The 57,671-nt window shown below is 66.7% G+C and carries 42 protein-coding genes and 3 pseudogenes (1 of these 45 running past the window's edge); 15 read left to right on the plus strand and 30 right to left on the minus strand.

The features are described from left to right. The first annotated feature begins 308 nt into the window (after positions 1–308). The gene (locus AB4083_RS19010) at positions 309–626 is read left to right on the plus strand and encodes a hypothetical protein (protein WP_441609994.1); all 318 of its coding nucleotides are present in this window, start codon (positions 309–311) and stop codon (positions 624–626) included. A gap of 153 nt (positions 627–779) precedes the next feature. On the opposite strand, the gene AB4083_RS19015 is transcribed toward AB4083_RS19010, so the two are convergent. From AB4083_RS19015 to AB4083_RS19035, 5 genes are all read right to left on the minus strand, one after another. Then, positions 780–1,154, minus strand: coding sequence for a nuclear transport factor 2 family protein (locus tag AB4083_RS19015; protein WP_441609995.1), 375 nt, complete (start codon positions 1,152–1,154; stop codon positions 780–782). A gap of 178 nt (positions 1,155–1,332) precedes the next feature. Next, positions 1,333–1,962 (minus strand): immunity protein Imm33 domain-containing protein, encoded by a 630-nt coding sequence (locus AB4083_RS19020; RefSeq protein WP_441609997.1) that lies wholly within the window; start codon positions 1,960–1,962, stop codon positions 1,333–1,335. A gap of 616 nt (positions 1,963–2,578) precedes the next feature. Continuing rightward, complete coding sequence (locus AB4083_RS19025; RefSeq protein WP_441609998.1) at positions 2,579–2,998, minus strand: tetratricopeptide repeat protein; 420 nt, start codon at positions 2,996–2,998, stop codon at positions 2,579–2,581. Positions 2,999–3,141: 143 nt separating this feature from the next. Further along, complete coding sequence (locus tag AB4083_RS19030) at positions 3,142–3,465, minus strand: hypothetical protein (RefSeq protein WP_441610000.1); 324 nt, start codon at positions 3,463–3,465, stop codon at positions 3,142–3,144. After that, on the minus strand, positions 3,462–8,336 hold the full coding sequence (locus AB4083_RS19035) for an RHS repeat-associated core domain-containing protein (protein ID WP_441610002.1): 4,875 nt from the start codon (positions 8,334–8,336) through the stop codon (positions 3,462–3,464). The genes AB4083_RS19030 and AB4083_RS19035 overlap by 4 nt, the downstream gene beginning before the upstream one ends. 328 nt (positions 8,337–8,664) lie before the next feature. On the opposite strand from AB4083_RS19035, the gene AB4083_RS19040 reads away from it, so the two are divergent. The 8 genes from AB4083_RS19040 to AB4083_RS19075 all read left to right on the plus strand — a co-directional run bounded on the left by AB4083_RS19040 (position 8,665) and on the right by AB4083_RS19075 (position 18,501). Then, positions 8,665–9,891 carry a parallel beta-helix domain-containing protein gene (locus AB4083_RS19040; RefSeq protein WP_441610003.1) on the plus strand — a complete coding sequence of 409 codons (1,227 nt, stop codon included), beginning with the start codon at positions 8,665–8,667 and terminating at the stop codon, positions 9,889–9,891. Between the two features lie 10 nt (positions 9,892–9,901). Continuing rightward, complete coding sequence (locus AB4083_RS19045; RefSeq protein ID WP_441610005.1) at positions 9,902–11,050, plus strand: SO2930 family diheme c-type cytochrome; 1,149 nt, start codon at positions 9,902–9,904, stop codon at positions 11,048–11,050. A 68-nt stretch (positions 11,051–11,118) separates the two neighbouring features. Next, entirely contained in the window at positions 11,119–13,566 is a 2,448-nt protein-coding gene (locus tag AB4083_RS19050) for a TonB-dependent receptor (RefSeq protein ID WP_441610007.1), read from the plus strand. Between the two features lie 3 nt (positions 13,567–13,569). After that, complete coding sequence (locus AB4083_RS19055; RefSeq protein ID WP_441610009.1) at positions 13,570–14,982, plus strand: coniferyl aldehyde dehydrogenase; 1,413 nt, start codon at positions 13,570–13,572, stop codon at positions 14,980–14,982. Positions 14,983–15,073: 91 nt separating this feature from the next. Further along, positions 15,074–15,706: a TetR/AcrR family transcriptional regulator gene (locus AB4083_RS19060; protein WP_441610011.1), complete on the plus strand. Its 633-nt coding sequence runs from the start codon at positions 15,074–15,076 to the stop codon at positions 15,704–15,706. 146 nt (positions 15,707–15,852) lie between these two features. Next, positions 15,853–16,665: an oxidoreductase gene (locus AB4083_RS19065; protein ID WP_441610013.1), complete on the plus strand. Its 813-nt coding sequence runs from the start codon at positions 15,853–15,855 to the stop codon at positions 16,663–16,665. A 122-nt stretch (positions 16,666–16,787) separates the two neighbouring features. Next, positions 16,788–17,789, plus strand: a complete 1,002-nt coding sequence (locus AB4083_RS19070) for an NADP-dependent oxidoreductase (RefSeq protein WP_441610015.1) — start codon at positions 16,788–16,790, stop codon at positions 17,787–17,789. 187 nt (positions 17,790–17,976) lie between these two features. After that, positions 17,977–18,501, plus strand: a complete 525-nt coding sequence (locus AB4083_RS19075) for a hypothetical protein (RefSeq protein ID WP_441610017.1) — start codon at positions 17,977–17,979, stop codon at positions 18,499–18,501. A gap of 54 nt (positions 18,502–18,555) precedes the next feature. Here AB4083_RS19075 and AB4083_RS19080 read toward each other — a convergent pair whose 3' ends face one another. Then, a complete protein-coding gene (locus tag AB4083_RS19080) occupies positions 18,556–19,995 on the minus strand; it encodes an OmpP1/FadL family transporter (RefSeq protein WP_441610018.1) in 1,440 nt (479 codons plus the stop codon). Positions 19,996–20,289: 294 nt separating this feature from the next. Here AB4083_RS19080 and AB4083_RS19085 point away from each other — a divergent pair, with 294 nt between their 5' ends. Both AB4083_RS19085 and AB4083_RS19090 read left to right on the plus strand, forming a co-directional pair. Further along, positions 20,290–20,580 carry a YcgL domain-containing protein gene (locus tag AB4083_RS19085; protein WP_441610020.1) on the plus strand — a complete coding sequence of 97 codons (291 nt, stop codon included), beginning with the start codon at positions 20,290–20,292 and terminating at the stop codon, positions 20,578–20,580. A gap of 69 nt (positions 20,581–20,649) precedes the next feature. Then, complete coding sequence (locus AB4083_RS19090) at positions 20,650–24,123, plus strand: ankyrin repeat domain-containing protein (RefSeq protein ID WP_441610022.1); 3,474 nt, start codon at positions 20,650–20,652, stop codon at positions 24,121–24,123. An 11-nt stretch (positions 24,124–24,134) separates the two neighbouring features. Here the strand turns inward: AB4083_RS19090 and AB4083_RS19095 are convergent, their stop codons facing one another. The 3 genes from AB4083_RS19095 to AB4083_RS19105 form a co-directional block, all read right to left on the minus strand. Beyond that, positions 24,135–25,241 (minus strand): glycosyltransferase family 9 protein, encoded by a 1,107-nt coding sequence (locus AB4083_RS19095; protein ID WP_441610024.1) that lies wholly within the window; start codon positions 25,239–25,241, stop codon positions 24,135–24,137. 375 nt (positions 25,242–25,616) lie between these two features. Next, on the minus strand, positions 25,617–27,455 hold the full coding sequence (locus AB4083_RS19100; RefSeq protein ID WP_441610026.1) for a monovalent cation:proton antiporter-2 (CPA2) family protein: 1,839 nt from the start codon (positions 27,453–27,455) through the stop codon (positions 25,617–25,619). Between the two features lie 100 nt (positions 27,456–27,555). Next, positions 27,556–28,452, minus strand: a complete 897-nt coding sequence (locus AB4083_RS19105; protein ID WP_441610027.1) for a LysR substrate-binding domain-containing protein — start codon at positions 28,450–28,452, stop codon at positions 27,556–27,558. Positions 28,453–28,566: 114 nt separating this feature from the next. Here AB4083_RS19105 and AB4083_RS19110 point away from each other — a divergent pair, with 114 nt between their 5' ends. Both AB4083_RS19110 and AB4083_RS19115 read left to right on the plus strand, forming a co-directional pair. Then, positions 28,567–29,154, plus strand: coding sequence for a DUF4865 family protein (locus tag AB4083_RS19110; protein ID WP_441610029.1), 588 nt, complete (start codon positions 28,567–28,569; stop codon positions 29,152–29,154). Positions 29,155–29,165: 11 nt separating this feature from the next. Then, a complete protein-coding gene (locus tag AB4083_RS19115; RefSeq protein ID WP_441610030.1) occupies positions 29,166–29,546 on the plus strand; it encodes a tautomerase family protein in 381 nt (126 codons plus the stop codon). Positions 29,547–29,736: 190 nt separating this feature from the next. Here AB4083_RS19115 and hemB read toward each other — a convergent pair whose 3' ends face one another. Next, positions 29,737–30,729 carry a porphobilinogen synthase gene (gene hemB / locus AB4083_RS19120; protein ID WP_441610031.1) on the minus strand — a complete coding sequence of 331 codons (993 nt, stop codon included), beginning with the start codon at positions 30,727–30,729 and terminating at the stop codon, positions 29,737–29,739. A gap of 135 nt (positions 30,730–30,864) precedes the next feature. Further along, on the minus strand, positions 30,865–31,956 hold the full coding sequence (locus AB4083_RS19125) for an ABC transporter ATP-binding protein (RefSeq protein ID WP_441610033.1): 1,092 nt from the start codon (positions 31,954–31,956) through the stop codon (positions 30,865–30,867). Between the two features lie 152 nt (positions 31,957–32,108). Here AB4083_RS19125 and AB4083_RS19130 point away from each other — a divergent pair, with 152 nt between their 5' ends. Both AB4083_RS19130 and glk read left to right on the plus strand, forming a co-directional pair. After that, a complete protein-coding gene (locus AB4083_RS19130; protein ID WP_441610035.1) occupies positions 32,109–33,461 on the plus strand; it encodes a GH1 family beta-glucosidase in 1,353 nt (450 codons plus the stop codon). A gap of 45 nt (positions 33,462–33,506) precedes the next feature. Further along, a complete protein-coding gene (glk, locus tag AB4083_RS19135; protein ID WP_441610037.1) occupies positions 33,507–34,526 on the plus strand; it encodes a glucokinase in 1,020 nt (339 codons plus the stop codon). A gap of 146 nt (positions 34,527–34,672) precedes the next feature. Here the strand turns inward: glk and hrpB are convergent, their stop codons facing one another. From hrpB to AB4083_RS19230, 19 genes and pseudogenes are all read right to left on the minus strand, one after another. After that, positions 34,673–37,189 carry an ATP-dependent helicase HrpB gene (gene hrpB / locus AB4083_RS19140; protein ID WP_441610039.1) on the minus strand — a complete coding sequence of 839 codons (2,517 nt, stop codon included), beginning with the start codon at positions 37,187–37,189 and terminating at the stop codon, positions 34,673–34,675. A 102-nt stretch (positions 37,190–37,291) separates the two neighbouring features. Next, positions 37,292–39,682 (minus strand): type II secretion system secretin GspD, encoded by a 2,391-nt coding sequence (gspD, locus tag AB4083_RS19145; protein ID WP_441610041.1) that lies wholly within the window; start codon positions 39,680–39,682, stop codon positions 37,292–37,294. Positions 39,683–39,685: 3 nt separating this feature from the next. After that, positions 39,686–40,438, minus strand: a complete 753-nt coding sequence (locus tag AB4083_RS19150; RefSeq protein ID WP_441610043.1) for a hypothetical protein — start codon at positions 40,436–40,438, stop codon at positions 39,686–39,688. After that, positions 40,435–41,088, minus strand: a complete 654-nt coding sequence (gspM, locus tag AB4083_RS19155) for a type II secretion system protein GspM (protein ID WP_441610045.1) — start codon at positions 41,086–41,088, stop codon at positions 40,435–40,437. The genes AB4083_RS19150 and gspM overlap by 4 nt, the downstream gene beginning before the upstream one ends. Then, entirely contained in the window at positions 41,085–42,260 is a 1,176-nt protein-coding gene (locus AB4083_RS19160) for a PilN domain-containing protein (RefSeq protein ID WP_441610047.1), read from the minus strand. The genes gspM and AB4083_RS19160 overlap by 4 nt, the downstream gene beginning before the upstream one ends. Continuing rightward, positions 42,257–43,144: a general secretion pathway protein GspK gene (locus tag AB4083_RS19165; protein ID WP_441610048.1), complete on the minus strand. Its 888-nt coding sequence runs from the start codon at positions 43,142–43,144 to the stop codon at positions 42,257–42,259. The genes AB4083_RS19160 and AB4083_RS19165 overlap by 4 nt, the downstream gene beginning before the upstream one ends. Then, complete coding sequence (locus tag AB4083_RS19170) at positions 43,141–43,806, minus strand: prepilin-type N-terminal cleavage/methylation domain-containing protein (RefSeq protein ID WP_441610049.1); 666 nt, start codon at positions 43,804–43,806, stop codon at positions 43,141–43,143. The genes AB4083_RS19165 and AB4083_RS19170 overlap by 4 nt, the downstream gene beginning before the upstream one ends. After that, the gene (locus AB4083_RS19175; RefSeq protein ID WP_441610051.1) at positions 43,806–44,225 is read right to left on the minus strand and encodes a prepilin-type N-terminal cleavage/methylation domain-containing protein; all 420 of its coding nucleotides are present in this window, start codon (positions 44,223–44,225) and stop codon (positions 43,806–43,808) included. The genes AB4083_RS19170 and AB4083_RS19175 overlap by 1 nt, the downstream gene beginning before the upstream one ends. Next, a complete protein-coding gene (locus AB4083_RS19180; protein ID WP_441610053.1) occupies positions 44,222–44,710 on the minus strand; it encodes a GspH/FimT family pseudopilin in 489 nt (162 codons plus the stop codon). Before AB4083_RS19180 ends, AB4083_RS19175 begins: the two co-directional genes overlap by 4 nt. 48 nt (positions 44,711–44,758) lie before the next feature. Continuing rightward, the gene (gspG, locus tag AB4083_RS19185) at positions 44,759–45,157 is read right to left on the minus strand and encodes a type II secretion system major pseudopilin GspG (RefSeq protein WP_441610080.1); all 399 of its coding nucleotides are present in this window, start codon (positions 45,155–45,157) and stop codon (positions 44,759–44,761) included. Between the two features lie 90 nt (positions 45,158–45,247). Continuing rightward, positions 45,248–46,465, minus strand: coding sequence for a type II secretion system inner membrane protein GspF (gspF, locus tag AB4083_RS19190; RefSeq protein WP_441610055.1), 1,218 nt, complete (start codon positions 46,463–46,465; stop codon positions 45,248–45,250). A gap of 108 nt (positions 46,466–46,573) precedes the next feature. Further along, entirely contained in the window at positions 46,574–48,304 is a 1,731-nt protein-coding gene (gspE, locus tag AB4083_RS19195; protein WP_441610057.1) for a type II secretion system ATPase GspE, read from the minus strand. A gap of 236 nt (positions 48,305–48,540) precedes the next feature. After that, positions 48,541–48,738, minus strand: a complete 198-nt coding sequence (locus AB4083_RS19200) for a YadA-like family protein (RefSeq protein ID WP_441610082.1) — start codon at positions 48,736–48,738, stop codon at positions 48,541–48,543. Positions 48,739–49,077: 339 nt separating this feature from the next. Then, positions 49,078–49,275: pseudogene (locus AB4083_RS19205) on the minus strand (trimeric autotransporter actin-nucleating factor BimA); the annotation flags it as partial. 240 nt (positions 49,276–49,515) lie between these two features. Continuing rightward, positions 49,516–50,028: pseudogene (locus tag AB4083_RS19210) on the minus strand (hypothetical protein); the annotation flags it as partial. 36 nt (positions 50,029–50,064) lie between these two features. Beyond that, positions 50,065–52,077 (minus strand): PA domain-containing protein, encoded by a 2,013-nt coding sequence (locus AB4083_RS19215; protein ID WP_441610059.1) that lies wholly within the window; start codon positions 52,075–52,077, stop codon positions 50,065–50,067. Beyond that, positions 52,074–52,484, minus strand: a complete 411-nt coding sequence (locus AB4083_RS19220) for a post-PEP-CTERM-1 domain-containing protein (protein WP_441610061.1) — start codon at positions 52,482–52,484, stop codon at positions 52,074–52,076. Before AB4083_RS19220 ends, AB4083_RS19215 begins: the two co-directional genes overlap by 4 nt. A 355-nt stretch (positions 52,485–52,839) precedes the next feature. Continuing rightward, a pseudogene (locus tag AB4083_RS19225) lies at positions 52,840–56,514 on the minus strand (ESPR-type extended signal peptide-containing protein); the annotation flags it as partial. A gap of 187 nt (positions 56,515–56,701) precedes the next feature. After that, a protein-coding gene (locus AB4083_RS19230; RefSeq protein ID WP_441610062.1) for a PA domain-containing protein crosses the window boundary here: on the minus strand, positions 56,702–57,671 show its 3' end. It continues 1,037 nt past the right edge of the window; only the last 970 of its 2,007 coding nucleotides appear in the window; its start codon lies off the right edge, out of view — the gene reads right to left on this strand; the stop codon is at positions 56,702–56,704.

Genomic DNA, 57,671 nt, shown 5'->3' on the forward strand with positions numbered 1-57,671 from the left:
GCTCGTCGATCCCCAGGACGACACACCCACCGAACATCCGGGCCGTCCGCCCACATCGCGGACACGGTTGAAGAACCGCGGCCTAAGAGTTTTCGCAGGAATTATTCCGAGCCGTCCTACCCGGCACGTCGCCCTGCGCGACGGCGAAAGCTGCTGACGCCGCAACCCACTTCCTCAATCCAGCCGCCCGGCGCCCATTCCTTGGGCCGTCGGTGAATCTTCGAGTCCGTAAGGTCGGCGGCACGCCGAGCTATTGGCGGCGTGCCGTTTTACGGCGCGAGGATGCGGCGTTTAGCAAGGAGCTGCTTATGAATAACGTTTTTGGCGAACCGTGGATCACCCGCCACACCAACTATTTCTCCAATCCTGACGCCAGCCCGGATGCGCTGCTCAACGACGCCACCGAGTGGCTGCAGTTCGCGCACAACGCGATCCAGTTACTTGCGGAGCTGGTCAATGAGCCCGGTGATGTCGACGCAAACCGACTGCCGATCATGCTGGAAGGCATCAGTGCATTCATCGATATGGGCGCGCGCTGCGCGGCGCAGGCGCATGGTCGCATGCAGTGGCTGCAGCTGCACGAAGAAGAGTGCGCAGCGATCGAAGCCGAGGACAGCGACAAATAATCTATCTAGCGACAACCTCCGAACCCCCTCTCCCTGCCGGGGAGAGGGCTGGGGTGAGGGGTCGGGGCTCGGCTCACCGCTGTCGTAGCTACGGCAGAACCCAACCATGCGACGGATCAGGCCGTCGCCATGCCGGGTTTCGCCCGCCCCTGTCTACTTGCCGGATTGATACGCAATCCTGAAGAACTGATTGAGCACCCAGAAACTCTCGCCGCTCGCATCCGGCATGAGCTGAAAGCTCGCGAAGAAGTGCAGCGACTCCTGGTTCACCAGCATGTACCCTTCCACCAGGATGCACACCCCGCTATTCACGCTCGGCTGCGAATCGATATTGGCCAGCTCATAAGTCGCTGCAGGAAGAGACACAAGCTTCTTCATGATGCCATCACCCCCTTCGAATGCATCTGCCTCAAAGTTGAGCATGGAATCGTCGTGGTAGAGCGCCGCCAAAGTTTGCGGGTCCGTTTGAAGAGCGTAGTAGTAGTGCCCGCAAAATGCGTGCGCTATCAGGTCTGATTCGACGCTCATGGGTGGATTCCTTTGTGTGCTATTGGCCTTGGGACAACGCCAGCCGCCGCAGCTTACGGGACCGGGCTCCGCCGAACCAGCGCACATTAGTTCGCGATAAGGAGCGAGGTGCCGCCGTCACACCCACCGCACCACTTCATGGACTCGGCACGAGTCCGAACATCTTTGGATACGCCGATCAAGCAGACGCCACTTCCTGATCGAACCAGACGTCGCTTTGCGATGAAAAGAAGCGATAGCCAAATGGCAGCGCCAGGAATTTCGCAAGATCCGGCCGCTTCGCGCTGACATGGTGCGCGTGCACTGTTTTCAGCGTACTGGTGTCGCCATTGAACCGATCCGTGGTGATCCACCACCCCGACATATGGTCAGGCGATGGATACCGCACACCTTCAGCGTCATCACCCTCGTAAACGCCATCGGAGATGACGACCACTTGATCCAGCCGAGGAGGAGCGAACGACGCTCCGACCTTCTGACAGATCCCATGCTGGTCTCGCCAGTGCGAGACGGCCGCGCTTACTCCGAAGACAAAATCCATCGTCTCTGGATGGCGCTCCCAAAACACCAGCCGGCCACGATCATCCAACTCAGCTTTCGTATGCCAGTAGCCATACTTGACGGTCTCGCCAGAGCGGATGGCATTCCCAGCAGCCATATAGCTCGCAACATACAGAACGAACTCTCTACACTCATCCTGCAACAGAGCGCTGTTAACTGTCGCCGCCACTTCGAAGCCACACCGGTCCAGCAGCCCACTCGTTTGGCAGGTCTGCCCATCACCCATGGCATGCACTTCGATATTCAATTCACACCTTCACTTAGGCGCCTTTCGATTGGCAGCAGCTGTCCGCTTTGCCTCACTGCGCACCTGGGTGGCACAGGGAACCTATTGAATGACCGGCCCGAACGGATTCGCGATACGGATCACTTGCACCGGCTCGCCTTCGAAAACCCCCTGCACTGACCAACTGCTTTGATGGAGCTCCCAACTGAGCTTCGTTCCACGCAGACCAGCAAGGATCTCATCCTTAGCGTCCATCATCTCCCGCGGTCGCCCAGCCAGGCCACCCTTGATGTGGCACGTCGATATCTCGACCCATTCGACGTCTCGAAGTGGCATCGGACCATCCGGCCCCTCTAGATAACCCTGCACGGGCATGATCAGGAGTTGCCCCCACCGTCCCTCTTGAGTCGAACCGCCCTCTCTCCAGGCGACGCGAACCCAGCACCTAAGCTGGGATCTCAACTCCAATAGCGGAAGCCAGTAAGACGACGCATCTCTCATAGAATCCCTTCGATGCCTAGTTCGTGAGCTCAGGCAAGAAGGGGGCGAGGGTAGCTATTGGTGGACGACTCGCTGCAAGTACTCGCCCGAAAATCACAACACCCAAAGCAGACACACCTTCCATCGCCCACCTCATTCACCCCGGAGATATCGACTTCTCGATCTTCTGCAGTTCGAGCTTTGCATCGGGGTCGCCTTGCATGGCCGACTTCCTAAGCCAAAAAATCGCTCTCTTCTTGTCATCAGCATTGCTGCTTTCGCTCAGCTGAACCCAGACATTGTACTGCGCCACTGCATTGCCATTCTCGGCCGCGATGGTCGTCCAATACTCCGACCTGTCGAAGTCGAGCTTCACACTGGCGTAGTACAAGGAAAGCCTGAGAGCCGCCTCTCCGGAACCATTCCAGCCTTCATCCGAGAGCCTGATCACCTCATCAGGGCGTAGAGTCAAGTCCGCTACAGCCGAGATAATTTCGTCAGAACTATTAGGACTCCGCGACTGGGCGAAAGCAGAGAATCCGACGGACAGAGCAAACAAGAGTACGATCATCTTCATACGACAGTCCTTCGGGGCACTGAGCAGATTTAACGTCACCCGTCCCTACCTCCCCGTCAGGAGAGAGACTTGTCACCCTGATTGCCAGCTCGCACCACGTACAAAGGGAACGTTCAACGTCCCCGTTTCCATCGAGCCAAGACTCACAGCACAGTTACTACTGCAGTCCGCTTGAGGCCCTCATAGAGCTCAAAAGTACAGCCACTCTTCAAGCGCTGCCGCGGACCCGATGGCATCAAAAAGTGCGCCATTGCTTCATGCGCTCCCCCTTGTGCCGCGAGCGCCGGATCAAACTCCAACACAATACTCCAAGCCTCATGAGGCCAATGGGCGACATCTTCGTCAAACTTGGCGACAGTCGAGTATCTTCCGTTTTGGGGTATGGCCGGCCTTTTTTCCTCCACCCATTGAACTATGACCTTCACTAACTCGTTCATATCAAACCCCTTAAAAAAAAAGACTTTCACCAGCTGATGCGCGCGCCATCGAGCTGATCAAGCTCACCGTAACGTGCTGGGCCAATGCCATCCAAGCGATCCCATCTCATAAGCTTATCCGCCTGAGCTCGGGGCAAGCGAACTCTAAGAATAGTCGAGTTCCCCGCACCGTTAAGAGTCTCTCCCCACTGGACAGCGTGCTCGTAGCTTTCGGCGAAAAACTTCCCACCCAAGGAGTTTGGACCAGCCGCAAATCTACCAGTGGCTTGAATCCCTTGGAGCTCGGCAGCGGACACCGCCCGAAAAAGCGTCACACTCCGCGCAGCTTGAACTGACTCGCACACCAACCTGACTGAGTTCGAGGCCAGTGATGCTCCTCTAACAGCAGCACCACCTGCCATAAATTCGAATGGCGTAAGAATCGGTTCAATAGAATCATCCCCAGGAGGATTCACACGATAGGGATTGGCACCGAGCAACATTTGCAGAACCATGGAGCGCGCAGCATCCCTCTCCCAGTCCCAATGCGCCCAATCCTCATGCCCCGTACCAGCAACTTGCAGCCCTAATGGATCTGCATAGGCAAGCGGATTACCTCCGACAGATGCGTAAGTATTCAAGCCGCCATTCAATCCTATTGGGTCACTCTGAACATAGCGCCCGATGGTCGGATCGTAGGTTCGGTTGACGTTCTCGTGCGCCCCCGTCTCTGCGTCATAGTATTGCCCGGGAAATCGGAGATTCAGGAGGTATCCCACTGCCGAGGTCGGCTGCTTCTCGCCAAACGCATTACTCTGATAGGACCATTGCCACTGAACTGCCCCGGTGTCGTCTCTAATGGCTCGCGGCGCCCCCAGTTCATCTGCGAGCACATAACTCGCCTTGGCTGCTGCCCCTGCACCATCGACGACAGCCACGGGGAGACCATCCATCCAGATATAATCGCGGTTAGCCGTTCCGTACTCGCTAAGTAGCTGGCTCCCCTCGTCATACGCAAAGCGCTCGCTCACCGCCTGCGGCGCCGTCACGGCCTTCGCAACCCGCTGCCCCATCGCGTTGTAGCTGTAGTTGGCTACAGTCTGGCCATTCCGCTGCACCACCGTCATCCGGTTGCGCCCGTTGTAGCCATAACCAAACGCATCGCTACCCGTGGAGTTCCCCGTGGTATTGCCGTTCGCGTCGTAAGTCCGAGCACTGCTGCCTATGCTGGTAAGCCAATGCGTTCCGCTCTGGTACCCATAAGTGCCGGTAGCGAGGCCACTGGCTGCCTTACTCAGGCGATCGCCAGTCTTGTTATAGGTGTAGGACTCAACCGCTGCGCCAGTGGCATCATTGATGGAGTTCAACCGATACAGTGCGTCATAGCGATACGTCTCCGTAGCCGGACTGGCCCCCGCGACATCGCCAAGCGCCGTGATATTGCCCATCACGTCCCTGGCGAAATGCAGATTGAGCGGCGCACTCACCACATCGGTCAATGCGTAGTTCGCATCGTATGTGCGCGTGACCTGCTTGCTGTAGCCAATCTGCCCCAGCATGTAACTCGTTATGGGACCGAGCGGCATATAGCTGACTGAATCGACGATTGTGTTGGTCGTACCGGCGGCCGTCAGCGCCACCGACTGCACCCTTCCGACGAGATCCCGCGTATAGGCGACCGCCACTCCACTGGGATAAGTCAGCGTCGCCAGCCTGTCAGCAAGTGTGTAGGTATAAGCCACCACGTCCGTCTGCGTACCCTGCGTCTGACTCTTGCGCACCACGTTGCCACGCACGTCATAGCAGTAGATCGTGGTGACGTTGGCCTCCACCACCCGAGTCAGGCGGCCAATGGGATACGAGCCCGTGCAGCCCGTAACGCTGTCGGCTTCGTCGTAGTACCAGGCGACATTGTCACCCGCCTGCGGATACGTCGCCGAGGTGCGGCGATCCAGCGCATCGAAAGTCTGACTGACCTGGATACCACGCGCATCGGTCACCGAAACGGCATTGCCCGCCTTATCGACGATCGCGCTGGAATTGCCCGTATCCGGGCTATGCAATCCAACCTGATCGCCAAACGCGTTGTGGTCGTACAGCGTATTGAGCGCATCCGGATCGCCGACTCCCGCCATCCGGCCGAGTGCGTCGTACTGATAAACCGTCTGCGCATTCCGCGTCGCCTGATCGCTGCCGTTGAAATCCCCGGTCGTTCCCACCACGCGATTCAAAGCGTCATAGTCGCGCTTGGACTGGACATTCAAGCCGTCGGCCGCATGCACCAGATTGCCATTGGCGTCGTAGCTGTCCGTATACGTCGCACTCATGACGCTGCGACTGAGCGCATCCTGCACGCCCGTGAGCTGCCCCAGAGTGTTGTAAGAGCGGGTCAGGCTCCGCGTCACGACTCCATTGTTGGCATTCGTCACCTGTTCCTTGATGCGATTGCCCGCCGCGTCCAGCGTGAAGGTCGCATACTCGCCATTGTCGTTGCGGAGCAGCGTCAGGCGATGCGCGGAGTCATAGCCGTACGAGATAGATGCATTGTCCGGGTCAGTCACGGAGGTGACGTTTCCGGCGTTGCTGTAACCGTACTGGGTGACAGCATCCTTCGAAGACGCGGAGCCATCGGCATTGGCGCGCACCGTGCGGCTGAGCAACCACCCGCGCGACTTGTACGCCAGATCGGTGATGACCCCATTCGGATCGACCGTCCGCGTGGGCCGCCCGTTCTTGTCATAGGCGGCAAAGGTAACGACTTGGCCAAGCGCATTCGTCACCGACTTGAGGTCGCCGTGCTGCCATAGCGTGCCGTCGGTGAGGTAGTACTGATAGGTCGTGGTCTGCGCGATATCGGTGCGCGGGCCGGTGGCGCTGAGCATCAGGCCGACCAGCGGGCACTGCACCGCATCCACGGCCGTGCAATACGTATAGGTGGTACGGCGCACGCCTTCCGGCGCTGTGCCGGCATTCGAACAGGTATAGCCGGCGGCGGAGGCGGCACCCGGATCGATCTCGCAATAGGCGAGCACCTGACCCGTTGCGCTGTACATCCACCCGGTGGAGGCAACAGCGTGGCCTTGGCCGTCCAGCACGCGCCGGCTCAACGGGCGCCGGAGCTGGTTGTCCCACACCGTGGTCGTGGTGCGCTGCTCGGTGGTGCCCAGGGCCTCAACGGTCTGCAACAGCAAGCCGTACTGGTCGTAAGTGACCTGCGTGGTCACGCCCTTGAAGTCGACATAGGTCGCCGGAAATCCACGACCGTCGTAAGTGCGGCTCTTCCAGCGCTGTCCACAGTCGGGAGCGCACGGGGCGTCCATCGAACTGACGCGCGCCAGCCCGGCCGTGGACGAAATGCCGATCTTTACCGTATTGCCCAGCGGATAAGTGACGGAGGCGGAACCGTCGGCGTTGTAGGCGATCTTGGTCGCGCCCACGCCGCCGACGAAGGTGGACGAAGTCGCCCTTCCCGCGCTGTCGTAGGTGATCGTCTCGTAGCGCGCGCCGTTCTCGTCCTGGATGCCCGTCATCGCATTGGGCAGGCTGGTTTGCCCGATGTAGGCGGCTTCGTTGAAGCCATAGAGACGATAATTGGAGTCGGGATACGTCACCTGGGCGATATTGCTGCTGGCCGCGACGTAGTAGTAATTAAGCGTTTTGCCATCCGGCAAGGTGATGGAGTTCAGGCGCGCGGAGCTGTCGTAGAAGAACGTCAGTTTCCTGCCCTTGGCATCGGTGACGGTCTTCAACAATCCCAGGCGCGGGTAGTACGTCGACGTCGTGGTGCTGTAGGTCAGCGCAATGCCCTGACCATCCTGCCCGAGCACCTGGATCAGCTTGCCGGTGTTGTCGTAGGTTTCGGTCTCGCGACTTCCGCCGATAAACGCCGAATAGCCGGTGACCGCACCCTGGCCGTCATGGATTTCCGTCAACTGGTCGACCGGAAGATCCGTCGCCCAGGCGCTGCCAGACTTGGTGAAGGTCTCCTGCTTGCCGTCCGGCCGCAGCATGATGATGGTCGCCACCGGGGTGCCGATCAGACGCAGCGAGCGGTCGAAGCTGTGGCGCCAGCGGAAACCGAGATTGGCGGGAGCCACCGCGCCGCTGCTGTTGTAGAAGCGGCGGAAGGTGAGCCAGTAGCTGGCGGTGTAGTCGTCTTCCTGCAGGTAGTAACTACCTGTGCCGGCATCGATCGGATCGCCAACCTTGGCCGCCCCCATGGCTTCGGCGCAAGACGAACCATCGGCATTGCCGTTCGCGCCGCCGCCGCTTCCGCTGCCACTCTTCGCTGAGCCCAGGCCGCCATCGCAGGGCGCACCGCTACCGAGATTCCTGGCCACGTCGCCGCCGAAGCGGGCGGCGCTGACGGTGCCTGGCTTGCAACCTGTCGCCGCCGTCCACGTACCGCTGAAGCTCGCACCATCGGGCGTCAGAGTGACGACGGTGGTGTCCTGGCAAGGCGTATTCGTGCCGCTGCCCCGCGAGATCACGGACGTATCGTTCAAGGTCAAGGTGTTGCCGGAGACCGTGCCCGTCACCGACCAGATGTACCAGTTGGTCGCGCCATTGCTCTGCGGCACCGTCTTCCGGGTACCGGTGACATTGCCGCTGTCGTCCTGGCGCAGGTCGAATTCCTCTTCCCACGCCGCAGCGGTTGCATCGCCAGGGGCTTGCAGGTTGCCATGCCACAAGCCGGTCACATTGACGGTCGCCGCCGTGGCGGCCCTCACGGCGACTTGCGACTGCACCAGCCGCGGAGCCACGCCGGCCCCTCCGCTGTAATCCTGGGCATGCGCCACCGAGAAGCCGAGCATGGCCACGCAACCGAGCACCAGTCCCGGTTGCTTGAAGAGGCGGTAAAGGCACTCGAGAACCGAGCGTATCGAGATGGCGCGCAGACGCGCGCAGACAAGGTTGATCACCCATCACTCCTTTGACGGTCAAGCGTTCCAATCGCATGTGGTCGAGCCAGCGGCGCCCTTGTGCAACTGGGGGAAGGACGCTCGCGCAGCCTACTTAAGAATGTCGAAGGTTTGCAAAGACGGCGTGAAGGACAGGTCGCCAGGCGAACGTGTAAGCCCCGGCATCCGGCGCCCCATTTCGCAACCGCACAACGCCCGATATCACCCGGGCCGCATTCGAACGTTGGCCGCTTTGCCCCCCACCCCTTGGCCGTTCCCCCCTCCCCCCGCCGTAAGCCTTGCGCAACAGTACCCCGTCGATTCGGTTTCCTGGGGAGGCTCGCCGGACATGCGCAAGTTGCTACTCACCGTCGCGCTAGCCGCGGCCCTGGCCGCGTGCAGCGGCCACGATCAATCCACCGCGCAGGGCGAAGGCAATGAGGCCTTCCAGGCCAAGCTGCAACAGCAATTGCTGGATGCCAAGCCGGGCAGCGTGATCGAGATTCCTGCGGGGCATTACCACCTCAACCGTGGCCTTAGCCTGCGTACCGATGGCGTGACCATCCGCGGCGCCGGCAAGGACAAGACGGTGTTGTCGTTCAAGGGCCAGGTGGTCGGGCCCGAGGGTCTGTTGGTCAATGCCAACGACTTCACCATCGAGAACCTGTCGCTGGAAGACACCAAGGGCGATGCGCTGAAGATCAACCAGGGCAAGAACATCACCATCCGCGGCGTGCGCGTGGCATGGACCGATGGCCCGAAGACCACCAATGGCGCCTACGGCCTGTATCCGGTGAAGACCGAGAACGTGCTGATCGAGGATTCCTCGGTAACCGGCGCGTCCGATGCCGGCATCTATGTCGGCCAGTCGAAGAACATCGTGGTGCGGCGCAACCGTGCCGAGCAGAACGTGGCCGGCATCGAGATCGAGAACTCGATCGACGCCGACGTCTACGACAACGTCGCCACCGGCAATACCGGCGGCATCCTGGTCTTCAACATGCCCAACCTGTCGCAGGCCGGCAAGGCGACGCGCGTGTTCAAGAACCAGGTCAATGCCAACAACCTCGACAACTTCGCCGCCAAGGGCGCGGCGGTGGCGAGTGTGCCGGCCGGTTCGGGCGTGGTGGTCAACTCCAACGACAAGGTGGAGATCTTCGACAACGACATCACCGAGCACCGCACGGCGAACGTAATCATCTCCAGCTACTTCTCCACCAACTACTACAACACCAAGGGCGTGGCGGCCGATTACAACCCGTATCCGAAGGGCATCTTCGTCTACGGCAACCGCTTCAAGGGCGGCGGAGAATCGCCGGACGGCATGAAGCTGAAGGTGTTGAAGAGTGCGGTGTACGGCATGAGCGGCCGCTTCCCGGACGTGCTGTGGGACGGCTATGCCGACACCAAGCACGGGCCGGTCGCGGCAGACGACCGCATCTGCATCGAAGGCGCCAGCGGCGTGCTCAATGCCGATGGCCCGAACGACTACAAGAGCCCCAGCACCGATACCAAGCCGTACGAGTGCACCCTGCCGAAGTTGCCGGCGGTCGTGCTCGACTCGGCCAAGTCCTGAGGCGGTGACGATGCGCAAGTGGTTCCTGCAAGGCGCGCTCGCGCTGCTGGCTGCCGTCGTGCTCGCCGGTTGCCAGCAAGGCATGGCGCCGGTGGCCTTCCACGCTGATGGGCGGCCGCCGAAGTTGAGCGACTGGCATGTAGTGGAAGCGCGCGGCGGCAAGCTGGTGCTCAACCAGGGGGTGGTGCCGTACGACCTCAATACGCCGCTGTTTACCGATTACGCGCACAAGCTGCGCACGCTCTGGATGCCGCAGGGCACAGCGGCAAAGTACGACGCCACCGACACCTTCGAGTTTCCGGTGGGCACGGTGATCAGCAAGACCTTCTATTACCCGAAGACCGCTGACGGTAAAGCCAGCGACGTCGCGCGCAGCTACGACAGCTCGCACGACTTCGCCGGCGAAGGCCTGGATCTGTCGAAGGTGCACCTGGTCGAAACGCGCATCCTGGTCCACCGCGCGGATGGCTGGGCGGCGATTCCCTACGTGTGGAACGACGCGCAGACCGAAGCCAACCTCGCCCGCACCGGCGCAGTGCTGCCGCTCACCCTGGTGGCGGATGACCAGTCGCGCGAGGACTTCAACTACGTCGTCCCCGACGAAAGCCAATGCTCCAGTTGCCATGCGCAGGACTGGGTGTCGCGCAAGATCCACCCGATCGGCCCAAAGGCGCGCCATCTCAACCGCGACTACCACTACGCGGACGGTACGCAGAACCAGCTCGAACATCTGACCAAGGTCGGCTATCTCACCGGTGCACCCGCTGCCGCACAGGCACCGCGCAACGCCAACTGGATGGACGAACACGCCGCGCTCGACGCGCGCGCGCGCGCCTACCTCGACATCAACTGCGGCCATTGCCACAACGCCAAGGGCGCGGCCAACACCACCGGCCTGACGCTGGAAGCCAGCGCGCCGGAAGACCGCCACCTCGGTATCTGCAAACCACCGGTCGCCGCAGGCCGCGGCACCGGCGACCATTTGTTCGACATCGTGCCCGGCCAGCCGGACGACTCGATCATCGCCTACCGCATGGCCTCGGCCGATCCCGGCGAGATGATGCCGGAGCTGGGCCGCAGCACCGTCCATCGCGAAGGCGTGGCCTTGATCAAGGCGTGGATCGCGGCGCAGCAAGGGGGCTGCGTCACGCTGCACTGAACTCACACAAGAACCAGGCACGGCGATCGCGTGGGGACGCGGCGCCGTCTACGAGGGGAGAACCGCCGATGATTATCCGTCCACGTCCGCTGTCCGTCGCGTTGCGCCAACTGCTCGGAGGTACCGCGCTGCTGCTGTGCGCGCAGTTGGTTTATGCCGACGACCAGAACGCCGCGCCCGCCGCGCAGGATCAGGCCGATCCGAACAAGGCCAAGCTGCTGGACAACATCACGGTGACGGCGCAGAGCCGCAACCAGGAAATGCAGTCGGTGCCGATCCCGCTGCAGATCATCACCGCCAAGCAGGTGGATACGCTGGCGGCGACGGACCTGAGCAAGATGGATATGTTCGTGCCGGGCCTGGTGATCACGCAGAACCAGCCGACCCAGCCCAACTACCAATTGCGCGGCATCTCCACCAGCGACTTCGGCATCGGCACCGAGCCTGCGGTGGGCGTTTATATCAACGGCGTATATGCGGCACGTTCCGGCGGCGCGCTGCTCGCCTTCAACGACCTCGCGCGGGTGGAAGTGCTGAAGGGCCCGCAAGGCACGCTGTTCGGCCGCAACGCCGCGGCCGGCGCGATCTCGATCATCACCAACGAACCGACCGACCGCTTCGAAGGCAAGGCACGCCTGCGCATCGGCAACTACGGCAGGGTCTACGGCGATGCGCTGCTGAACCTGCCGATCAACAAGGACATGGCGCTGCGCGTCAGCGCGTACGACAACCAGAGCGACGGCTGGGTCAAGGACGCCGCCACCGGCAAGCGCTATGGCGAGGACAACGACTGGGGCACGCGCGCCGTGTTCCGCTGGAACATCACGCCCGACACGCGGATGCTGCTGTCCTGGGATCACGAGAAGCTCAACCAGCCGCCGCATCCGTCCTTCGGCCTGGTGCCGCTGTCCAACGATACCAACCAGCGCCCGCCGTTCCCGCCGGACCCGGGCACCTATCGCAATCCGCTGCATGCGCCGCTTTATAACGACTCCGTCGGCGGGCGCGAATCGCGCACCTTCGACGGGGTGACGCTGAGCTTCGACCACTCCTTCAGCTGGGGCAGCCTGGTCTCCACTACCGCGTGGCGCGGCTTCGATACGTTCAATCGCGGCGACTACGACGGCACCAACCATATCGTCAGCTATCTCGACACCACCAATATCGAGCACAACAACAGCTGGTATCAGGAGTTCAAGCTGTCCGGCACCACCGGCATCGCCGACTGGGTCGGCGGCGTGAGCTACTACCAGGAGCAGGCGCGGCAGACCAGCCAGACCAATATCTTCACCGACAGCCTCGATACGCTGGCCAACAACATCATGGGCGCGGGCACGCCGCTTACCGACATCAGCAATGCGCTGGCCAGCTTCGGCCTGCCTTACACGCTGCTGGGCGATCCGTGGCACGAGGCGATCAGCAACGTCGGCAAGTTCAAGGCGTATGCGGCGTTCGGCGACGTGATCTGGCATGTCAGCGAACGCTTCAACATCACCACCGGCATCCGCTACACGCGCGACCAGAAGACGTTCTCCTGGTACAACATGCCGCGCAGCGCGCCGCAGTTTGACGGCACGGTGCAGGCGCTGGACCAGGCCGGCGTGCTGGCGATGCTGCCGCCGGAGGCGCAGATGGCGCTGGCGGCGTTCGGCAACAACGTGATCTTTACCGACGCGGTGGGCGTGCCGGTGAGGTTCCACAACACCTGGAACAACGTCAGCCCGCGCCTGGTGATCGATTACAAGTTCACGCCGGACGTGATGGGCTATGCCTCAGTGACCAAGGGTTACAAGGCCGGCGGCTACAACAGCGTGCAGGTCGGCTCGCGCTTCGCCCCGGAGAAGGTCATCAACTACGAAGCGGGCCTGAAGACCACCTTCCCCGAGCACAACCTGATGCTCAACGGCTCGGTGTACTACTACCGCTACGACAACAAGCAGTCGCTGAGCCTGGACCCGAACAGCGCCGGCTCCGGCGTGCCGCGTTACCTGGTCAACAGCACCGACCAGGAAGCCAAGGGCCTGGAACTGGAAGCGCTATGGCAACCGGTACGCGACCTGCGCCTGAACTTCACCGGCGCGTATATCGATGCCACCTACCGCAAGGCGGTGGCGGATTCCGGCGCGGTGCTTACCGGCGAGCCCACCGGCGAACCGCGTTTCTCCTACACCGCGGGCCTGACCTACACCTGGCACAACGTCGCCAGCGGCCAGCTCGAGTTCAATCTGAACTACGCTTACCGCGGCAAGACCCGCTGCAATGACGACTCGCGCCTGCAGGGCGAATGCGTGATCAGCCCCAACTTCAAAGTGGGCGAAGCACAGCACCGCACCGATGCACGCCTGGATTGGCATGCGCCGGGCGACCGCTGGGGTGTCGCCCTCTACGCGAGCAACCTGTTCAACGACCGCTACGTCACCGGTGTGGATAACATCACCGCCACCGTATTCGGCACCCCGTACGCCAGCATCACGCCGCCGCGCATGTGGGGCGTGGAATTCCGCGCCAAGTTCTGACCGATGACTACCCAAACGCTCGACCTACCGCTTCAACTCCAGCGCATGCGCGACGCCCATGCACGCGAGCCCGCGCCGGCATGGTCCGAGCGCGCGGCGCGGCTGCGCGCCTTGAGCGAGCTGATTACCCAGCACCGCGGCGATATCGCCGAGGCCATCCACCAGGACTTCGGTGGACGGCCGGCGCAGGAAACCGATCTGCTGGAAGTGTTTCCCAGTCTTTCGGCGATTCGCCATGCGCTCGCTCACGGGCGGCGCTGGATGAAGCCGCGGCGCAGCTGGCCGGGGCTGCTGTTCCTGCCCGCGCGCAACGAAGTCCGGCCGCAGCCACTGGGTGTGGTGGGCATTATCGTGCCTTGGAATTATCCGCTGTATCTCGCTGCGGGCCCGCTGGTGGATGCGCTGGTCGCGGGTAATCGGGTGATGGTGAAGATGAGCGAGTACACGCCGCATTTCTCGGCGTTGTTCGCGCAATTGGCGGCGCGCTATTTCAAGCCGGAGGAAGTGTGCGTGGTGACCGGCGATGCCGATGTCGCGCAAGCTTTCTCCGCGCTGCCGTTCGACCATCTGTTGTTTACCGGCTCCACCGCCGTGGGCCGGCATGTGATGCGCGCCGCTTCTGCCAATCTCACGCCGGTGACCTTGGAGCTGGGCGGCAAGTCGCCCGCCATCGTTGGACCGGGCGCGCGCTTCGGCAATGCGGTGGAGCGCATCCTGGTCGGCAAGCTGTTCAATGCGGGGCAGACCTGTATTGCGCCGGATTATGTATTGCTGCCGCGGGCACAGGTGGGCGAGTTCGTCACCGCGGCGCGTGAAATTGCCGCGCGGCTGTATCCGCAGCCGGTGCGCAACGAGCAGTACGCCAGCATTATCTCGGAACGCCAATACCAGCGCCTCGCGGCACTGCGCGATGACGCGAAGCGCGACGGCGCCACCGTGACGCCGCTCGGCGACGGTGGCGACGACATCTCACGGCGACGCATGACACCCGCGCTGCTCACCGGCGTGAGCGACAGCATGACGGTGATGCAGGAAGAAATCTTCGGCCCGCTGCTGCCCCTGGTGCCCTACGACGATATCGAACAGGCCATCGCCTACGTCGCCGCGCATCCGCACCCGCTGGCGCTGTATCTGTTCGAGGAAGACGGCGCCCTGGTCGACCGCGTACTCGCGCGCACCACCGCCGGCGGCGTCACCATCAACGACACGCTTTATCACATCGCCCAACACGACTTGCCGTTCGGCGGCGTGGGCCCGTCCGGCAGCGGCGGTTATCACGGCGAGGCCGGATTCCGCACGTTCTCGCATCTGAAGTCGGTGTTCCGGCAGGCGCGGGTCAATGGCGCGGGGCTGCTCAATCCGCCGTATGGGGAGCGCTTCCGGAAGATGCTGGGCATCATGCTCAAGCGGGGCTGATGCCGCTCAAGTTTGCGAACCTGGGTGAGTTCGATAGCCAGGCGGCCACACCCATCAAGCACGGACCGATGACCTCGATGGACTTTGCCTCATGGCCGGACACACTTGCGCGCCGCCTGGAATTGCGTATGATGACCGTCATATGAAAAGGTCGAGCGCCACCCCGAAGGAAATTACGCACGAACGCATCGTCGAAACGGCGGCGCGCGCGATCAGGCGTAGCGGATATCACGGGACCAGTGTCGCTGACATCATGAAAGAGGCCGGCCTCACCCACGGAGGCTTCTACGCTCACTTCGCTTCGCGCGAGGCGATGCTGGCCGAGGCAGCCGACCGCGCCGGCGCAGAGGCTGTCGATGCCTCGTTGCGCATCGCCGCCGAGGCGCCGCCGGAGCAGGCGTTTCAATGGCTGGCAGCGGCCTATTTGTCGGATGAGCACCTGCAGAATCCGGAACAGGGGTGTCCGATCGCGGCGCTGGGTTCAGAGATGCCACGCCAGGCCCCGGAGGTACGCCGAGCGGCGACGCGACGCATCAAAGAGATGATTGATGTGTTTGCACGGCAGTCCCCTGACTGGGGGCAGCCTGGTGCACATGATCGCGCGCTCGTTGCGGTGTCGACGATGGTTGGCGCGTTGTTACTGGCGAGGGCAGTCGACGAACCCAAGCTTTCCGAAGCTCTGCGAGGCGCGGTGTTGAAGCACGTTGCTCCCGCTGGCGACTGAGTGGATGCGGTCCTTTTTTTGGATACACATATGATAATCATCATATACGGATCCGGGGCCAAACGACGGCATCCGCAGCGGCCGCCAGTGCTTCACCCAAATCGCTATCCACTTCAGATCCATCCCTACTTTTCAAAGGCAAGCGCATGAAGCTCAAGCAATCCATCGCACTCGTTACCGGGGCCTCCTCGGGCATCGGCCAGGTAACGGCGGAGAAGCTCACCATGGCGGGCTACAAGGTCTACGGCACCAGCCGGCGTGGCGCGCAGCTCGATCAACGGGCGTTCGAGATGCTCACCCTCGACGTGACCAGCGATGCCTCGGCCCGAGAGGTGGTCAGCGAACTGATCCGACGCGAGGGTCGCCTCGACCTGCTGGTCAATAACGCAGGCTTCGGTATTGCTCCGGCTGCCGCGGAAGAAAGCTCGCTCAGCCAGGCCCAGGCGATTTTCGATACCAACTTCTTCGGGATCGTCCGCATGACGCAGGCCGTCGTTCCGCAGATGCGCCAGCAGCGCAGCGGACGCATCATCAACATCGGCTCGGTGCTCGGCTTCCTGCCCATGCCTTATATGGCTTTGTATTCCGCCACCAAGCACGCCGTCGCCGGTTATTCGGAAGCGCTCGATCATGAATTGCGCACGATGGGCATCCGTGTCTCCGTCGTCGAACCCGCCTATATCAACACGCCGTTCGATGCGAACTTGATGCAGCCCGATGCCCCGCTTGAGCTGTACCGCGATATTCGCGCGGGCGTGGAGCGGCGAGTGAAAGAGGTGCTGCAGGGAGCGGATGGCCCTGAAGTGGTGGCCGACATGGTGGTGGCGGCAGCCATGGCAGATCGCCCGAAGATCCGCTACACGCCCGGGCTGGCCAACCGCATGCGACTTCTGCGCAGGTTTGCGCCCGCTGGCGTGCTGGACGCAGGGGTTCGAAAAGACCTGAGGCTGGAAGCGTAGGCCGCGCTACCGCCGCGCCTGAATTCATCGATGACATGGAACTGATGCATACGACCATGGCATTCAAGCGATTTATCTAAACGCGCTCCCTTGCCCGATACATCTACCAGAGAAAGCACAGCATGAAAGCCTTCGTCATTAATCGATACAGCAAGAAAGAGCCGATGCGGCTCGATGACGTTCCAGAGCCCAAGCTGCGGGACGATCAGGTACTGATCGAGGTTCATGCCGCAGGCATCAACCTGCTCGATTCCAAGATCAAAAGCGGCGAGTTCAAACTGATCTTGCCGTATGCCATGCCACTGATCCTGGGTCATGACGTCGCTGGCGTCGTAACGCGCATTGGCTCGCGCGTCCGACAATTCAACGTGGGCGACGAAGTCTACGCGCGGCCGGCGGATCATCGCATTGGCAGCTTTGCGCAGTTCATTGCGGTGAATGAGGGCGATATCGCGCTGAAGCCTAAGAACATCAGCATGGAAGAAGCGGCCTCGATTCCACTGGTCGGCTTGACTGCCTGGCAGGCCCTGGTCGAGCGGGCGCATCTGAACAAGGGCGACCGGGTCTTCATCCAGGCAGGATCGGGCGGCGTCGGCACCTTCGCCATCCAGTTGGCCAAGCATATCGGGGCCACGGTAGCCACCACCACCAGTGGCGCCAACGCCAGCCTGGTAAAGAGTCTCGGTGCGGACACGGTCATCGACTACAAGAAAGACGACTTCGAGAAGATGCTGCAGAACTACGATGTCGTGCTGAATAGCCAGAATGCCGAGGCGTTGAAGAAGTCCTTGCTCGTGCTGAAGCCTGGTGGATCCCTTATTTCGATTTCCGGCCCGCCCGATCCGGCATTCGCCCAGGCGATCGGTGCGCCAGCATTCGTGCGCTTCATCGTCCGCCTGCTTTCTGCCGGCATCCGCAGGAAAGCCTCAGCCCGCGGCCTGAACTACTCGTTCCTGTTCATGCGGGCCGAGGGGCAGCAGTTGAGAGAGATCACGCGACTCATCGAGGCCGGAGCCATCCGCCCCGTGGTGGACCGTGTGTTTGCCTTCGAATCGACCAACGAGGCGCTGGCCTATGTCGAATCGGGCCGCGCCAAAGGCAAGGTCGTCGTCAAGGTCAAGTAAGCGCCGTTCTTCTTGCTGATGCTCGCCATCATGCTTAAGCGGGGCGGAGAGGCGGGCTCTAGGAATCGTCGGAATCCAACCTGCGCTTTCGCCTTTTAAGGCGAAAGCTTATTGAGTACGAAAGCACCTGTTCGGAGTATCCAAAGCCCGTCACCCGGCCTTACTTCGAAAAGGAGCTCGTCGACTCATGCCACCGCGCAGGCTTCTCCTCTCTTTGCTCATGCTGTTATGCGTGCTTCCACTGCATGCTCTCGATGCCCAGTCGGATCTCGAGGTCCGGCTGAGCAGCCCTGATTCGTTGACCGCCAGAGAATCGGGCAAGGTGATCGTGTCGATTACCAACCGGAGCTCGCGAGTCCTGCTTCTGCCGAGGCTCAGGACGCCGTTGTTCAATCCGGACGATCATCTGATGAACAACCTCATCGACCTGCGCGACGCCGCTGGCAAGCCACCGAAGTTCATCGGTCGCTTCGTCACGATTTCCTTCGAAGCCAAGGACTATTTCTACGTCGCGATCCAGCCGGGGCAAACGCTGGGAAAAGAAATCGATCTTGCCCAGGACTACGACCTGCGCGCCGGCGGCCTGTTCCGGGTCAGTTACGTACAGGATTACGGCGAGACGGATCTTTACCAGTCCGATAATTACGCAGCGTACAAATCTGCAAGTAACGAACTGACCATCTTCGTCAGCACCACGCTTCTGCACACATAAAAAAACCTCCCCGCTCACACGGGGAGGTTTTTGTTTTACCTGGTACTTCGACGCTTAGAACTTGTACTGCGCCGAGACGCTCAGCAGGTTGCCGTAGTCGTCGGAGCTGCCCGTCAGCACGTCGTTGGTCGCGCTGACCGCGCCATTCATATGCGCGCTGTTGAGGAAGATGTGCGAGTACGAGGCATTGAGCTCGAAGTGCTCGCTGGCCTTGTAGCCCACGCCGAACGAAACGAACTTGCGGGTCGAGTCCGGCACGCGCGGGCTGCGGGTGGCGGCGTAGGTCGGCGTGGTGTCGACGGCGACGCCGGCACGCAGGGTGACCTTCTCGTTGAGGTAGTAGTCGCCACCGACGGCGGCGAACCAGGTGTTGCGCCAGTTGTACTGCTCGACGCTCGGCGGCTGCGCCGGGTTGCCGTAGTTGACGCGCAGTTCCTTGAACACGTCCCACTTGGTCCAGGCCAGGTCGAAGCCGATACCGAACTTCTCGTCCTGGTGCCAGACGCTGGCGGTGGCAGTGGCGGGGGTGGTGAAGTCCGCGGTGCCGCTGGTGTGGGTGAACGGCACGCCGCCGGCGCCGGCCAGCAGCGCGGCCACGGTCGGGTTGGCCAGCAGGGCCTGCACGTTGGTCGGGACGGTGAAGTTGCCCGTGCCTTCCAGCTTGTGGTCGATCTTGGCGCGGTAGTTGAAGGCGATGCGGTCGTTCGGGGTCAGCTTCCAGTAGCCGCCCAGCTGCCAGCCGTAGCCCCAGTCGTCGCCCTTGATGCGGGCCAGGCCGTCGCTGCCCGGCGGCACCACCACGCTGACCTGCTGGCCGAGCGCCTGCGCCTGGGCCGGGGTGATCTTGCCGGCCATGGCGGCCTGCTGCACCAGGCCAAGGCCCACGCTGTTGAAGTTGATCGCGCTGGTCAGCTCGGCGCTGGTGCGCTGTGCGATGGCGCTGACACCCACGGTGAAGGTGTCGGTCACGTCGAACGAGGCGGACAGCGTGCCGTCCAGCGACTCGAACTTGGACTTGATGCCGTTGTAGCGGCCGACCCAGTTGCGGTCGTATTCGGTAAGGAAGCCGAACGGCACGGAGAAGCCGGCGCCGATATGCACGCGGTCGCTGACCTGAGTGGCGAAGAACAGCGCCGGAACCGGCATGGTGGTGCCGGCGTCGCCGCCGTTGCCGCCGCCGATCGGGCGGCCCAGCGCGTCGTGGGCGCTGCCGCTGAACTTGGTGCCGAAGTTGATGGCGGTGACGTCAGCCTGGAAATAGGTGCCCTTCAGGTCGGTCATCGCGGCGGGATTGTTGACCACCACCGAGACGTCGCCGCCGGCAGTCGCCGAACCGGCGTAGGCGCGACCCATGGACTTGGCGCTGTTTTCCTTGAGCTGGAAGGCGCTGGCCTCGGCGCGCTGCGGCGCGACCAGGGCGCCGGCTACGGCCAGGCTCAGGGCGGCAAAGGCGAGCGGGCGAGCCGCACGCTTAAAGAAAAGAGAATTCGGCATCGGAAGCTCCTGCTTATCGTTAGTCCGGTTCGGGGCACACAGTAAGGGGCTGACCGGTAAGAAAATTCATACGCGCGTTTGACATCCCCGGGCGGCACTGTGCCGTCTTAACGAAAGTCTTGCAAGTGCGGTCGCAGCAATGGATGGATCAGCGGTCAATCGCGACTGTTCGGCCATGTATTGCCGGAGATCGTCGCTGTCCGCGTTGACCATCGCGGCCAAGGCGCGGACCATGTCAGGTCGTCAATTCCGTGCCGCGCGACCACCACGCGCCGCCGCTTCCGGGGCACTTCTATGCATTGTTTCGTCTACGCCAGCCTGCGCAAGGCCGATACCTATGTCTGGCTCGCCCGCCACGACGACTTCAGCGTGCTGCCGGAGTCGCTGGCGCCGATGCTCGGCGACCTGCGCTTCGTGCTCGAAGTGGAACTCGATCAACAGCGCAAGCTGCCCAAGGAAGATGCCGCCGCCGTGCTCGCCAACCTGCAGAGCCAGGGCTGGCATCTGCAGCTGCCGCCGGCAAACACCATCACGACGCCACAGCCGGTGCTTAAAGATGCGCTGCTGGACGAGCAGAACGAATGAACGCGTACGCCATCAGCGTTAACGCCTGATTACCTTCTCTCATTCAGTCGATTCCTATACTTCGCGCCTATGTCCTACTCCAAAACGCGTCGCCCGCCGCCTTTCCTGCAGGGCTTGCTCTGGTTCGTACCCGGCCTGCTCGCGGTCGCCATCGCGGCGCTGAGCGCCAGCCCGCTGTCGCTGATCCCACTGCTGCTCGCCAATGCGCTGACCATGGCGGCGGTCTGCCACGCGATCGGTTTCGATCCGGAGCCGCAGTTCCTGCGCACGGTGCTGCGGCGCGGGGCCGCGCATCTGGTGATGTTCACCGGCTATGTGCTGCTGGTGTTCCTGCTGGTGGCGTGGCCGATGCTGCGGCTGAACCAGGCGCACAGCCTGAGCGCGACCCTGCTGCTGGCCGGCGCGCTGGTGGTGGCGTTGGCGGCACTGTGGCGGATGTGGCCGGCGTTCGGCCTGGTCTATGTGTGGGACGACGCGTATCCCCCGCAAGGAGCCGGCCCGCAGAGTGACGGCTCGTGGATCTTCACCGCCACTGCGCGCAGCATCGCCTTCGGCCGCCATCTGTCGCGCGAAGAACGCTTCTTCACGCATTACCTGCCGGCCGCGCTGGCGCTGCTGGTGCTGGCTTTCGCGGCGATCGCACTGGCCGGCCTGTACGGCGTGCTGCCGCCGGAGCTGCGCATCGCGGCGCTGGCCGTGTATGGCGTGGTGCTGCTGCCGCTGGGCTGCGTGGTGATTGCCAACCGCACCTTGCGCGCCCTGCTGTGCGAAAGCCGCCGCCCCGCGCGCCAGCCCGCGCCGGCGCGCCCGCAACCGGCGCCCGCGCCGAAGCCGGCGCCGGTGCTCAACGAACAGGAACGCACCGCCGGCACGCCCGAGCAGGCGCAGGCCTTGCTGGCCGCTACCCGCGACGGCGATATCGAACGTGCGCTGGCGCTGATCGAAGCCGGCGCCGATCCGAACACCGCGCCGCCCACCGGCGACCGCGACCAGCGTCCGGTGCTGATGCTCGCCGCACTGCTGCCCGATACGCGCCTGCTGCGCGCGCTGATCGCCAAGGGTGCCGACGTCAACCGCGCCAGCGGCGGCTTCACCCCGCTGCTGGCTGCCACGCGCGATAGCTGGCATGGCCGCCCCGATGCGGTGATGACCTTGCTGGCCAACGGCGCCAGCCCGCTCGCCACCGATGCCGAAGGCAACACCGCGTTGCACGGTGCCGTGCACAGCGGCGAACCGATCGTGGCCGCCATGCTGCTGGACGCCGGTGCGCCGGTGAATGCACTCAGCCGCGCCCGCGTCAGCCCGCTCGCCACCGCCTGCCGCGCGGCGAACTGGCCGCTGGTGAAGTTCCTGCTGGAACACGGCGCCAAGCCGACGCCGCCGGATGGCGAGCCCGCGCTGGTTGCCGCCGCCGGCATCGCGGAGGACGACGCCGAAGGCGTGCGTCTGCTGCTCAAGCATCGCGCCGCGGTGAATGCGGTGGATTCGCGCCATCGCAGCGCGCTGATGGAAGCGGCCGGCGAAGGCCACGAACTGATCAGCCGCGCGCTGCGCGGTGCCGGTGCCGACGTCACCCTGGCCGACCGCCACGGCCGCACCGCGCTGATGGAGGCAGCGCGCGCCGGCAAGGTCGGCATCGTGCAACTGCTGGCCGAAGCGCAACCGGATGCGCGCGTGCGCGACGTGCACGGCCGCGACGCACTCACCCTCGCCTGCCAGTCGCCGCAGGCGCACGCCGAAACCGTGCGCGCCCTGCTCGCGCTCGGCGCCGAAGCGAAGACGCCGGGCGCCGATGGCCGCAGCGCGCTGGACCACGCCGCCGCCGCCGGCCGCTGGGACCTGGTCACCCTGCTCGATCCGGACACACCGCTGCCGACCAATCTGCGCTTCGACGAAGCGCTGGCCGAAGGCGCCGACACGCCGGCGCACCTGCTCGATGCGCTGCGCTTCGGCCACTGGGCGATCGTGTCCACCTTTACCCAGCGCGTGAAGGAATGGCCGGCCGCGCAGCTGGCCCAGCTCTATCTGGATCTCGCCGGCCCGGGTCTCGGCGGTGCGCGGCGCTGGCTGCTGGAGCACGCGCTCACTCCGGAAGCGCGCCTGCAGCCGCAGCTGGTCGACGACGCCGAAGTGGCCGAGGGCGCCGAAGCGACGCTGCCGCCGCTGGGCCGCCGCCTGTTCGACGCGCTGCTGCCGCAGCTGCCGGCCGCAGCCGAGGCGATCGAAGATCTGCTTGCCGCCGGCGCCAGTCCGGCTGGCGCCGGCCTGCTCGCGCAGGCACTGCAGCGGCTGGACGACAGCGCTGCCGCTTCAAGCTTTGCGCTCGGCCTGCTCGAACGCGGCGCCGATCCGTTCGGCTCCGATGCGCGCGAGCGCACGCCGGTGCACCTCGCGGCCGCTCAAGGCCAGCTAGCGGTGCTGCAGGCGCTGCTGGCGCGCGGCAGCGATCCGAATACGCGCGACACGCAAGGCCGCACGCCGCTGTTCGCCGCGCTGGAACATGGTGAAAAAGCCTTGCCGCTGGTGCGCGTGCTGGTCGCCCATGGCGCCGACGCCGAAGCCACCGACGCCAACGGCGAGACGCCGCTGGGCCTGGCCTTCGACCATCCCGAAATCGAGCGCTGGCTGGACTGGGGCGATTGGACCCGTCCGCGCCGCCCGCTGCGCGCCGACGATCTGCCCGCGGCCGCCGCGACCGGTGCGCTGGCCGCGGTGGAACGCCTGCTCGATCTCGGCTTCCCGGTGAACACGCAGGACCGCCAGGGCGCCACCGCCTTGCTGCACGCCTGCGGCATGGGCCATCGCGAGGTCGCCGCGCGCCTGCTCGATGCCGGCGCCGACACCGCGCTGGCCGCCGCCAACGGCATGACCCCGCTCGCCGCCGCCGTGGCTGCGCGCCGCGACACGCTGGTGGCGCTGCTGCTGGAACACGAAGCACATGTCGACGCGCGCCTGCCCGGCGACGCCACGGCCTTGATGGTGGCCGCGGCGATGGGTTATCCGGAGATCGCCGAGCAGCTGCTCGACGGCGGCGCCGAGATCAACGCGGTCGACGCGCGCGGCCACGGCGCGCTGCATGCCGCCGCGCAGTTCGGCTTCGAACACAACGACAGCTTGCGCGCACGCCGCCTGTTCGACGCGCTGCTCAAGCGCAGCGCCGACGTCAACCTGGCCGACAAGGACGGCATGGCGCCGCTGCTGCTGTTGCTGGGCGCGCATCTGCGTCCGGGCAGCCCCTGCGATGCCACCCATATCGGCGCCCTGGTGCCGGTGCTGCTGGATGCCGGCGCGCGCATCGAACACGCCGACCAGCGCGGCGTCACCGCCCTGCACGCCTGCGCGATGCATGCCTTGCTGCCACCGGCGCGCGTGTTGCTTGCGCGCGGCGCGGACCGCAGCGCGGCGGATGCGTTCGGCCGCACTGCGGCGGACGTGGCGCGTGCGCTGGGCCTGGTGGATATCGCGCATGAACTGGCCGCGCGTGCCGGCGCGATGCCGAGCGTGCGCCAGACCCTGCGCCAGCCGGCGCAGCCGGCGGACTAAGCACCCCGAACTTAAGCCACCCGCGCCCGCCGTTCGCCCATGGCGGCGGGCACGATGTCCACCGGGCGCGGCGGCAGCCGCCACCACGCCTGCGCGACTTCCTCCACGCCGATCTGGTCGACCCGCGGCGTGTGCGGCAAGCCGCCGAGCACGGTGACGGCGCTGCCGGACGCACTGCGCGGCACCCACATCGATGGCCAGCGATGGCCGAACAGCACCACCAGCGGGCAGCCCGTCGCAGCGGCCAGGTGCGCCGGCCCCGTATCCACCGACACCATGCTGTGCGCCAGCTCCATCAGCCCGCGCAGCAGCCCCAGCGGCAAGCCACCCGTCGGAGCGAGCAGGCGCGGCAGCCCGGCTTCGGCGCGGATCGATGCCAGATAACCCGCTTCGGCGGCGCAGCCGCACAGCAGCACATGTGCATCGGGCTGCCACTGCAGGATCGCGCTCGCCAGTTTCGCCCAGCGCGATACCGGCCAGGACTTGTCGTCGTCGTCCGCGGCGCGCACGCCGTTCCAGCGCATCGTGCGTTTGTTCGCCGGCTGCAGCAGCACCAGCGGCTGCGCGGCATCCACGCCTTGCGCGGCCAGCCAGGCGCGGGCCTCGGCCAGCTCGTCCGGCGTGGCGCGGATCGACGGTGCGCGCAGCTGCCGCGACGCATCGAGCGCGGGCGTAGCGGCAAACGCCGCCGGGGTGAGATCGGCGAAGCGCAGCAGCCAATCGGCCCAGTGCTCACCCTCGCCCAGCGGAATGTCTTCGATGAATACGCAATGTTCCGCAGCAATACCGGCCAGCGCCAGCATCGGACGCACCTTGGTGCGCGTGCGTACATCCGGCTCGCAGATATAGAACGGCGCCTCGCGCATGCTGCGCAAAGCCAGTGCCACCGCGAGGCGGCGCGGATTGGTCCATAGCCAGCCATGCTGGCTGGCGAACCAGTGCACCTGCGCTACGTCCGCGCTGCCCTGGTAGAGCGTGCGCGCGCATTCGCCCAGCGAGACCAGGCGGCACGGTGTGCCGTAGCGCTGGTGCAGTTTGCGCAGCAGCGGCGCGAGCAGGACGGTGTCGCCCAGGCGGCCGAAACGGATCACTACCGGTGAAGCGACAGGCAAAGCCATGCGGCAGCGACCTCGGGGCATGGCCTGGCGCGGCCCGCCCCCCGGCGGCACGGCTCCAGGCTCCCCATCTTTCCCGATTGCCGTCGAAATGAGTTGCGACGGCGGCGGCGTAAATTAAAACGTTCAGGGGGCGCTGGCGTGTGTGAAAACTTGCTTAGGGTTGAGGCGCAGCACGCCTGACTTCTGCCTGCCAGGGCGAATCCTTCTCCCTCCGGGAGCACGCGGGGAGCGCACAGGGATGTGCGCGGCTCTGAGGAGCGAGGAAGGTGGCGGCAGCCGGATGAGGGTCCGGGCGGAGCCGGGCGCCCCACTCCGCCCGTACCCTCACCCCAACCCCTCTCCCGACGGGAGAGGGGCTCAACAGCGCGACTCGGGCTAGTTCGAATCCTGCACCGGCACCTGCGCCACCGCCGCTTCCTCGCGCTCGCGCTTGGCGATGGGGTCGTCGTCCGCGTCGAACAGATGCATCAGGTCGTTCAGCGCTTCGCGCGAGGTCTGCACCAGGCGCGTCTCGTCGTCGTACACCAGGTACTGCGCCTTCAGCAGCTTCATATCGTGCTGGCGGAAGCGCTCCACCCGGTCGGCCGCCAACTCGCTGGACAGGCCTAGCGCTTCCAGCGTCTTGCGGGTCATCTTGAGGCTGGAGGAGAAGGTCTCGCGCACCGGCTCTTCTATACCCAGGTCCATCAGGCGGTATACGTGCTGGCGGTTGCGCGCGCGGGCGATGATCTTCAGGTGCGGATACTGCCGGCGCACCAGGCGCGCGATGCGCAGGTTCGCTTCCGGGTCGTCGGTGGCCAGCACGAACACCTCGGCCTGGTCCGCCTGCGCGGCGCGCAGCAGGTCCGGCCGCGCCGGGTCGCCGAAGAACAGCGAGGTGTTGTTGAAGCGGCGCAGCGTGTCCATCTGCTCGACCGAGGATTCCAGCGCCACGAACGGGATGCGCTGCGCGCGCAGCACGCGGCCGACGATCTGCCCGACGCGGCCGAAGCCGGCGATGATCACGCGCGGCGGCGCGGTATCGATGGTGTCGTATTCGCGGTCCGGCTTCTTCGCCTTGATGTCGACCGCCTTGGCCACGATCGCCACCACCAGCGGCGTCACCGCCATCGACAAGGTGATCGCCAGCACGATCAGCCCCTGCTGCGCACTAGTGATCAGGCGCTGCTCGCCGGCCTGTTTCAGCACCACGAAGGCGAACTCGCCGCCGCAGGCCAGCAGCACCACCATGCGCAGTGTGTCGGCCCGGTTCAGCGCGCCGACGATGCGCCCCAGCGGCCACAGCAGCATGCCCTTCACCAGCAGCACCGCCAGGGTGACGCCCAGCACCAGCAGCGGCTGGTGCAGCAGCAGCGAGATGTCCATCGACATGCCCACGCTGATGAAGAACAGGCCCAGCAGCAGGCCCTTGAACGGTTCGATATGCGATTCGAGTTCGTGGCGGTATTCGGAATCGGCCAGCAGCACGCCCGCGAGGAAGGCGCCCAGGGTCGACGACACGCCCACTTCCTCCATCAGCCAGGCCGTGCCCATCACCACCAGCAGCGCGGTGGCGGTGGAGACTTCCTGCGCATTGGCGCGCGCCACGAAACGGAACACCGGGCGCAACAGATAGCGGCCGCCGACCACCACCACCACGATCGCGCCCACCGTGCGCAGGATCGCCTGCGGCTCCACGCCATGCGGCGAGGCGCTGCTGGCCAGCAGCGGCACCGCGGCGATCAGCGGGATCGCCGCCAGGTCCTGGAACAGCAGCACGGCGAAGGTGATGCGGCCATAGGCCGAACCGGCCTCCTTGCGTTCGGCCAGGATCTGCAGGCCGAACGCGGTGGACGACAGCGCCAGGCTGGCGCCGACGATGGCCGCGGCATTGGCGGTAAAGCCAAACAGGTAATAGCAGGCCATGCCGATCACCAGGCTGCAGGCGGCCACCTGCAGCAGGCCGGCGCCGAACACCGCGCGGCGCATCACCCACAGGCGCTGCGGCGACAGCTCCAGGCCGATCACGAACAGCATCAGCACCACGCCGAACTCGGAGATGGTGGCGACGCCCTCGGTATCGCCGACCAGGCCCAGCGCCTGCGGGCCGATCACCACGCCGGCGATCAGAAAGCCGAGCACGGCGCCGAGGCGGAAGCGCTTGGTCAGCGGCACGGCGATCACCGTGGCCAGCAGGAACACCAGCGCGGTGTTGAGAAAGGTATGGCTGTCCACGAGCGCGGCCGGCAGCGGAGGGGATGCGGGCGATTATTTCATGCGGCGCGGTGCGCGCGGATGACGGCCGCGAACCCGACCTGCGTCGCGGCGACGCCGATCACGCGAACGCCGACAGTCCATCCAGCCGCTGGCGCAGGATCGCCTCGAGCCGGGCGATCGCCGGAGCGGGTTCCGCTTCGGCCCGATGCAGATGCAGGCCCAGCAGCGGCATCCGCGGCAGGCCCGCTTCGTCCGGCACCAGCGCGCGCACCGACGACGGCAGACCCACGCCGGTGCGCAGCGCCACGCCCAGCCCCGCCGCCACCGCCGCCCAGATGCCGGCGAGGCTGGCGCTGGTGAAGGCGATGCGCCAGGCGATGCCGGCGCGATCCAGCGCCGCGGCTGCGGCGGTGCGCATCAGGCAGGGTGCGTCGAGCGAAACCAGCGGCAGCGGCTCGCCGCTGTCCGGCGACCAGTCGATGCGTTCGGCGGCCGGGCCGATCCAGCGCATCGGGATCTGGCCGAGGCGTTCGGCATGCGGCGTGACGGTGGGCACGCCGGCATCCCAGGCCAGCGCCAGGTCCAGCCGTCCGCCGGCCACGCGCTCGAGCAGTTCGGCATTGCGCGCGATGCGCGCTTCGATGCGCACCTTCGGGTGAGCGCGGGCGAAGCGGCCGAGCACGTCGGGCAGCAGCGCCTCGCCGAAATCCTCCTGCAGGCCGAGCCGGATCCAGCCTTCCAGCTCGCCGCCCTGCAGCGCGGCGGCGGCTTCGTCGTTGAGTTCGAGCAAGCGGCGTGCGTAAGCCAGCATGGTCTCGCCCGCCTCGGTCAGGGCCATGCCGCGGCCTTGCCGGCGCAGGATGCCGGTGCCGGCCTGCTCTTCCAGCTTCTTCAGCTGCGCGCTCACCGCCGAGGTGGAACGGCCCAGCCGCTCCGCCGCCTTGGCGAAGCTGCCCAGTTCCACGCCGAGCGCGAAGCTGCGCAGCACATCGAGGTCGAAGTTCACCCGCCGCATGGAGCCGCCTCCGCAATCATCCTGCTTTACAGGATGGTTAGTTCTGAATTTCCCGATTTCCAGGACGACTATGTGGCGTTACCGTAGGCTTCGTCAACCGCACGGAGCCCCACCATGCTGGCCATGCAATACGGATTCGTCCTGCCCGCCGACTACGACATGGGCATCGTCCGGCGCCGCATCGTGGAGAAGGGTCCGATGCTCGACGACTTCCCCCGCCTGCGCTTCAAGGCCTATCTCAGCGCCGACCGCCGCGGCGCGCGCCTGCCGACGCGGCAGAACCTCTACGCCCCGTTCTATCTGTGGGACGACGCCGAAGGCATGAATGCCTTCCTCGGCAGCAGCGGTTTCGCCGGCGTGACCCAGGCTTTCGGCTGGCCGCAGGTGCAGACCTGGTCGGTGTGGCGGGCGGAGGTGTCGCCGGAAGCAGCGCAGGCCGTGTGCGCCTCGCGCGATCTCGACAACATCACGCCGTATACCGACCTGGACGAGCTGCGCGAGCGCGAAGCCGAGCGCGTCCGCACCGATCTCGCCGACGGTGCGCTCGCCGCGGTCAGCGCCTTCGAACCGACGAACTGGACCCTGGTGCGCTTCCGCCTGTGGCACGAACTGCGCCCGGAACTGGCCCGCGAGGGCCGCCAGCTTTACGACGTCGGCCATGTCTCCCTGCCCCGCCGCCACCTTTCCCCCGTCACTGCCTGAGGAAGTCCGCCATGCCCCTGGTCCGCATCGCCCTGCGCCGCGGCAAGTCCGCCGCCTATATCTCCGCTTTACGCAACGGCATCTATCGCGCGATGCGCGAGAGTTTCGACGTGCCGGAGAACGATCGCTTCATCCTGGTCAGCCAGCATGAGGCGGAGGAGTTCGATGTCGACGCGCATTACCTTGGAATCGAACGCAACGACGACCTGGTGATCGTGCAGATTGCCTGCAACAACACGCGGACGACGGAGAAGAAGCAGGCGTTCTATAAGCGGATGGCCGAAGTATTGGCGGAGGAGCCTGGCTTGCGGCCGGAGAATCTGTTTATCAATCTGCTGGAGACCGCGAAGGAGAACTGGTCGTTCGGCAATGGCATCGCGCAGTACGTATAGCGCACAGCGTAGGTTGGGGTGAGCCGCAGGCGACTGCGAAGGCAGGATGCCGTAGCGAACATCCGCGTAGCGGAGGGCACGAAGGGCGGGCTGCTGATGCAGCCCGTCACCCCAACAATGCGATACGTCTGGATGCAGCGACGTTGGGGTTCGCCTGTGGCTCACCCCAACCTACGCCAGCGATGAGGTGTTATTCGCCGCGCAGCCAGCGTGCCGCGTCGATCGCGTAATAGGTGAGGATCGCATCCGCCCCCGCGCGCTTGAACGCCGTCAGCGACTCCAGCACCACCGCCTTCTCGTTGAGCCAGCCGTTCATCGATGCGGCCTTCAACATCGCGTACTCGCCGCTCACCTGATACACGAAGGTCGGCATGCCGAACGCATCCTTCACCCGGCGCAGCACGTCGAGATACGGCATGCCCGGCTTCACCATCACCGCATCGGCGCCCTCGGTGATATCCAGCTCCACCTCGCGCAGCGCTTCGTCGCTGTTGCCGACATCCATCTGGTAGGTGTGCTTGTCGCCCTTGCCCAGGTTCGCCGCCGAGCCCACCGCATCGCGGAACGGGCCATAGAACGCCGAGGCGTACTTGGCCGAATACGCCAGGATCCGCGTATGGATATGCCCGGCCTCTTCCAGCGCATCGCGGATCGCGCCGATGCGGCCGTCCATCATGTCCGACGGCGCGACGAAATCCATGCCGGCTTCGGCCTGCGCCAGCGACATCTTGATCAGCGCCTCGACGGTGGGCTCGTTCATCACGTAGCCGTTCTCGTCGATCAGCCCGTCCTGCCCGTGCGTGGTGTACGGGTCCAGCGCCACGTCGCCGATCAGGCCCAGTTGCGGGTACTTCGCTTTCAGCGCGCGCGTCGCGCGCTGCATCAGGGCGTCGGGGTTCCAGGCTTCGCGCGCGTCTTCGCTTTTCACGTCCTGGCCGGGCGAAGGGAACAGCGCCAGCGCGGGAATGCCCAGCCGCACGCATTCGCCGGCCAGCTCCAGCAGCCCGTCGATCGACAGCCGCTCCACCCCCGGCATCGACGGCACCGGTACGCGCTGGCCTTCGCCTTCGATCAGGAACGCGACCATGATCAGGTCGCCCGGCAGCAGGGTGTGCTCGCGCATCAGCGCGCGGGAGAAGGCGTCGCGGCGCATGCGGCGCATGCGGATGGCGGGGAAGCTCATAGGTGGGTCTCGTCGGGACGGGAATCGGCGCATTTTAGCGCCATGCGGGCGTGCTGCCTGGGCCTCGGGCACTTTGCCGCGTGTGCGGGGTGTTGGGGTTCGCTGGCGCTCACCCCAACCTACGCCGTTGCGCCGCTAGGCGATGCGTGCGCCCTCGGCCGCGTCGAAGAAATGCAGCCGTTCCGGTGCGAAGCCGAAATGCAGCTCGCTGCCGGGAGCCGGCAGTTCGCGCGGCGGCATGCGCGAGACCAGGGCGAGTTCGCCGTGGCGCAGATTGAGGAAGACCTCGTTGCCCACCGGCTCGACCACTTCCAGTTGCGCGCTGAGCGCGGCGTCGGCGGCATCGGCGCGCGGCAGCAGGTCTTCCGGGCGCAGGCCGACCACGACGTCGCGGTCGCGCCAGGCCTCCAGCGCGGCGCCCTGTGGCAGTTCGCCCAGCGCCAGCTCGCCTTGCGGCATGGCCAGCTTCCAGCCGCCGTCGCGATACAGAATGCCGCGCAGCAGGTTCATCGCCGGGCTGCCGAGGAAGCCGGCCACGAACAGGTTGGCGGGGCGGTCGTAGAGGTTCATCGGCGTGTCGATCTGCTGGATCACGCCACCGTTGAGCACCACGATGCGCTGGCCCAGGGTCATCGCCTCGATCTGGTCGTGGGTGACGTAGACCATGGTGGCTTTCAGCCGCTGGTGGATGCGCGCGATCTCCACCCGCATCGACAGGCGCAGCTTGGCGTCCAGGTTGGACAACGGCTCGTCGAGCAGGAACACCTTCGGATCGCGCACCAGCGCACGGCCCAGCGCCACGCGCTGGCGCTGGCCGCCGGACAGCGCGGCGGGGCGCGAGTCCAGGCGCTGCTCCAGTTCCAGCATCTTCGCGGCCTCGGCCACGCGGCGGTCGATCTCGGCCTTGGGCTGGCCGCGCAGCTTGAGGCCAAAGCCGAGGTTCTCGGCCACCGTCATATGCGGATACAGCGCGTAGTTCTGGAACACCATGGCGATGTCGCGGTCCTTCGGCGCAATGTCATTCACCACGCGCTCGCCGATGCTCAGGCTGCCGCCGCTGATCGATTCCAGCCCGGCGATCATGCGCAATAAAGTGGTCTTGCCGCAGCCGGAGGGGCCGACCAGCACCAGCAGCTCGCCGTCGGCGATCTCGAAACTGGCCTCCGCCACGCCGACGTGGCCGTTCGGGTAGACCTTGCGCAGCTTGTCCAGGCGGACCTTGGCCATCGTGACGCTCTCTCTTCTCAAAGCACGGTGGATCGAACCATGCGGGCGGGATGCCGGCCAGCCGGACGGGCTGCACAAGCGGGAAACATTCGGATATTCTCCAATGTAAACGTTTACATCAAGCCGCGATGCGGCACGCCGAGATTCCAGCCATGACCCGTAGCTATCGCTTTCCCGAAGATTTCCTGTGGGGCGCCGCCACGTCCGCCTACCAGATCGAAGGCTCCCCGCTGGCCGACGGCGCCGGCCCGAGCATCTGGGAACGCTTTGCCCACACCCCCGGGATGATGGTCGGCGGCGACACCGGCGACGTGGCCTGCGACCACTACCGCCGCTACCAGGACGACGTGCAGTTGATGAAGGCGCTGGGCCTGCAGGGCTACCGCTTCTCCATCGCCTGGGCGCGCGTGCTGCCGGAAGGCACCGGCCGGGTGAACGAGAAGGGCCTGGATTTCTACAAGCGCCTGGTCGACGAGCTGCTGGAAAACGGCATCGCGCCGAACGCCACCTTGTTCCACTGGGACCTGCCCGCGGCGCTGGACGACCGCGGCGGCTGGCTCAACCGCGACAGCGCGCATTGGTTCGCCGAATACGCCGAGGTGATGTTCAAGGCGCTGGACGGCCGCGTGCAGCGCTGGGCCACGCTCAACGAGCCGTGGGTGGTCACCGACGGCGGCTATCTGCATGGCGCGCTGGCGCCGGGCCACCGCAGCAAGTACGAGGCGCCGATCGCCGCGCACAACCTGATGCGCGCCAGCGGCGCCGGCATCCAGGCTTATCGCGCGCACGGCAAGCATGAGATCGGCGTGGTGTTCAACATCGAGCCGAAGTACCCGCACTCGCCAAGCCCCGAGGACCTGGCCGCCACCCGCCGCGCGCATGCCTATATGAATGAGCAGTTCGCCGACCCGGCGCTGCTGGGCAGCTATCCGCCGGAGCTGAAGGAAATCTTCGGCGCGGCCTGGCCGGATTTCCCCGCAGACGACTTCAAGTTAACCAGGCAGAAGGTCGACTTCGTCGGCATCAACTACTACACGCGCGCCGTGGTGAAGAACGACCCCAGCCAATACCCGCTCAAGGCCTCGCCGGTGCGCCAGCCCAACAAGACCTACACCGAGACCGGCTGGGAAGTGTTCGAGCAGGGTCTTACCGACACGCTCACCTGGTTCAAGGACCGCTACGGCGATATCCCGCTGTACATCACCGAGAACGGCTCGGCCTTCTACGACCCGCCGGTAGCCGAAGGCGAGGTGCTCGACGATCCGCTGCGCACCGGCTACCTGCGCAAACATTTGCGCGCGCTGCACAAAGCGATCGACGCCGGGGTCCAGCTCAAGGGCTACTACGCCTGGTCGCTGATGGACAATCTGGAATGGTCCCTGGGTTTCTCCAAGCGCTTTGGCCTGTACCATGTCGATTTCGCCACGCAGAAACGCACGCCGAAGGCGACGGCGAAACTCTATGCCAGGGTCATCGAGAGCAACGGCGCGGTGCTGGACGATTGAGTCCGCACCCGGCACGCTTTGCGTGATCCGTTGCCAGGACTGTTCATGAGCTCGACTTCCAGCGCCAACACCCTGCTCGCCGACCTCGGCGGTACCAATGTCCGCTTCGCCCTGGCCGACCCGGCCATCCCGCAACCCCTGCTGCTGGACAGCGTGCGGCGCTACCGGGTCAAGGACTTCCCGTCCATGGCCGACACCATCCGCCAGTACTTCGCCGACAGCGGCTTGTCCGCCTCGCGCGCGGTGATCGCGGCGGCCGGGCGCATCGTCGACGGCGAGACGGTGAAGGTCACCAACAATCCCTGGCAGGTGTCGGCGCACGGGCTCGCCGCCGAGCTGAAGTTCGACTCGGTGCGCCTGATCAACGACTTCGCCGCGCAGGGTATGGCCGTGCCGCTGCTGGCCGCCGCCGAGCTCAAGCCGGTGGGTACGCCGCAGCCGCCGAAGATCGGCACGCATCATTCGCAGACCTTCGTGGTGGTCGGCCCCGGCACCGGTCTCGGTGTTGCCGGCCTGCTGCTGCGCGACGACCGCTGGACCGTGCTGGAAACCGAAGGCGGCCATGCCGGTTTCGCCGCGCACACCGCCGAAGATGTGGAGATCCTGCATCGCCTCAACGCGCGCTTCGGCCGCGTCTCGAACGAGCGGATGATCTGCGGCAACGGCCTGGTCAATCTCTATCTCGCCCTGGCCGACATCGAAGGCCTGAAGGCCGAGGAATACACCCCCGAAGACATCACCGCCCGCGCCAACGCCGGCACCGATCCGCTGTGCGTGCGCGCGGTGGAAACGCTGGCCGGCATCTTCGGCAGCGTGGCCGGCGACCTGGTGCTGAGCCTGGGCGGCTGGGACGGCGTGTTCCTCACCGGCGGCGTACTGCCGATCCTGCTGCCGTGGCTGCAGCGTGGCGGCTTCCGCGAGCGCTTCGAGTCGAAGGGGCGCTTCAAGGAAACCATGGAGCAGGTGCCGACGATTGCGATGGTGCATCCGGAAACCGGGCTGCTGGGGGCGGCGGCGTTTGCGGTGCTGGGGAGTGGGCGGCCGTTGGTTCCAGCGGCGGGCTGAGCTGCAACTTCCAACTTTGAAATCCTTCTCCCGTCGGGAGAAGGTGCCGGCAGGCGGATGAGGGTTCGGCCGGAGTCGTGCACATCACTCCCGCGCTCCGCCCGTACCCTCACCCCAACCCCTCTCCCGGGGGGGGGGCAGGGGCTTTACGTGCCGCGCGGCTTCGCCCGATGCGTCGGCGTGGCGCTCCACGGATCGTCCGGCCACGGGTGGCGCGGATAGCGCCCCTTCAATTCCTTCTTCACTTCCGGATACGTGCGCTCCCAGAAGCCCTTCAGGTCCTGGGTGACCTGGATCGGACGGCCAGCAGGCGACAGCAGGTGCAAGGTCACCGGCACGCGGCCATTGCCCACGCGCGGCGTATCGGCCAGGCCGAACAATTCCTGCAGTTTCACCGCCAGCACCGGCGGTTCACCGGCTGCGTATTCGATGCGCCGGCTCATGCCGCTGGGCACGGTGAGGTTTTCCGGTGCGTGCGTGTCGAGCGCGCGGCGCTGCTCGTAGTCGAACAGCGAACCTAGCGCCTGCGAGAGTTCTTCCGCGCTCAGCGCGTCGAAGCGGCGCTTGCCATCGAGATACGGCGCCAGCCAGCTCTCCAGCGAATCCAGCAGCGCCTGCTCGCTGACATCGGGCAGGCCCAGTTCGGGCATCCATTCGCGCACCGCCTGCATGCGCAGGCGCAGCCGGCGTGCGTTTTCGCTCCACGGCAACGCGTCCAGCCCCTTGGCGCGGATCGCCGCAAGCAGCGCGGGCAGAGCATCCCCGGCCTGCACCGGCACGCTGCGGCGCGACAGCACGATGCTGGCGTAGCGATGTTCCTCGAACGCTTCCACGGCGTTGCGCTCGTCGTTCCAGCGCAGGGCGCGCTCGCGGCGGAACTGCGCGGGGTAGTCGCGTTCGAGCACGCGCGGATCGAGCGGCGCGGCGGCGAGGATCAGGCTGTCGCGCGCTTCGTAGCGCAGGTCCAGCGCCACCAGCCAGGGCTCGCCGAGCAGAGCGGTATTTTCGTGCAGGCGTGCGCCACGGCCATTGGCCAGCGTGTAGCGCAGGGGATTGTTGTCGTCGCGCCGCGCCACGCGGTCGGGAAACGCATGCAGCAGCAGATCGCCTACTGCATGGCTGTCCGGCACGCCGCTGGCAGCGGTGCGCAGGTCCAGACGCCTGCGCCAACCTTTGCTGGCCTGCTCGATCGCCGCCAGTGCACCGGTATCCGCACCGCCGCGCGCGCCGGCAGTGCGGCGGTCGCGCCATGCGTGCAAGGCGTCGACGCGCGCGCGGAAATCGTCGCTGCGCGCCTGTTCGCCGCGCAGTGGCGAGCGCGCTTCCATCAGCGCGAGCAGGTCGGCGACCAAGGCGTGCAACTCAGCTGGCGCGCGCATCGCCGCCGCGGCAAGGCGCGGCGCCGCACCCAGTTCCAGCATGCGGCGACCGAGCGGCGTGATGCGCGTGCTGGCATCGAGCGCACCGAGTGCGATCAACAGTTCGCGCGCCTGCGCCAATGCACCCGAGGGCGGCGGATCGAGCCACGGCAGGCTGCCGCCCTGCGCGGTGATGCCCCACGCCGCCAGTTCCAGCGCAAGGCCCGAGAGTTCCGCCTGCGCGATCTCCGCCGTGCGCGCCGGTTCCAGCCGCTTGCTCTGCGGCCACAACCGATACGCCGTGCCTGCGGCGACGCGGCCCGCGCGACCCGCACGCTGATCCGCCGATGCCTGCGAGATCGTCACCGTCTCCAGCCGCGTGAAGCCGGAGTTCGGATCGAAGCGCGGCTCGCGCGCCAGGCCGCTGTCGACCACCGCGCGGATACCCGGCAGCGTGACGCTGGACTCGGCCACATTGGTCGCCAGCACGATGCGCCGCGTGCCCGGCTCGGCCGGACTCAAGGCGGCCTGCTGCTCGGCCATCGACAGTTCGCCGTGCAACGCGACGATGTCGACGTCGTCGCGCTCCAGCGTCTGCGTCAGCACCGCTTCGGCGCGCGCGATCTCGCGGCGGCCAGGAAGGAAGGCCAGCACGTCGCCGTCGTTCTCTTCCAGCGCCAGCCGCGCCACGCGCGCCAGTTGATGCTCGGTGCTTTCCTGCGTGCGTGCGGGCGGGTAGTCGATGCGCACCGGAAAACTGCGGCCCGGGCTGCTGACGCGCGGCGCATCCAACCATTGCGCGATGCGTTCGCCGTCGAGCGTGGCGGACATCACCAGCAGCCGCAGTTCCGGGCGCAGCGTGGCCTGCACATCCAGCGCGAGCGCCGCGCCGAGGTCGCCGGCCAGATGGCGTTCGTGGAATTCGTCGAACAGGATCGCGCCGATGCCGCTCAGTTCCGGGTCGTCCTGGATCAGCCGGGTGAGAATGCCCTCGGTGACTACTTCGATGCGCGTCTTCGCGCTTACCTTCGATTCGAAGCGGATGCGGTAGCCGACGGTCTGGCCCGGTTCCTCGCCAAGCTGGCGCGACATGAATTGTGCCGCGGCGCGTGCGGCGATACGGCGCGGTTCGAGCATCAGCAGCTTGCGGCCGGCGAGCCAGGCTTCGCCGAGCAGGGCGAGGGGGACCTGGGTGGTCTTGCCGGCGCCGGGGGGTGCTTCCAGTACCAGACGCGGATGCGCCGCGAGAGAGGCGCGGATCTCGGGGAGCAGCGGGGTGATGGGGAAGGCAGTCATCGCCGCCATGATAACGGCGTAGGTTGGGGTGAGCCGAAGGCAAACCCCAACGATGCGATGCGTTTGAACGTGATGATGTTGGGGTTCGCCTTCGGCTCACCCCAACCTACGTCACTTGGTGGGATACGGCTGCGACGCCGGCGTCGCCCCCGGCGCCTGCCGCAGCGGTGCCAGCGATTCGAACTTCTGCTGGTACTCGTCGGTGATCTGCTTGGCTTCCTCGCTGCTGCCGATCACCTTCGGGGTGATCAGCACGATCAGCTCGGTGCGCGTGCGGTTGCGGTTGGTCGAACCGAACAGGCGGCCCAGCACCGGGATGCGGTTGAGGCCGGGGATGCCGGTGTCGGTGGTGCCGTCCTGCTGCGAGATCAGGCCGCCCAGCAGCACCGTCTGGCCGCTCTGCACCGCCACCTGGGTGCCCATCGAACGCTGCGAGATGGTCGGGTTGGACGCGCCGGCCGGATAGGTCGGCGAGCTGACCTGCTGCTGCACGTTGAGGTAGACCAGGCCGCCCGGATTCACGCGCGGCTGCACGTTGAGGATCACGCCGGTGTTGAGGTAGTTGACCTGGTTGTAGGTCGCCGTGCCCACGCCGGGGTTCACGCTGGTCTGGTTGATCGGCACCTGGTCGCCGACCTGGATCTGCGCGACCTGGTTGTTGAGCACCACCAGCGAAGGCGCCGACAGCGTCTTGGTGTTGCCATTGGTCTCCAGCGCGCGCACCGCCACCTGCAGGTTGTGATTGATGAAGGAATAGAAGAACCCGTCGCCGGGCGAGGTGGCGGTGCCGGGGTTGTAGGCGGTGCCGCCCTGGCCCAGGCCCCACTGCTGCTGGTTGCCCGGCTGGCCCGGCGTGTAGGTGCCGTTGCCGTTGTTGGTGCCGCCGATCAGGCCTTCCAGGTACCACTGCACGCCGAACTGGAACTGGCCGCTGAGCTTCACTTCCAGGATGCGCGTTTCGATCTGCACCTGCAGCGGCGTGTTGTCCAGCCGCTTGATCGCCGATTCGATCTCCGACCACTGCGAAGGCCGCGCGCGCACCAGCAGCTGGTTGTTCGCATCCACCGAGCTGATGCGCACGCTGCCGTCCTCGGAGCTGAACTGCTGCGGTGCCTGGTTGGTGCCGCTGCCGTTCTGCTGCGAGCCGAAGGTGCTGCCGATCGACGCGCCCGGGCCACCGAAGCCACCGGTCTTGCTGCTGTCGCCGCCGTTGAAGCCGGCGCCGGAATTGATGCCGCTGTTGATACCGCTGTTCAAGCCGCCGCCGCCGAGCCCGCCACTGCCGCCCAGGCCGCCACCGGTGGTGCTGCTGCCGAAGCTGCCGGCGGTGCTGCCCATGCCGCTGCTCGAACCGTAGGCGTTGTCGCTGTTGCCCAGCGTGCCGGAGTTGAGGCCCGGGCCGACGCGCCCGCCGGAACTGCCGCCGCCGTTGCCGCTGGCGTAGATCTGCGCCAGGTACTGGGCCAGGTCCGACGCCTTGATATTGCGCACGTCGTAGACGAACAGCTGCGGCTCGTTGCCGCCGCCGCGGTCGATCTTCTCGATCCACTGCCCCACTTCCTGCAGGTAGTTCGGCTGCGTGCTGATCACCACCAGCGCATTGGTGCGCTCGATCGGGATGAAGCGCAGCATGCCGGCCAGCGGCGTGTCGCCCTTGGCGCCGAACATGCCGTCCAGCTTGGGCATCAGCTCGGCCACGCTGGCGCGCTGCAGGTTGAACACGCCGACCGACATGCCGCGCAGCCAGTCCACGTCGAAGGTGCTGATGGTGCGCTGGTAGTTGGCCAGCTCCTGCGGCGAGCCGGCCAGCACGATCAGGTTGCGCGAAGGATCCGCCAGCAGGATCGCTTCCGCCCGCGCGAACGGCTTGATCAGCTTCTGCATCTCGTTGGCCGAGATGTAGCGCAGCGGGAACAGCCGCGCCTGCATGCCGGCGGCCGGCGCGGTGGCGCCCAGGCTCGGCACCAGGTTGCCGGCCACGGCTTCCTTGGCCGGCACCACCACGTAGCCGCCGTTGCGCTTGATCAGCGCATTGCCGGTCCACGACAGCAGGGTCTCCAGGATCGGCATCGCCTGGCTGGAATCCACCGGCTCGGCGGTGGCGAACGAGATATTGCCCTGCACGCCCGGCGCGATGGTGTAGTTCTGCTTGAGCAGGTCGCCCAGGATCGCCTTCACCACCGCCTGCACCGGCTGGTTCTCGAAGTTGAAGGTGACCGCGCCATCGCCGCTGGCCGGCGTGCGCGGCGTGGCCAGCGCCGAGGGCTTGATGAAGTTGCCGCTGCCTTCGCTGATCTGCGGCGCGATCGACTTGTTGTCGGCCGGACCGACGCCGCTGTTCAACGGCTGCTGCTGCGGCGCGGGCTTTTCGGTGCCGGCCATCGCTTCGCGCTGCAACGCGCCGTCATCCTTGGGCGGTGGCATGGAGGAACAACCGGCCATCCAGACGGCCAGTGCGAGGGTGCCGATGCGGCACGCCGGCTTGTTGAAGTAAGGGGACATGGATCAGTGTGCTCCTTCAGGATTGCCGGCTTGCTGCTGTTGCTGCTCGACGCGACGCTTCTGGATGGCGGCCTTGAGCTGGCGGATGCGTTCGGCCTGCAGCGAGCTTTCGGCTTGCTGCGGACGGGCTTCGTTGCTGTTGTTGTCGGGCGGCGGCTGCGGCGCGATGCCGGCCCCCACCCGCTGCATGGCGCCGGGCGGTACCGCGATCGGGCCGGTCATATTGCCGGGCTGCGGCGGTTGCGGCGGCTGGCCGTCGGCCTTGGGCGCGTCGATCGGCGCACCGGCGGGCAGTTCCAGTTCGGTGCGGCCGCTGCCGGATTCGAACACCGCCGAACGCGGTTTCACTTCCACCAGCTTCCAGCTGCCGTCCGGCAGCGCGGCGCCTTCGGCCACGCGCACGTCGGCGTCCTGGCCGCGCGCATGCAGCAGAGCCATGTGCAGCTTGGAGGTGAGGATGATGCCGGTCAGCTGCATCTCGCCCAGGCTGGCGCCGCCCTTGGCCGCGCGCGTGACCGGCTTGCGGTCGGGATTGAACACCGGCTGCTGCCACACGATGCCGAACTGCTCCAGCGGCAACGGCCGGGGCTGGTCGGCGGCGCTGTCGTGCATGTCCGGCAGGGCTTCGGTGGGGCGCGGCGGATTCCAGTGCACGCCGCGGCCGACGCCGGCCAGCAGCACCACCAGCAGCAGAGCGAGTACGGCGGCGACGGTGCCGAGCACCGGAGTCAGGCGACGCTGCGCGGCGGCGTTCATGCGTCGTCCTCCCCGCCCGGCTGCGGCGGCGTGGCCGGCGAGGCGGGTGCGCCCGGATTGGCCTGGCGCACGTAGCCGCACAGCGTGAACTGCACTTCCAGCGGCGGCGCGCTGTTGTTCTGCTGCGCGGCGACCGGGTTGCGGTAGACGCTCATCTCGTTGACGAACAGGTACGGCGTGCCCTGCTCCAGGTCGTGCAGTACCGCGGCCAGCGGCTGCATGTCGCAGCGCAGGCTGATGCTCACCGCGACCTTGCGATACGGCTCGTCGTGCGTGGCCGGGTTCGGCACCGGCATCTTCTGCGTCACTTCGCAGCTGCCGCCTTCGGCATGCGCGGCGACCACGTCGACCACGCGCTGCATCATGCCCGCCGCGGCCGCGTTGGGATCGTCCTCCGGCAGGAACGCACTGCTGGTCGCCTGGCCCTGGCCGAGCGCGGCGATGCGCTTGTCCAGCTGCGGCTTCTCGGCGATGGCGGCGGCAAAGCGCGATTGGGTGTCGCGCAGGTCGGCCATCTGCGCGTTGACGTCCAGCATCGGCGCCACGAACCACCAGTGCAGCAGCGCGAAATAGCCGATCACCAGGGTGACCAGCAACAGCAGGATCGCCGCGATGCGGCTGTCGCGAGGCTTCATCGCGGCCAGCTTCACGGCTGTTCTCCACTGCTGGCGGCAGCACCCGGGGCGCCCTGCCGGGCCGGCTTGGGCGGGATCTTCTTGCGCAGCTGCGCGACCATGTAGAAGCGTTCCTTGCCGGTCTGTGGGTCGGCCTGGATGGTGCCCTGGAAATTGGGATTGGCGATGACAGTGGAGTCCTTCAGCGCATCGATCAGGCGCGCCGCCTGCGGACTCTGGCCCTGGAAACCGACCTGGCCGGTGTTGTCGATGCTCAGGCGCTCCAGCCATGCGGTCATCGGCAGGCGCTGGCTGAGATCCTGCAGCACCGACAGCGCAGAAGAACTGTTCTTCTTGCGGTAGGCCAGGAAGCCGGCGGCACCGGCGATGTCCTGCAGCTGCTGGCGCAGCGCGCCGACTTTCTGCGCTTCGCCGCGCATGGTCTCCACCTGCGCCTGCATCTGCTCCAGCGCATCGCGCCGGTTGTGCAGCCACTCGCCCAGCACCAGGCCGAACAGCACCACGCTCGCGGCGATCAGCGCGAGGTTGAGCCGCTGGCGCGGCCGCGTGCGGCGCGGCGCCTGTTCCGGCGGCAGCAGGTTGACGCCGCAGCGGCCGGCGTCGACGCCCATGTCCACCGCGTCCACCGCGATGCCGAGCTGGCCGAGCCGGCCCAGCAGCGGATCGAGCGTGGCGCGCGGCACCGCCACCAGTTCGGCGGCGATGCGGCCGGCCGGCGCGGGCGTGTTCAGTTCGCGGATGTCGTAGCGCACCTGTTCGGGGCGGAACGGCGTCTGCCGGTCCATCTCGAACGCGCCGACCTGGCGCAGCGTGTCGCGCGCGGCGGCGGGCAACAATAGAGGCCTGCGCAGCACCTGCGCGGCGGGCAGGCATAGCGCCAGTCGCAAGTCCTCGCGATCGACCCCGCGCAGGCCGTCGGCCAGCGCGGCCTGCTGGGCGGAGGCATCGAGTTCGTCGCTCCATTGCGCCAGCGGCGCGGTCGAGCCGTCGCGGCGCAGCCGCCAGTCGGCGTCGGCGCGCTCCAGCAGGTGCCAGGCCGCGCCGCCGCCGAAGCGCGCGCGCAGGCCTGCCGGCAGCAGTGCGGCAAGTTCGCCGCCCCACCAGGCAAAGAACCGCGGCAAGGGCGAAGCCCGCCATGCGCGGCGCACCTGTTCGAGCTGCGGTCGCAGCGAGCTCGTCATGCTCATTCCCCGTCTCCCTCCTGCCAGCGAAGCACCGCGTACGGTTGCGCTCCGGCCCTGGCTCCCTGCAGCCGCACCGTGGCACGCAGTATCGCGCGCGTGCCGTCCGGTAGCGTTGCCTCCGAACGAATACTATGCGTCACGCCCTGACTGCCGCCTAGGCCCTGCTGCGTGCCGGTTTGCTGTCTTGCGGCATACGCCGCGTTCGCCTGGTCCGGCGTCATGCCGGGAATGGCCTGCATGGCCAGCGCCGGCGCGTAGTTCGGATCGGGCGCATTGCGGCCCGACCAGATCGTGATCTGCGAGGCGATCTTGCGATACAGCGCGGGATCCATGCCCAACACCATCTGCGTTTCCTCAAGGCTGGCGAACGGACCGTGGCGAGGGCCGTAGTCGCGGCCGGCGGCAACGTAGGCCGCGTTGTTGTTCAGATCCCCGGGGTTGCCGAAGCTGCGCCATTCGACCACGCGCGTGGCCAGTTCGTTCGCCGGGCCGTCGTTCATGCCGGCGGCGCGGAACAAGGCCTTGAGCACCTCGGGCGAGGCGGCGTTGAAATCGACCTTGCCGGTTTCGTCGACCACGCGGATGCCGACCTTGGCATCCTCGTACTGGAATGGATATTCGCGCCCGTCCGGAATCCAGCGGCGGTCCGGCGACGGCGTGAGCAGGGCGTAGATCGCGCGGTTCACCCCGGCTTCGGCGGCGTAATGCGCGCGCAGCTGCGCGAACTGGTAGCGCGCCTGCAGGCCTTCGTTGCGCGCCAGCAGCGCATAGCCGCCGAGCACGATCGCCAGCAGGGTGCAGGCCCACAGCACCACCAGCAGCGCGACGCCGCGCTGGCTTGTGCCCCTCGAAGGCATGCGCTGCAAGCTGACACGGAGCTTGCTCATCGCGCCACCGGCTGGCGGCGCAGTCCGCGCAGCAGGTCCATCTGCTGGCCGGCGGTGGCATCGATGCGCAGCGGCGCATCCAGGCGCGGCCAGTCGTGCAGGCCGTCGAGCTTCAGTTCCACGCGCACCACGCGCGGCAGCAGGCGCGGGTCCGGCCAGGTCGCCTGCCAGCTGCCGGGCTGGTCGGGCAGGTCCGGCGTGCGATAGCTGAAATGGCCGTCGCGCACGTCGTCCATCAGCACCTCCGGCTCGCCCAGCGGCTTGGGCGCGCTGCCGTCGGGCGGCAACAGCGCGAAGCGCACTTCCAGCCGTGAGCCGCCCTTGTCGTTGGACACCAGTTTCCACTCCTGCAACTGCGGCCCCAGCTTGCCCAGATAGCCCGGCAGCGGTGCGACGAAGCGCATGCTCTGCGCATCGCCGGTGAAATAGATACTGTCTCCGTTCTGATCGCGCCCCTGCGGCACCGCCGCAATCTGCACCAGCTCCTGGCGCATGAACTGCTGCGCCGAGCGCAACCGGTCCAGCCGCTCCACCGCCAGCGTGCCGGAACGCACGCTGCGGGTGGCAGTGCGCACGCCGGAATAGACGCCGAGCAGCAGCAAGGCCAGCAAGGCCAGCGCGCCGAGCACTTCGAGCAGGCTGAAGCCACGCTGCCTGGACATCACTGCGGACCGTTCGGCGGCATCGTCAAACGCAGCGTGCTGAAGTGCGCGCTGCGCTCGCTGCGGCCCTGGCCCCACAGCACGTCCAGATCGAGCTTGGTCAGCGCCAGCGCCGAGAGCTGCTGCTGCGGATCGACGTCGACCGGCGTCCACGGCGTCACCGTCAGGCGCCAGCGGTACTGCTGGTTGAAACGGCCTTCGGTGTGGCCGGGTTTCAACGGCCCTTCCGCGTCGACGGTGTCGAGCAGGCTGTGCGCCCACAGCGCGGCGCGGGTGTAGTCGGCCGCATTGTTGGTGAGTTCGATCGAGCCGCCGGTCACCCGCATCAGCGCGGTGAACGCGATCGCCAGCAGCAGGATCGCGGCGATCACTTCCAGGAGGCTGAAGCCCCCGGCGCGTTTCGCGGCCCGGGGTTTCACGTCGTCACCACACTCACCGCGCCGGTCAGCCACGACACGTTGACCTGCCACTTGCGCTGTTCGCGCTGCAGGGTGATGTGGCCGCCGGTGGAGCTGCCATCCGGAAAGAAGCGGATGCGCCCGGTGCTGCTGTCGGGCTGGTCTTCCTTGGCGCTGGTGATCGAGAGCTTCATGCCCGAGGGCAGACGCACGTCGCGATGATCGGCGCCCTTATAGGTGTTCTTGCGGATGTCGACGTCGAACACCTGCTCCTTGCCGGTGACGATCGCCTGCGCGCGGGTGGCGCGCAGCGACGCGGCCATCTCCACGCTGGCGGCGTTGACGCGCGCGCTGGCCAGGCCCTGCGACACCGAGACGGAAACCGCCGCCGCCGCGATCCCGATCAGCAGGATCACGGCGAGCATCTCCAGCAGGGTGAAGCCGCGCGCGCGCCGGGAACGGGGTGCGGGTAACGCTGAACGGGGCGCGGCGGCAGAGCATCGCACTGCCGTTTCCCGTTCACCGTTCCGCGTGTCCCGTTCCCCTTTCATCGCTTACTGCCAGTTGCCCACGTCGGCGTTGTAGCCGTCGCCGCCGGGCTGGCCGTCCTGGCCGTAGAAGACCAGGTCGAAGTTGCCGTGTTCGCCCGGATACTTGTAGCCGAAGGCATGGCCCCACGGATCCTTGAGCTCGGATTCCTTCGCATACGGACCCTGCCAGTTGCGCGCATTGCCGGGCTTGGCGATCAGGTCCTGCAGCTGCTGCGGCGGCGAGCCGTTGTCCAGCGCGTAGTTCTCGACCTTCTGGCTGAGCGTGGTGAGCTGCGCCTTGCCGGCGCCGTACTTGCCCTTGTCCACGTTCTTGCCGACCTGGGTCACCACCACCGCGCCGATGATGCCGATCAGCACAATCACGGCGAGCATTTCCAGCAGGGTGAAGCCGCGGGCGCGCATGCCGTGCAGGGCCAGGGTCCTGCGTTGCCCGCGCCCGAAGGCCGGGGCCCGCTTCATCAAATGAGCCATTGCGTTATCTCCGTTCTTTCGTCACTGAATATTGCTGGTCAGACTGAGCAGCGGGAGCAGGATCGCCGCCATGATGATGGCCACCAGGACGGTCATCACGATGGTCAGCGCCGGCACCAGCGCGGCGAGCAGGCGGTCGATCGCGCGCTTGCTCTCCAGTTCGAAAGTGTCGGCCACCTTCAGCAGCATCGTGTCGAGCTGGCCGGCCTCCTCGCCCACCTGCACCATCTGCAGGGCCAGCCGCGGGAAGCGCTGCGACTGGGCCAGCGCCAGGCTGAGACCCGCGCCGCCCTTCACTTGTTCCGCAGCCTGCGCCAGGGCCTCGTCCAGGGCCCGGTTGGAGGTGACCTGGCGGGCGATGGTCAGGGCCGACAGCAGCGGCACGCCGTTCTTGACCAGGGTGCCCAGGGTGCGGGCGATGCGGGCGGTCTCGACCTTCAGCAGCAGCGGGCCGATCATCCGCCGCTGCAGCAGCCGGCCATGCCAGGCCAGGCGGTAATCGGGATCGCGCATGCGCGTGCGCCACACGAAGATGCCGCCGCCGATCAGCAGCGCCAGCAGCCACCACCACGACTGGATCAGGTTGCCCAGCGCCAGCACCGCCTGGGTGATCAGCGGGATCGGCACCTGCATGTCCTCGAAGATCGGCACGAACTGCGGCACCACGTAGGCCAGCAGCAGCACCAGCGAGCCGAGCACGCCGACCATCAGGAAAGCCGGATAGATCAGCGCGTTGACGATGCTGCCGCGCAATTGCTGGCTGCGTTCGAGGTAATCGGCCAGGCGGCGCAAGGTGTCTTCCAGCGAACCGCCGGCTTCGCCGGCGCGCACCAGGCTGATGTAAAGCTTGGGAAACACCCCGTGTTCTTCGTCGAAGGCCTGCGACAGCGTGGTGCCGCCGCGCACGCGGTCGCGCACCCGCTCGATCAGCTTCCTGGCGCGCTCGCCCTCGGGCAGGTCCAGCAGGATGCCCAGCGCGCGGTCCAGCGGCTGGCCGGCGCCGAGCAGGGTGGCCAGCTGGTGGGTGAACTGCGCCAGCTGGTCGCCGGTGAACGGCCCGCGCTTGAACAATCCGCCGAAGCTGCCGCTGCTGCCCGCCTCGTTGGCCGGGCGTGCTTCCAGCGGCGTATGGCCCTGGTCCTGCAGGCGCGCGATCACCTCGTCGACGCTGGCCGCTTCCATTTCGCCGTGCAGGATGTCGCCGGTGTCGCTGACGGCGCGGTAGTGGAACTGGCTCATGGGGTGCTGTCGGTGGCGCGGGAAACGCACCTTAGGCGGGGCGCATGAAATAACGGCGACAACCGAAGCTGCGCCGATGCCTTACTCCCTGGCGCCGATGCCCCGCCCTCACCCATCCTGCGTGACACGCAACACCTCCTCGAGCGTGGTGATGCCCGCCACGGCCTTGGCGATGCCGTCCTCGTACATGGTGCGCATGCCTTCGGCGCGCGCCTGGCGCTCGATCTGGCCGGCGTCGGCGCGCTGCATCACCAGGCGGCGCAGCGGGTCGGTCATCACCAGGAATTCCATGATCGCGCGGCGGCCGCGGTAGCCGGTGGGATTGGCCGTGCTGCTGCCGGGCTTCCACAGGCGGATCGGACGCTCGTCGGTGTACTTGTGCAGCTCGAACTGCTCGATCACCTCGGGCAGCGCCTCGTAGGCCGTCGCGGTTTCCGGATCCAGCCGGCGCACCAGGCGCTGGGCCAGGATGCCGTTGACGGTGGAGCCGAGCAGATAGTCTTCAACGCCCATGTCGAGCAAACGCGTGATGCCGCCCGCCGCGCTGTTGGTGTGCAGGGTGGACAGCACCAGGTGACCGGTGAGCGCGGACTGGATGGCGATGCGGCAGGTTTCCAGATCGCGCATTTCGCCGATCATGATCACGTCCGGGTCCTGGCGCACGATCGAGCGCAGGGCGCCGGAGAAGTCCAGCCCGATCTGCGGCTTCACCTGGATCTGGTTGATGCCTTCGATCTGGTATTCGACCGGATCCTCGACGGTGATGATCTTCACGTCCGGCGTATTGATCTTGGCCAGCGCGGTGTACAGCGTGGTGGTCTTGCCCGAGCCGGTGGGGCCGGTGACCAGCAGGATGCCGTGCGGGCGTTCCAGCACGTCGACGAAGCGCTGCTGGAATGCGGAGGTGAAACCGAGGGTGGAGAAGTCGAACACCACCGATTCGCGGTCGAGGATACGCATCACCACCGACTCGCCGAAGCTGGTCGGCACGGTGGACACGCGCAGGTCCAGCTCCTTGCCCTGCACGCGCAGCTGGATGCGGCCGTCCTGCGGCAGGCGGCGTTCGGCGATATTGAGCTTGGCCATGATCTTGACGCGCGAGATCACCGCGGCGGTGGAGCTGGACGGCGGCGCTTCCACTTCGTGCAGCACGCCGTCGATGCGGTAGCGCACTTTCAGGCGGTTCTCGAACGGCTCGATATGCACGTCCGAGGCGCGCTGTTCCACCGCGCGCTGCAAGATCAGGTTGACCAGGCGGATGACCGGCGCTTCGGAGGCGAGGTCGCGCAGGTGCTCGACGTCGTCCTCCACCGCGGCGCCGCCGTCGAGGTTCTCCACGATGGTGCCCATGGCGGAGCGGCCGGAGCCGTAATAACGCTCGATCAGGTCGTCGATTTCCGAACGCAGGCCGATCCGCAAGGTCACCGGCCGCCCGGCGGCCAGTTCCACCGCCTGCAGCGGATACGCGTCGGCCGGATCGGACACCAGCAAGGCCACGCCCTCTTCGCCGTCGCGCACCGGCACCACGTGGTGCAGCTTCAGGAAGCGCGCGGACAGCTCCAGTTCCGCCGGCGGCAGCTCGGGCGCCTCGCGCGCGGCCAGCAGCGGCGTATGCAGCAATTCGGACCAGGCTTCGGCCAGGTCACGCTCGGAGACCAGGCCCAGGCGGGCCATCAGCGCCGTCAGCGTGCCCTCGGGCGACTCCTCGTGCAGCCGCCGCGCGCGCGTCAGATCGCTGTCCTTCAGCCGCCCCCGCGCCACCAGCAGGTCGCATACCGCGGCTTCGCGGTTGCTCTCTGCGGCTCCATCGCCGGGCGCCGGCTTGGCCACTGCCGACATCACACACCCCACATCTCAAGTCCAGGTCGCGCCCGCGATGCTCCATGCATCGCCCCTGCCGGGCGAGTGAAGCGCCATTGTTAACACAACCATCGTGGCAGTGGCGAGCATGCTCCCGCGGCAGTGAGATGTCGTAAGAAAAAGGCAAAAATATCTGTCTTAATCGGACGATTGAGCAGCATGGCGCAGGATCCGGGCGCCACCCGGACCCTGCGCCACGCCTTTCTCCTTATCCCTTAGAGGCCTATGCCCAGGCCCACGCCCCCGGCCGTTTCGCCGCCGCCGGTGATCGCCGTGCCCAGGGTCAGCCTGGCCCGCGTCGAAAGCTGCCGCGAAAAACCGACCGACAACGCCGCCTGGCTGCGATAGCCGCCCACCGCCACACCCAGGCTGTTGCCGTCGAAGCCCTGCGTGCTGGAAGACATCAGCGACATCGCCACGCCGATCGCGCCAACCCGGTTGATGCGGGTATCGAGCGTATTGAACTGATCGTCGACGCGGCGGCGCAGGTCATCCAGCTCGCTGCGGCTGGCAAAACTGCTGAGTTTCTGGTCGGTGTAGACCTTGGCTTGAGTCAGCGTCTGGCGATCGCCGGCGTCGGCGTAGCTTTTGGCGGTGCTCAGCGCTTCCTGCACCTGGGCGCTGCTGGCGGCATCGGGCGCCGGTGTGGCGGGAGCCACCGGCTGGCTCAGTGCCGCGATGCGGCCGCTCAGATCGCCCAGGCCCGCGTAGATGCTGGTTACCGAGCCGTCGAGTACGCCGAGGGCACTGCGGAACTGGCCAAGATTCACCGCATCGGTGGCCTCGGTGCCGGCCGCCACCTGGGTGATCTGGCGTTCGGCGCCGAGCTTTCCCACCGCCACCGTATTCGCCCGCGTGGCCTCCGAGCCGGCACCCAGGGCGACGCTGTTGGCCGCATTCACATAGCTGTTCGCACCCAGGGCCACGCTCTCCTGCCCGCTCGCCACCGCGCCATGACCGGCGGCAAGCGACGACGCGCCGCTTGCCGTCGTCAGCGCACCCAAGGCCGTGCCGAATTGCGCGGAAGCTTCCGCGCCCAGGCCATAGGACGAAGCGCCCCACGCACCCGCCTTGGTGCTGGCCCCCACCGCCGTACCGCCGGTGCCTGCGCTGGTCGCCGCCGTATCGATCGGCTTGCCCTGTTCGTCCCCCACGATGGCTCCGCCCGTTTCGTCCACCGCACGGCCACCGATCGCCACGCTCGAGGCGCCGGTAGCTTGCGCGTTCGCGCCGAATGCCGTGCTGTGCAGGCCCGATGCCAGCGCACCGTAGCCCGCTGCCGTCGCGTAATGGGCATTGGTGTTCGCGCCGCTGCCGAACGCCGAGGCGCCGATGCCGAATGCATTGGCGTTGGCACCCAGCGCGGTGCCGTTCGCATCGTTGGCGAAGCTGCGGTAGCCCAGCGCCACGCTTTCGGCGGCGTTGGCAATACTGCTGGAACCGAGCGCGATGGCAGCGCGGTCGAGCGCCGCGCTGCCGGCGCCCACGGCGGTGCTGTCCGCCTTGTCGGCGAGCGCGTTCTCGCCCAGCGCGGTGGCGTTATCGCCATTGGCCGCCGCGCCGTTGCCGTTGGTGGTCGTGCCGGTCGGCGCCGTCTGTGCCGCGGCTTCGCCGATACCGCACAGCGCCATGCAGGCCGCCAGTACCGAAGCGTGCAAACCGCTGGACGGCCTGCGCGAGGTCGTCGTGTAGAACTTGTTCATCGGATATCACTCCCAGAGGTCGGATCGCCGCCGCGCTCACATGCCGTAACTGGCCTGTACGCTGACGTTGGCATAGGGCTTCACGCCCACCAGCTTGATGAAGTACGCACCCGCGGCCGGACGCGCGACGGACACGCTTTCGTTATTGCCCGCGTGGACCGAGCGGTAGCTGTAGCTGGACGCGGTCGGCTCGTTGCCCACCCGCACTACGAGCGATACGTCGCCGCTGCCGCCGAAGCTGCGGATGTTCAGCGTGCGCGCGCCAGGTGGTACGTCCAGCAGATAGAGCCGCTCGCTGCCGGCCACCCCGGACTGCGCCGGCAACGCCGCGCTGCTATCGAATTCGAAGAACACCCGATCGCCGCTGCCGCCCTGGCGCCAGCCGCTGTATTGCCGGGCCACTTCCGCATTGCTCAAGCAGAGATTGAGGCTGGCGATCTGCGCGGCGCTCAACAGTTTGGCGCGGACCAGTGCGGACGCATGGGCGCGGATGGCCTGCGCGTAATCGCCCTCGTTGGCGGAGCTTGCGGCGAGCATTTTCGCCGTCGCCGCCAGGTTGGCACCGACGATCACGCCGCCGCGTACCCATGTCGGTACGCCGGTATCGCACAGGCCCAGCAACTGGCCGCCGGCACGGAGGCGCCAGCCTTCGTCCTGGAACAGCGATGGCGTCAGGTCCAGGTCGAGATGGCCCTGCAGGTCCGGGCTTTCCTGCCACTCCATCAGCGCGTTCGGCGACAAGCGGACATCGAAGTGGGAGAAAGACGAGCCCACCCGCAACGTGGTGGGCGCATACAGCAGCACGTTGCCGGACAGATCGGTGCCGGTCGGCAAGCGGGTCATCGCCATGCTCAAACCATCGGGATGGGCCTTCAGCGCCTGGCCGGCGTCCTGCGCTATCTTTACCAGCGGTATCGTGATCGGATCGCCGGCCTCTCCAGTGGGAGGCAGCACCGGCGTGGTGTCGTCCGGCTGGTCGACCACGACGAGCGCGGTCGCCCCCGCCGCCTGGGCGAAGCGCGCTTTCATCGCGTAGTTGCAGCCGCCGCGGTCGACCATGGCGATGCGCCCCTTCACCGCCGCGGCGTTGTCGAATGCCGCGCAGGCTTGCGCATTGGCGCCGCTCTCCGCCCGCGCCACCGTGCCTTTGAAATTGGCCGGATTCGGCTGCGGACCGAACGGTGCCCAGCCGTATCCGTATTCTCCCGCCACGGCAGCGGGCGCCGTGACCAGCAGCGCATGGCGCGGACTCAGCGCGAGCGGAGCATCGGCGCGCACGTGCGGCCCGGTGTGGACGAGGTGGCCGTCGTTCATCGCCGAACTCATGCGCTCGGCGTAGGGCATGTCGTACCAGCGCTTGCGCTTGGCGTTGTCGTAGACATAAAGCGAATAGATGTCCGGGATGCCCTTCCCGTCCTCGCCCGTGAAGAACGGCGCACCGGTGGTCAGGTCGTTGAAGCCGGAGAAGCCCAGGCCATGCGATATCTCATGCAGCACGACGTTGAGGAAGTTGGACTGGCTTGCCGGGGTGTTGCCGTCCAGGCCGAAGTACCACTGCGTGCCCTCCAGGCACCCGGGCGTGCCCATGGCGCCATTGAAGCTCGCTTTGATGTCGGCCCTTGCCGGATCCGCATCTACGCCGGCCAGCGCATTGAAAAGGGCGATGTGATACATCACGCCGACCCTGGCCTCAGGTGGGTTGCCGCTCCCCGGGGTAAACCACGCCACATTGCTGGGACCCGCCGAGCCGAGCGTACCGCCCGTCGCGGTACAGGCCAGCTTCTGGAACGAGGCATCGACCACGATCGGCGTCCGGCTCTTGAGCACCGAACCCCATAGCGAGGCCGCGAACTCGAACACGATGCGCGCCTGCTCGCCGCGGGTCTTGCCAGGATTGCCGCCCACCGGCGCCGCCGGCGCGTGATCGTCCAGGCCGGTGCCGGAACCGGTGTCCAGGTTGTTGAGGTGTACCTCGGCCGATGCCGCAACGTCGGCACAGCTCGCCAGGCCGACCGCCAGCGCGGCAAGCCACGCCTTGCGGCGGCTCATGGCGCGGTCTCCTGCGCGGTCGCCGCGGTGTCGTCCGCGTGTTGCACGCTGTACTTGCCGTCGAGGCCACGTTTGGCGACCAACTGGCTCTGCAGTCGTTCGGGCACTTCCGCCACCTTGGCTTCGACCCCGTTGGCGAGGCGCACCGTGCGCCAATGAAGGTGCGTGTCGGAGTTCTCATGCGGAACCGCCGAGCGCCCCTGTATCGCCTGTTCCTTCTGCATGGCCCGCGACAGCTGGGCCAGTTCCTCCGCGGTGGGCTCGCGGATCTGGCCGGTCACCGGATCGCGGAAGGTGACCTGCGCATCCGGCGCCGGTGCGGCCGGATGCTGCTGCGCCATCGCCGTGGCGGCGAAGAAGGTCATCAGCGCCAGGGTCATCGCATGCATGCCTTGCTTGTTATTCAACTGCCTGTACTCCTTATCGATGAGGGGCTTTCGAACAGCCGCACTCGCCCACCGATGACGGCGCCATCGGGGTGGTCGGGGGAACGGTTGGAGGCTTCAGGCTACCGTTGCGGTATTCGGCCGCCTGGGGGAACAGAACGCTCGATGTCCACACCGGACCGCAGCCGGGTGGCCGCCTTATTATTGGCAGCGAAATGCTGAAACGGCTTCACCATTCGCTGACATTCGGACAATTCTCAATGAAACTGGACGAACAAGAAAAAAAGGCCGGCGCATAGAGCACCGGCCTTCGGTTAAAACAGGTTGTAGCGTCAGTCAAGGACTACGCAATATCCCGCGGCTCGACTACACGGCGTTACCAGCCGACGCCCAGACCGACGCCACCCGAGCTTTCCCCGCCACCCGCCACCGCCGCACCGAATGTCAGATTCGCCCGCGGCGACAACTGCCTGGAATAACCCACCGACAAGGCAGCCTGCCCGCGGTAGCCGCCGACACCCACACCGACGCGATTCTCGGTATTGATGCCCTGCGTGCTGAAGGACATCTGCGCCATCGCGGTGCCCATCGCACCGACCCGGCTCACCCGCGTGTTGACCGAACGGAACTGTCCGTCGACCTGTTCACGCAGCGCGCTCAGATCGCTGCTGCTGGCGAAGCTGCCCAGCTTCTGGTCGGTGTAGGCCTTGGCCTGGGTCAGTGTCTGCCGGTCGCCGGTGTCGGCGTAGCTCTTGGCAGTGGTCAGCGCTTCCTGCACCTGGCCGAGATTGGCCGCGTCGGTCGCCTGCGTGCCGGCGGCGACGTTGACGATCTGCCGCTGCGTCGTGGCATTGCCCACCGACACGGTGTTCGCGCGATCCGCCACCGCGCCCTGGCCCAGCGCCACCGCGCCGGCAGCGCTCGCGCTGGCACCCTGGCCCAGCGCGGTCGCCGAGGCGGCCGAGGCGTTGGCGCTTTCGCCGACCGCCACCGCGTTGGTGGCGACCGCGGCGATGGTCGCGTTCGCGCCCACTGCCGTGCTGCCATCCGCATTGACCTTGGCATTGCCACCGATCGCGGTGTCGTTCGGGCCGGCGGCATAGCTGTCGCTGCCGATCGCCGTGCCGTGATCGCCGCCGGCAGCGGCGCCGGCACCGAGCGCCACGCCCTTGGAGCCGGTCGCGACGCTGGCCGGACCCGAGCCGTCCACGGCGAGGCGGCCGCCGAAGCTGCCGTCGCCGGTGGTGACGCGCTGGTCCAGCGCGGTGAGGCGGTTGTTCAGATCACCGATGCCGGCGTAGATGTTGCTCACCGAGCCGTTGAGCGCGCCGATCGCATCGAACACGCTGGTGTAGCTGCCGCCCTGCACGCCGAAGGTGCCGGCGACCAGCGCACCATCGCCATCGACGTCGGCGTTGCCGCCGATCAGGCGCAGCACATCCCGTACCTGGCCGACGGTGACCGCATCGTTGCGCCGCGCACCGGCCTTGAGGTTGGACAGGCGGGTGCCGTTCGCACCGGCCAAGGTTGCCTGGCTCTTGTCGGCCGCGTCGTACATCAGCGCATTGCCGACGCTTGCGCCGATCGCACCTTGCAGCTGCGCGACGTTCACTGCGTCCGTGGATTGCGTGCCGGCCGCGACATTGGCGATCTGGCGTTCCGCACCGGCCTTGCCGACCGAGACGGTGTTCGCCCGCGTCGCCTGCGAGCCCGCGCCCAACGCCACGCTCGACGCCGCACTGGCCGTGGCGCCGTAGCCGATCGCCGCGGATTGCGCGCCACTTGCGGTGGACAAGGTGCCCAGCGCCGTGCCCAGCGAACCCGACGCTTCCGCACCCAGGCCAAACGCCGAAGCACCGAGCGCACTCGCCTTCGCGCTGGCGCCGACCGCGGTGCCGCCGACGCCCGCGCTGGTTGCCGCCGTGGTGATCGGTTGGCCGTTCGCATCGGTCAGCAAGGCCGCACCATCTTCGTCGACTGCATTGCCGCCGACGGCCACGCTGCCGGCACCGGCCGCTTGCGCGCCCGCGCCAAACGCAGAGCTGTTCTTGCCGGAAGCCACCGCGCCGTAACCTGCCGCCGTCGCATAGTCCGCATTGGTGTTGGCACCGCTGCCGAACGCCGACGCACCGATGCCGAAGGCGTTGGCATTGGCACCCACCGCCGTGCCGTTCGCATCGTTGGCAAAGCTGCGATAGCCCACCGCCACGCTTTCCGTGCCATTGGCGATGCTGCTCGCGCCGGAGGCCACGCCATGCACGCCGAACGCGGCGGCATCGTCGCTGCCGTCCTTGGCGCCGTCGGCGGTGAAGTAATGGTTCGACGCGGTGCCCTGCACGGCCGTGTCGAGCTGCTGCTTGTTCACCGCATCGGTGGCTTGAGTACCTGCCGCCAGGTTGGCGATCTGCCGTTCCGCACCGGCCTTGCCGACCGAGACCGTGTTCGCTCGCGTCGCCTGTGCGCCGGCACCGAGCGCCACGCTCGACGCGGTGCTGGCCGCGGCGCCGTAACCGATCGCCACGGATTGCGCGCCGCTGGCGCTCGCCAACGTACCCAGCGCCGTACCCAGCGAACCGGAAGCTTCCGCACCCAGGCCGAATGCCGAAGCACCGAGCGCACTCGCCTTCGCGCTTGCGCCCACCGCCGTGCCGCCGACACCCGCGCTGGTCGCCGCGATGGTGATCGGCTGGCCGTTCGCATCGTTCAACAGAGCGGCGCCGTCTTCGTCCACGGCGTTGCCGCCTACGGCCACGCTGCCCGCACCTGCCGCCTGCGCACCGGCGCCGAAAGCGGCGCTGTTCAAGCCGGAAGCGACCGCGCCATAGCCCGCGGCCGTCGCATAATTGGCATTGGTGTTGGCGCCGCTGCCGAACGCGGACGCACCGATGCCGAACGCGTTGGCATTCGCACCCACCGCCGTGCCATTCGCATCGTTGGCGAAGCTGCGATAGCCAACCGCCACGCTCTCCGTGCCGTTGGCGATGCTGCTCGCACCGGAAGCCACGCTGTGCACGCCGAACGCGGCGGCATCGTCGCTGCCGTCCTTCGCGCCATCGGCGGTGAAGTAGTGACTTGCCACCGTGCCCTGCACCGCCGTGTCGAGCTGCTGCTTGTTCACCGCATCGGTGGCCTGCGTGCCAGCCGCCACGTTGGCGATCTGCCGCTCCGCACCGGCCTTGCCGACCGAGACGGTGTTCGCCCGTGTCGCCTGCGAGCCGGCGCCCAGCGCCACGCTCGATGCGGCGGTGGCCGCTGAGCCATATCCGATCGCCACCGATTGCGCGCCGCTCGCGCCTGCCAATGTGCCCAGCGCCGTACCCAGCGAACCCGAGGCTTCCGCGCCCAGGCCAAACGCCGACGCACCGAGCGCACTCGCCTTCGCGCTGGCGCCCACTGCCGTACCGCCCACGCCTGCGCTGGTTGCCGCCGCGGTGATCGGCTGACCGCTCGCATCGGTCAGCAAGGCCGCACCGTCTTCGTCGACCGCATTGCCGCCGATCGCGACGCTGCCGGCACCGGCCGACTGCGCGCCCGCACCGAAGGCGGCGCTGTTCTTGCCGGAAGCGACCGCGCCGTAGCCTGCCGCCGTCGCATAGTCCGCATTGGTATTGGCGCCGCTGCCGAACGCCGACGCGCCGATACCGAACGCGTTGGCATTGGCACCCACCGCCGTGCCGTTCGCATCGTTGGCAAAGCTGCGATACCCAACCGCCACGCTTTCCGTGCCATTGGCGATGCTGCTCGCACCCTGCGCGGTCGCGCCGATGCCGAAGGCTGCGCTGCCCGCGCCGATGGCTGTGCTGTCCTGCGCATCGGCGAGCGCGTTCTCGCCCACCGCGGTGCTGCGCTCGCCGTTGGCGGCGGCGCCGGTGCCGGCGGTGGTCGTGCTCTGCGCCATCGCGCCGCTCGCGGCAGCGAGCGCCATGCAGGCGGCCAGGGGTGCCGCCAGCACCGAGGCGCGCAGGCGCCTGGATGCGCCGCGCCTGCCGCAGGTGCTGGCCAACTCGCTGGCCACCACCAACGCGCCGAGCGATGCATTCCACACCTTGCTGTAAATCTTGTTCACGAGTGGCACTCCCTGATGTCGTTCGGGCCATGGCGCGCGGCGGCGCTTGTGCGCGCCGCGGCCCTTGCCGCTGAAGCGTTCGCCGAGCGAGGCCATGGCGGCGTCGCTCGCTTGCGTTCCCATGGAAAACGGCATCGCGGGCACCGTCGGCGCCCGCGATGCCGGACCGCCATTACAGGCTGTAGCTGGCCTGCACGCTCACCCCGGCGTAGGCCTTGTCGCCCGCCACCTTGATGAAATACGTGCCTGCCGCGGGCCGTGCGGCCACCACCGTTTCGCTGTTGCCGACGTGCACCGAGCGGTAGTCGTTGCTGGCCGCGGTCGGCTCGCCACCGGCCTTCACGTACAGCGACACATCGCCCGAACCGCCGAAGGTGCGGATGTTCAGCGTGCGCGCATTGGCCGGAACGACCAGGGTGTAGATGCGCTCGCTGCCCGCCGCGCCGGCCTGTCCGGTCAGCGTCTGGCTATTGGCCATGTCCACCACCGCCGGGCTGCCGGTGCCGCCCTGGCGCCAGTTGTCGTACTGCTTGGCGATTTCCGCATCGCTCAGGCAGACGTTGAGGCTGCTCGCCTGCGGCGCGGTGAGCAGGCCGTCGGTGGCGAGCTTGGCCGCGTGCGCGCGGATCGCCGCCGCGTAATCGCCTACGGTGGCCGCGGCCTTCGCCAGCTTCTTCGCCTCGGCGGAGATGTTGGCGCCGACGATCACACCGCCCGGCACCCAGGCCGGCACGCCGGTGTCGCAAGTGCGCAGCAGCTGGCTGCCGCCGTTGACGCGCCAGCCTTCGTCGATGAACAGCGACGGCGTCAGGTCCACGTCGATATGGCCCTTCAGGTCCGCGCTTTCGGCGTATTCCATCAGCGCATTCGGCGAGAGGCGCGTGTCGAAGTGCGAGAACGACGAGCCCACGACCAGGGTCTTGGGCGCGTAGATCTGCACGTTGCCCGCCGCATCCATGCCGGCCGGCACCGTGTTCATGGCGATGGTCAGGCCGGCCAGGTTGGCCTTCAGCGCGATGCCGGAGTTTTGCGAGATCGCGATCACCGGGATATTGATCGGCGCACCGCCGTCGCCCACCGGCGTGATCAGGTCGTTGCCGGCCTGGTTGTTGGCGATGATCATGCCGGTGGCGCCCGCCGCC

The organism is Dyella sp. 2RAB6, assembly GCF_052115385.1.
GTDB lineage: Bacteria > Pseudomonadota > Gammaproteobacteria > Xanthomonadales > Rhodanobacteraceae > Dyella_D.

What these genes read in the sequence shown, in the direction of transcription:
- AB4083_RS19130 (WP_441610035.1), top strand. Translation starts at nt 32,109, where the DNA reads ATGACCCGTAGCTATCGCTTTCCCGAAGATTTCCTGTGGGGCGCCGCC.
- gspG (WP_441610080.1), bottom strand. Translation starts at nt 45,157, where the DNA reads ATGCGCGCCCGCGGCTTCACCCTGCTGGAAATGCTCGCCGTGATTGTG.
- AB4083_RS19055 (WP_441610009.1), top strand. Translation starts at nt 13,570, where the DNA reads ATGACTACCCAAACGCTCGACCTACCGCTTCAACTCCAGCGCATGCGC.
- hemB (WP_441610031.1), bottom strand. Translation starts at nt 30,729, where the DNA reads ATGAGCTTCCCCGCCATCCGCATGCGCCGCATGCGCCGCGACGCCTTC.
- AB4083_RS19150 (WP_441610043.1), bottom strand. Translation starts at nt 40,438, where the DNA reads ATGAACGCCGCCGCGCAGCGTCGCCTGACTCCGGTGCTCGGCACCGTC.
- AB4083_RS19095 (WP_441610024.1), bottom strand. Translation starts at nt 25,241, where the DNA reads ATGGCTTTGCCTGTCGCTTCACCGGTAGTGATCCGTTTCGGCCGCCTG.
- AB4083_RS19200 (WP_441610082.1), bottom strand. Translation starts at nt 48,738, where the DNA reads ATGTCGCTGATGTCTTCCAGCACGCAGGGCTTCGACGGCAACAGCCTG.
- AB4083_RS19125 (WP_441610033.1), bottom strand. Translation starts at nt 31,956, where the DNA reads ATGGCCAAGGTCCGCCTGGACAAGCTGCGCAAGGTCTACCCGAACGGC.
- AB4083_RS19110 (WP_441610029.1), top strand. Translation starts at nt 28,567, where the DNA reads ATGCTGGCCATGCAATACGGATTCGTCCTGCCCGCCGACTACGACATG.
- AB4083_RS19010 (WP_441609994.1), top strand. Translation starts at nt 309, where the DNA reads ATGAATAACGTTTTTGGCGAACCGTGGATCACCCGCCACACCAACTAT.
- AB4083_RS19050 (WP_441610007.1), top strand. Translation starts at nt 11,119, where the DNA reads ATGATTATCCGTCCACGTCCGCTGTCCGTCGCGTTGCGCCAACTGCTC.
- AB4083_RS19165 (WP_441610048.1), bottom strand. Translation starts at nt 43,144, where the DNA reads ATGAGCAAGCTCCGTGTCAGCTTGCAGCGCATGCCTTCGAGGGGCACA.
- AB4083_RS19075 (WP_441610017.1), top strand. Translation starts at nt 17,977, where the DNA reads ATGCCACCGCGCAGGCTTCTCCTCTCTTTGCTCATGCTGTTATGCGTG.
- AB4083_RS19080 (WP_441610018.1), bottom strand. Translation starts at nt 19,995, where the DNA reads ATGCCGAATTCTCTTTTCTTTAAGCGTGCGGCTCGCCCGCTCGCCTTT.
- glk (WP_441610037.1), top strand. Translation starts at nt 33,507, where the DNA reads ATGAGCTCGACTTCCAGCGCCAACACCCTGCTCGCCGACCTCGGCGGT.
- gspE (WP_441610057.1), bottom strand. Translation starts at nt 48,304, where the DNA reads ATGTCGGCAGTGGCCAAGCCGGCGCCCGGCGATGGAGCCGCAGAGAGC.
- AB4083_RS19040 (WP_441610003.1), top strand. Translation starts at nt 8,665, where the DNA reads ATGCGCAAGTTGCTACTCACCGTCGCGCTAGCCGCGGCCCTGGCCGCG.
- AB4083_RS19105 (WP_441610027.1), bottom strand. Translation starts at nt 28,452, where the DNA reads ATGCGGCGGGTGAACTTCGACCTCGATGTGCTGCGCAGCTTCGCGCTC.
- AB4083_RS19060 (WP_441610011.1), top strand. Translation starts at nt 15,074, where the DNA reads ATGGCCGGACACACTTGCGCGCCGCCTGGAATTGCGTATGATGACCGT.
- AB4083_RS19045 (WP_441610005.1), top strand. Translation starts at nt 9,902, where the DNA reads ATGCGCAAGTGGTTCCTGCAAGGCGCGCTCGCGCTGCTGGCTGCCGTC.
- AB4083_RS19170 (WP_441610049.1), bottom strand. Translation starts at nt 43,806, where the DNA reads ATGTCCAGGCAGCGTGGCTTCAGCCTGCTCGAAGTGCTCGGCGCGCTG.
- gspD (WP_441610041.1), bottom strand. Translation starts at nt 39,682, where the DNA reads ATGTCCCCTTACTTCAACAAGCCGGCGTGCCGCATCGGCACCCTCGCA.
- AB4083_RS19085 (WP_441610020.1), top strand. Translation starts at nt 20,290, where the DNA reads ATGCATTGTTTCGTCTACGCCAGCCTGCGCAAGGCCGATACCTATGTC.
- AB4083_RS19215 (WP_441610059.1), bottom strand. Translation starts at nt 52,077, where the DNA reads ATGAGCCGCCGCAAGGCGTGGCTTGCCGCGCTGGCGGTCGGCCTGGCG.
- AB4083_RS19090 (WP_441610022.1), top strand. Translation starts at nt 20,650, where the DNA reads ATGTCCTACTCCAAAACGCGTCGCCCGCCGCCTTTCCTGCAGGGCTTG.
- AB4083_RS19015 (WP_441609995.1), bottom strand. Translation starts at nt 1,154, where the DNA reads ATGAGCGTCGAATCAGACCTGATAGCGCACGCATTTTGCGGGCACTAC.
- AB4083_RS19065 (WP_441610013.1), top strand. Translation starts at nt 15,853, where the DNA reads ATGAAGCTCAAGCAATCCATCGCACTCGTTACCGGGGCCTCCTCGGGC.
- gspF (WP_441610055.1), bottom strand. Translation starts at nt 46,465, where the DNA reads ATGAGCCAGTTCCACTACCGCGCCGTCAGCGACACCGGCGACATCCTG.
- AB4083_RS19025 (WP_441609998.1), bottom strand. Translation starts at nt 2,998, where the DNA reads ATGAAGATGATCGTACTCTTGTTTGCTCTGTCCGTCGGATTCTCTGCT.
- AB4083_RS19115 (WP_441610030.1), top strand. Translation starts at nt 29,166, where the DNA reads ATGCCCCTGGTCCGCATCGCCCTGCGCCGCGGCAAGTCCGCCGCCTAT.
- AB4083_RS19160 (WP_441610047.1), bottom strand. Translation starts at nt 42,260, where the DNA reads ATGAGCATGACGAGCTCGCTGCGACCGCAGCTCGAACAGGTGCGCCGC.
- hrpB (WP_441610039.1), bottom strand. Translation starts at nt 37,189, where the DNA reads ATGGCGGCGATGACTGCCTTCCCCATCACCCCGCTGCTCCCCGAGATC.
- AB4083_RS19070 (WP_441610015.1), top strand. Translation starts at nt 16,788, where the DNA reads ATGAAAGCCTTCGTCATTAATCGATACAGCAAGAAAGAGCCGATGCGG.